Source organism: Nonomuraea endophytica (assembly GCF_014203235.1).
Lineage (GTDB): Bacteria > Actinomycetota > Actinomycetes > Streptosporangiales > Streptosporangiaceae > Nonomuraea > Nonomuraea endophytica.
On sequence record NZ_JACHIN010000003.1, the window covers coordinates 481,775 to 538,425 of the forward strand.

Consider the following 56,651-nt stretch of genomic DNA (forward strand, 5'->3'; position numbering starts at 1 on the left):
CCGCCTGACCCTTAAGGAGCACCCATCATGGCCTGGTTCTATCTCGCACTCGCCGTCGTCTTCGAAATCGCCTTCGCCCTCGGCACCAACGCCACCAAGGGCTTCACCAAGGTGTGGCCGTCGCTGTTCACCGTGGTGGCCGCCGCCGGTGGCATCTTCTTCCTCAGCCTCGCGCTCAAGACCCTGGACGTGGGCGTCGGCTACACGATCTGGACCGGTCTCGGCTCGATCGGCACCGTCATCCTCGGCGCCCTGATCTACAAGGAGAAGATCACGCTGCCGAAGGTGCTGTCGTTCGCCTCGATCATCCTCGGCGTGATCACGCTCAAGATCGCCTCAGGGCTCTGAGGTCACAGCCGGACCAGCGTCGTCCCCCGGTGCCTGCCGTTCATCTGGCCGACGAGCGCGCCGGGCACCGCGGCCAGGCCGCCCTCCACCACGGTGTGCGGGAAGACGAACCGGCCCTCGCGCAGCCACCGGCTGTAGTGCTCGATCCAGGCGGGATCGTTGTCGTAGGGCGTGGTGAATCCGCGGATGGTGACGTCGCGCAGGACGGCGGGCTCCAGGTCGAGGGCGGGGTTGCGGCCCGACAGCGAGCCGCAGAGCACGAAGCGGGCGTTCGGCGCGGCCAGTGCCATCGCCGCCTCGAACTGCTCTCCGGCGACGTTGTCGAAGAAGACGTCGATGCCGTCCGGGGCCAGTTCCGCCAGTCGGGCGGCGACCGGGCCGTCGTGGTAGTCGAAGGCGGCGTCGAAGCCCAGGTCGTCCACGAGGTAGCCGATCTTCTCCTTGCTGCCCGTGCTGCCGATCACCCGCTTGGCGCCGCGGCACCGGGCGATCTGCCCGGCGACCGCGCCGACGCCGGTGGTGGCCCCGGACACGAACACGGTGTCGCCGGGGCCCGCCTCGGCGAGCGTCACCATGCCGCGCCAGGCGGTGGCGCCCTGGTTGAGGTGGTATTCGGGGCGGGGGAGCAAGGTGGGGTCGAGCTTGGTGAACGACTCGTCGCCCTCGGCGGCCAGGACGTGGTCGCGGAAGCCGTACACGTGCTGGACCAGGTCGCCGGCCGAGAAGAGTGAACTGCGGGAGGCGACGACGGTGCCGACCGCCGGAGCCCAGGGCGGGCGGCCCAGTTCGTAGGCGGACATCGGCAGGTCGGGGTGGGGCTCGGCCTCCATCAGTTCGCGCATGACGACGGACAGCAGCATCCAGTCGTTGCGGACCAGGAACTCGCCGTCGGCCGGGGGCGCGATCTCGGTGCGGGCGAGTTCGAAGTGGTCCTCGCGCAGGTCGGTGTCCGGGCGCGCGGTCAGTCGCAGCTCCGTCGCGTGGGTGATCGACATGTGCCGACCCTAGGAAGGAACGCGGCACTATTCGTTCCGCATTAGATATATGCGAATCGCATATAATATCGAGGCATGAGCACATCTGAGCGGACCGAGGCGGCCGTGGGCCGTTGGCATGAGGTCGTGAACGGCGGAGACCTCGACGGCGTGCGCGCGGTCGTGGCCGACCCCGTCGTGGTCAACGGGCCCAAGGGGTCGGGGCCCATCACGCCCGGCGACTTCGCCGACTGGATCGTGCGGTCGGGGGTCGAGCTGCGTCCCCGCTCGTGGCATCCGATCAGCGAGCGGGTCGTGGTCGTCGAGCAGGACGCCCGCTGGCCGCAGGACGACGGGTCGAGCAGGGTCGCGACCGTGTTCCGGGCCAGCGGCGACCGGGTCTCGGCCGCGCTGCGCTTTCCCGAACTGCGGGCGGCGCTCGAGTTCGCCCGCCTGTACGCCGATCTGGCCGCGACCGAATGAGCGGGCCGGGACCCGGGCAGGCGCTGTTCCACTTCGTGCGCCACTGGTCGCGGCGGTGGAACGCGGGGGCCGAGCGCGGGCGTGACGTCATGGTGGCCGAGGCGGTCCACGCGCTGGCCGGGCGGCCGGAGATCACCGTCAACGAGGTCGCCGCCGAGCTGGGACTCGACCAATCCGGCGCCTCCCGGCTGGTCGCCCAGGCCACCGAACGGGGCTACCTCGCCGTCACCGCCTCGGCCGCCGACGGGCGGCGCCGTACCGTCGAGCTGACCGGGGACGGACGGGAGCTGCTGCGCGACGCGCACGCCTGGCAGGAGGCGGTCTTCACCAGGCTCACCGAGGACTGGGCCCCGGAGGAGCGCGCGGACCTCCACCACGCGATGCTCCGGCTGATGCGCAGCTCACCCGAGCTCACGGCGGGGCTCGCGGGCGAGAAAGTTACGCGGGCTTGATCTTGCCTAGAGGGCGGCCAGGCAACTGACAGGGCATGACCCAAGGCCGACCCGCCGCCGCGCTGGCCCGGCTGGCGCTGCCCGCGCTGGTCGTCGGCGTGGCCTGCAGCCTCATCCTGCTGGTGGTCGACATCGCCGCCGAAGCCCTGCAGGAGGTGCTCTGGCATCACCTGCCCGCGGCACTCGGCCTGGACGGCGGCGCGCCCTGGTGGACGCTGGCGATTCTCACGCTGACCGGACTGGCGGTCGGGCTCGTGGTGTGGAAGATCCCCACGGGCCCCGACCCGGCCACCGAGGGCCTGGTGGGCGAGCCGCTGCCGGTGGCCGTCGTTCCCGGCATGCTGCTGGCCACCGCACTCACCCTGGCGGGCGGCGTGAGCCTCGGGCCGGAGAACCCGATCACCGCCGCCAACATCGCCCTGGCCGTCGCGGTGGGCGTGCGCCTGCTTCCCGGCATCAAGGCGCCGGTCTGGCTGGGCCTGGCCGCGGCCGGGACGATCGGCGCGTTGTTCGGCACGCCCGTGGCCGCCGCGCTGATCCTGTCGGAGCTGGCGCTCGGCCCGAAGGACGTGCCGCTCTGGGACCGCCTGTTCGGCCCGCTGGTCGCGGCCGGCGCCGGGGCGATCACCACCGTCCTGATCGCCAGCCCGGTCTTCCAGCTTGGCCTGCCCGACTACTCCCTGCAGCCCTTCGACCTGCTCAGCGGCATGGTCATCGCGTGCGCCGCCGTTCTCGCCGGGCTGGCGGCCGTCTACGCCTTCCCGCACGTCCACCGCCTGTTCCACCTCATCCGCCACCCCGTGCCCCGGCTGACGCTGGCCGGCGTGGCCCTCGGCGTCGCCGGGATGATCGGCGGCCAGATCACCCTGTTCAAGGGCCTGGCGGAGATGAAGCAACTCGTCGCCGCCCCCTACGGCGCCGCCGCCCTGACCCTGATCATCCTGGTGAAGCTCGCCGCCCTCCTCATCGCCGCCACCGCGGCCTTCATCGGCGGCCGGATCTTCCCCGCGGTCTTCATCGGCGTCGCCATCGGCCTGCTCGCCTCCGCGCTGGTTCCCGGCGTGTCACCGTCGCTGTCCATCGCCTGCGGCGTGCTCGGCGTCACCCTCGCCGTGACCCAGCAGGGCTGGCTGAGCCTGTTCATGGCCGCGACCGTCGTCACCGACCTCGACCTGATCCCCGTGCTCTGCCTGGCCCTGCTGCCCGCGTGGCTGCTGGTCACCGGACGCCCTCAGATGATCATCGAAGAGAAGTGAAGAACGTGCGCAGGTCGTCGACCAGCAGCTCCGGCCGCTCCATCGACAGGAAGTGGCCGCCCTCGCCCAGCTCCGTCCAGCGCACGACGTTGTGGTCGCGCTCGGCCCACGGCCGGATCGTCACGTCGTGGGCCGTGACCAGCACCCCGGTCGGCACCTTGCCGCGCTCGGGCGCCTCGCCCCATTCGACGGCCGAGATCTCCTCGTAGTAGATCTGCGCCGCCGACCCCGCCGTGCCGGTCAGCCAGTAGATCGACACGTCGGTCAGCATGCTGTCGCGGTCGATGCTCTCCTCCGGCAGACCCTCCTCCGGGATCGTGAGCTCCTTGAACTTCTCCATGATCCAGGCGAGCTGGCCGACCGGCGAGTCGTTGAGGCCGTAGGCCACGGTCTGCGGGCGCTTGGAGTTGCACTGCAGGTAGCCGTCGTTGAAGTTCTCCATGCGGTCCCACCGGCCCCGCTCGACCTCCGACAGCTCGTCCATCTCGCCCTCGGCGCCGACCGGGAAGGTGATCATGCCGTTCATGTGCACGCCGATCACGTGCCCGGGATCCTGCCTGCCGATCGCCGGGGCCACCCAGGAGCCGGCGTCGTAGCCGTGCGCGCCGTAGCGGTCGTAGCCGAGCTCGGCCATGAGCCGCACGAACAAGCTCGCCATCCTGGCCGCGTTCATGCCCGGCCCGGCCAGCGGCGTCGAGAACCCGAAGCCCGGCAGCGACGGGATCACCAGGTGGAAGGCGGCCGACGGGTCGCCGCCGTGGGCGCGCGGGTCCGACAGCGGGCCGATGACGTCGAGGAAGTCGGTCACCGCGCCCGGCCAGCCGTGCAGCAGGAGCAGCGGCGTCGCGTCCGGCTCGGGGGAGCGGACGTGCAGGGAGTGGACGTTCTGCCCGTCGATCGTGGTGAGGAACTGCGGGTGCTCGTTGATCGCCGCCTCGTGCGCGCGCCAGTCATAGCCGGTACGCCAGTGGCCGGCCAGCTCCCGCAGGTAATCCACCGGCACCCCCCGGCTCCAGCCGACGCCCGGCAGCTCGTCCGGCCAGCGGGTCGCGGCCAGGCGAGCGGCCAGGTCGTCGAGCTGCGCCTGCGGGATCTCGATGCGGAAGGGACGGATGCTCATCGCGGTTCCTCTCGTTCGGTCGTTCACCCCTTGGGCGCAAGACGCGCTCTAGCATCCGCTATATCCGATGTAGCGTGATCGATGCGGCCCCGGCCTCACTGGCTGACGGACAGCACCGCCTTGCCGGGGACGTTCCTGCCGAGCAGGGCGGCCGCCGCCGCGCCGTACTCCTGCCACGTGCCGCGCCAGCCGACCTCGGGCGAGAGCCGTCCGGCGGCGACGAACCCGAGCAGCGTCGCCAGATCCGGCCCCACCTCGCGCACGTCGCCGAAGGTGCTCATGGTCTTGGCCGCCCCGACGAAGAACAGCGAGTAGGGCTCGAACACGGCGGGCTCACCGGAGGCCCAGCCGATGTTCTGCACGCTCCCGCCCGCCGCGAGCAGCTGCCAGGCCGCGACGAGCTGCGGCCCGCCCACGTTGTCGAGGATCAGGTCCACCGGCCGGTCGATGCCGTCCAGGCCGATCACGACCTCGTCCGCGTCGAGCCCCTCCGCTCGGGCGGCCGAGCCGACCGAGGCGATCACGTGCGCCCCGCCCAATCTGGCCAGTTGTACGGCATAGCGGCCCACCCCTCCCGCCGCCCCGGTGACCAGCACCCGGCGGCCCAGGATGTCGCGCGTGCGCAGGGTGCGCAGCGCGGTGAGGCCGGCCATCGGCAGCGCGGCAGCGTCGGCCGGATCCACCCCGGCGGGCACCTCGGCCACCGCGGTGGTCTCCACGGCCATCCGCTGCGCCCAGGCCCCGGCCCCGAAGGCGGCGACCCGGGTCCCGGCGGCGGGCCCGGAACCGTCGGCGGCAGGGTGCAGCACGACCCCCGCCGCGTCGTAGCCGTGCACGGTGCCCGGCGGGCGGCTGCCGGCGAAGGTCACCTCGCCGCGGTTGAGCGAGATGTGGCTCACCTCCAGAACGAGCTGGCCGGCCGTGGGGCGCGGCTCAGGGGCCTCGGCGAGGCGGAGTGAACCGGGCGCGTCCGGGGCGACGACAAGGGCGAGCATGAGACCTCCTAGAATACGGACTGACAGTCCGCAAATATAAGCGGACCGATGGTCCGATTGCCAGAGGGGTGCCCGAGTGGAACGCGCAGACGCCGCCCGCAACCGGCAGGCCGTGCTCAGGGCCACCGAGCAACTGCTCGCCGAGGGCGGCGGCGACCACGTCTCGCTCGACCGGGTGGCCGCGCTGGCCGGTGTCGGCAAGGGGACGGTCTTCCGCCGCTTCGGCAACCGGGCGGGACTGCTGCAGGCCCTGCTGGAGGAACGCTCACGCGAACTGCGCGAGGCCGTGGTGACCGGCCCGCCGCCCCTGGGCCCGGGGGCGGCCGCCCGGGAACGGCTGCTCGCCTTCCTCGGCGGGCTGTGCGCGATCGCGGAGGGCAACGCCGTCCTGCTGTCGGCGCACGAGCAGGCCTGCGCCGACGACAAATACACCGACCCCAGCTACCGCTTCTGGCACGCCCACCTGACCTCCCTGCTGGACGGCGCGGGCACCGACCCCGGCTTCCTCGCCCACGGCCTGCTCGCCCTCTTCGACGGCGCGCTGATCCGGCACGTGGGACCGGGCCGCTTCACCGACTCCGTCAAGGAGTACGCCGCCACCCTGATCTAGGCCGCAAGGGTGCAGCAGGCTGTAGTGACGGCGCTCCGGCCTGGCCAGGAGACTGGGCGGCATGCGCGAACGATGGACCGCGGTGTGGCGCGGGCTTCGATATCTGCTGGTCAACCTGGTCTGCGGCCTCGCCACCCTGCCGCTGCTGCCGTTCGCGGCGCTCCCGGCGGCGGCGCCGGGGCTACGGCGGTGGGCGGCCTGGAACCGGCGGCGGGCCGCGGCCCTGCTCGGGGTTCCCGCTCCGGCCACGGGCCCGGGGCGGTGGTGGGGCGTGGAGTTCGCGCTCACCGGGGCGGTCATCGGGTTCGCCGCGTTCCTCGCCGCCGGCCGGGTCGTGGCGGCGCCGGTCTGGTGGCTGTATCCGGCGGACCGGCCGCTCGTGCTGCTGGCGCCGGTGGACGGGTGGGGTCCCGCGCTCGGGTTCGGCGCCGTGGCGCTGGTGCTCCTGGTCGCGGGCGCGCCGCCGGTGGCCCGCGGGCACGCCCGCCGGACCCTGGCCGGGCCCGCCGACCTGGACCGGCTCACCGACCGGCTCACCGAGCGGGTCGCGGAGCTGGGGGAGAGCCGCGCCGCCGTACTGGACGCCCATGGGGCCGAACTGCGCCGCATCGAACGCGACCTGCACGACGGCACCCAGGCCCGGCTGGTCGCGCTGGCCATCAGGCTCGGCGTCGCCAGGGAGGCGCTGGGCGACCGCGGACCGGTCGCCGACCTGCTGCGGGAGGCACACGAGGGCGCTGAGGACGCCATGGTGGAGCTGCGCGAGGTGATCCGCACCATGTACCCGCCGATCCTGGCCGACCGTGGGCTCGGCGGCGCGCTCGCGGCGCTCGGCGCACGGTGCGACGTCCCGGTCGAGCTGCGCCTCGACGGCACCGGCGAACTGCCTGCCGCGCTGGAGGCGGCGGCGTACTTCATCGTGGCCGAGGCCCTCACCAACGTCGCCAAGCACAGCCGCGCGAGCCAGGCCACCGTCCGGGTCGAGCGCGCGGGCGGCGTCCTGCTCGTCGAGGTCGCCGACGACGGCGTGGGCGGCGTGGACGAGACGCGCGGCACCGGCGTCGTCGGCATCCGCCGCCGCGCCGCCGCCCTCGACGGCGCGCTCCGGGTGAGCAGCCCGCACGGCGGCCCGACGCGCCTGGTGGTGGAGCTGCCGTGCGCGTCGTGATCGCCGAGGACAACGTCCTGCTGTCGTCCGGGGTTGAGCTCCTGCTGGCCGCCAAGGGCATCGAGGTGCCCGAGGTCGCCGCCGACGGGCCCGGGTTCGTCGCCGCCGTGCGGCGCCATCGCCCCGACGTGACCATCGTGGACGTACGGCTGCCGCCCACCTTCCGCGACGAGGGCATCAGGGCGGCGCTGGAAGCCCGGCGGGCCAGCCCCGGCCTGCCGATCCTGGTGCTGTCGCAGTACGTCGAGCGCGTCTACGCCCGCGAACTGCTCGCCGACGGCGGCGGCGCGGTCGGCTACCTGCTCAAGGACCGAGTGGCCCGGGTGAGCGAGTTCGTCGCCGCGCTGCGCACGGTGGCCGCGGGCGGCACCGTCATGGACCCGGAGGTCGTCGCCCAGCTCATGTCCGGCCGCGAACGCCGCATCGACGCCCTCACCGCCCGCGAGCGCGAGGTCCTCACGCTCATGGCGCAGGGCCGTGACAACACCGACATCGGCGCCCGGCTCACGATCACCGGCAGCGCCGTGCACAAGCACATCGGCAACATCTTCACCAAGCTCGGCCTGCCGCCCGAGGAGGGCGGCCACCGCCGGGTGCTCGCCGTCCTTGCCTTTCTCGGCAGCGAGCGCTGAACCCACCCCACCGAAGGAGCTCTCCCTTGCGTGTCCTCGCGCACTTCACCGCGGCCGCACTCGCCGCCGCGACCCTCCTGTCCACCGCCCCGGCCGGCGCCGCCGCCGCTGCCACCGGTGACATCCACGCCGAGCTGCGGCGTCATCTGCGCGACGCGGTCGCCGACGGCTCGCTCGCCGTCCTGGCCGAGGTGCGGGCCGCGGGCCGTACGCACAGGCTGGCCGAGGGCAGGATCCGGTACGGCGCGCCGCACCCGGCCCAGGCGGCGGGCAGGTTCAGGATCGGCAGCCTGACCAAGGCGTTCACCGCCACCGTCGTCCTGCAACTAGCGGCCGAGGGCCGCCTGACCCTGGCCGACCCGGTAGCCAGGTGGCTGCCCGGCATCGTCCGCGAGGGCGAGCGCATCACGCTGCGGAACCTGCTGCAGCACACCAGCGGCATCCCCGACTACTTCCCCACGCTCCTGGACGCCGCCGGCAACCCGCGCGAACCCCTGCGAACCTGGCGCGAACAGGAGCTGGTCGGCCTGGCCGAAAGGCTGCCCCGCACCCCCGGGACGTTCTCCTACTCCAACACCAACTACGTGCTGCTCGGCATGGTCATCAGAGCCGTCACCGGACGCGGCTACGCCACGGAGATCACCGAGCGCGTCATCCGGCGCGCCGGGCTGACCCGCACCTCCGCCCCGGACACGGAGCCGTCGATCAAGGGCCCGCACCCGCACGCCCACGCCCTGACCGGCGGCGTCGTCACCGACATCACCGCGCTCAACCCGACCGTCCTCGGCGCGGCCGGCGGCATGGTGTCCACCACCGCCGACCTCAACCGCTTCATGCGCGCCCTGCTCGGCGGACGGCTGCTGCCGCCCGCCTGGCTCGCCGAGATGAAGAAGCCGCTGCCCGGCGGCACGTACGGGCTCGGTCTGGCGAGCGTCCGGCTGCCCTGCGGCACCTTCTACGGTCAGGCCGGGGGCGTCGCGGGCTACTTCGCCGCCGCCTTCCGCAGCGAGGACGGGCGGCGGGAGGTCGGCCTGGCGGCCACGCCGTACAAGGGAGATCCGGGCCGCGCGCTCAACGCCCTGCTGGCCCGGACCGTTTGCGAAAGTGGCGGCTCGCCGGGATGAGCGCGGCGGCGGCCGGGGCCAGGAAGCAGACCAGGGCGCAGAACGCCAGGACCGGGGCGGCGCCGAAGGACTCCATGGCCGGGGCCAGGACCGCCAGGCCGATGGGGGCCAGGCCGTAGGAGAGCAGGAAGTCCAGCGACGAGACACGGGCGAGCAGCCGCGGCTCCACCTCGCGCTGTGTCGCGGTGAACCACGGCACGTTGAACAGCTCGATGCCCACCCCGGCCAGCAGGTACGCCGCCGCCACCAGCACCGGGCGCACCGGCAGCAGCAGGCTGAGCGGCGCGCAGCCGTACATGCCGAGACCGAACAGCGCGGCCCAGCCCTGGGAACGCGGCCGCCAGCGCGCCATGAGCAGGGCCCCCGCCAGCGCGCCCGCGGTGTAGGCGGTCAGGGCGGCGGCGAGCACCGCCTCGGTGCCGTAGCGGTCGCGGCTGATCAGCGGGAGCGCGACGCCGGTGACCGAGTAGCCGGTGAAGACGACGGCGGTCAGCGCGGCCAGCCCGGCCAGGAACCACGGGTGCCGCCGCGCCTCGCGCACACCCTCGGCGAACTCCTTGAGCAGCGCCACCGGCGCGGCGGCGGGGGCGGGGCGGCGGCCACGGGGCGGCAGGAGCGCGGCCAGCAGCCACAGCAGGCCGGTGCCGGTCAGCAGCGCCCAGGTATCCAGGACGGTCGCGAGCAGCGCGGTCGCGGCGGGCGCCACGAGCGTGGTGGCCCGCACCGCGAGCGTGATGGCGGCGTTGGCGCGCTGCCGCCCGGCCTCGTCGACGACCTCGGCGGTCAGCGCCTGGAAGGCGGGCCTGCAGGCGCCCTGGCCCGCCCCGGCGACCGCGGCGGCCACGCTCATGAGCAGGACCGAGCGGCCCAGGCCCAGGGCGATGACCGGCGTGGCCAGCGCGGCGGCCAGCCCCGCCCACAGCACCACGGCGCGGCGCGAGTACCGGTCGGCGAGCACGCCGCCGAGCGGCACCGCGAGCAGGAACCCGGCGGTCCTGGCGGCCAGCACGATCCCGAGACCGGTCGCGGTGAGGCCGCGGTCGAGCACCGCCAGCGCCAGCACGAACGGCAGCGCCCACGTCGCCAGCCCGGAGGCGGTCGTGCCCGCCCACAGCCGCGCGAACCCCGGGTCGCGCAGCACGGTCGCGGTGCTCACCCGGGCAGCCCGCGCAGGTAGGCGGCGAAGCCCTCCAGGCCGTCGACGTTGCGCGGCCCGCTGATGCCCTCGTTGTAGTCCAGGACGTGGAACCGGTCGTTGACGACGGCGGGCAGCTTGGCCGTCACCGGCGACTCCTTCAGGAACCGGATCTTCTCGGTGGCGGGCTTGTCGCCGTAGTCGAGGATGATGATGACCTCGGGCTTGGCCGCGACGACCGCCTCCCAGGTGACCTCGCTCCAGCGGGCGTCCAGGCCGGCGAAGACGTTGCGGCCGCCGGCGAAGCGGATGATGTCGTTCGGCGGCACCTGGCTGCCGGCGGTGAAGGGCTTGTCGGTGCCCGAGTCGTACAGGAAGACGGGCACCGGCTGGCCCTTCGGGGCACGGGCGCGTACCGCCTCGACCCGCTTCTTGTAGCCGGCGACCAGCGCGCGGGCGCGGTCCTCGACGTGGAAGATCCGGCCGAGGCGTTCGAGGTCGGTGTAGAGGCCCTCGAACGGCGTGACGCGCTCGGGGAAGCCGGGGTAGTTGAAGCACGACTCGGCGTGCATGAAGCTCTGGATCTTCAGCCCGTCCAGGATGGCCGGGGTGATGCCGCGCTGGTCGCTGAAGCCCGAGCGCCATCCGGCCACCACGAAGTCGGACTCGGCGTCCACGACCAGTTCGCGGTTGAGCAGGTCGTCGCTGAGGAACTTGACCTTGGCGTACTCGGCGGCCCAGGGCGACTCCTCGACCGGCGGGTTGGCGGGCGGCATCACGTAGCCGTGCACGTGCGCGGTGAGCCCGAGCGCGAACATCTTGTCCGCGCTGCCCGCCTCGTAGACGACGGCGCGGCGCGGGGTCGTGTAGGCGACCTCCTGCCCGCACCGCTTGACGTTCGTCTTCTCCGGTACGGCTGCGCCGCCTTCGACCCGGGCGCCGCAACCGGCGAGCAGCAGGGTCCCGGCCAGGGCGCAGGCGGTCAGCGTGCGGTTCACGCGGTGGTTCCTTCCAGATGGGCGGACCCGAGGTCGTAGAGGACCTGGGGCACGCCGGTGAGGGGATGGGGGACGACGGTGGCCTCGACGCCGAAGACGTCGCGTAGCAGCGCCTCGGTGAGGACCTCGCCGGGTGTCCCGGCGGTCACGAGCCGGCCGCCGGACAGCACGGCCAGCCGGTCGCAGGCCGAGGCGGCGAGGTTGAGGTCGTGCAGGGTGACCAGCGCGGTGTGGCCGGCGGCGCGCAGCATCGACAGCAGCCTGATCTGGTGGTGCAGGTCGAGGTGGTTGGTCGGCTCGTCCAGGATGAGCACCCGCGGCTCCTGGACGAGCGCGCGGGCCACGAGCACCCGCTGGCGCTCGCCCCCCGACAGCGACAGCACGCCGCGCCCGGCCAGGTGCGCGACCTCCATGCTCTCCATCGCCCGGCGGCACAGCTCGCGGTCGTGCGCGCCGAGTGCCCGGTTGCCGCGCAGGTGCGGGACGCGGCCGAGTGCCACGGTCTCCTCGACGGTGAAGTCGAGGTCGGTGTGACCCTCCTGGGTGAGCGCGCCGACGAGCCGGGCGGACTCGCGCATCGGCAGGGCGGCCAGGTCCCGGCCGTCCACGCGCACCGCTCCGGCGCTCGGCCGCAGCGCCCGGTAGACGCAGCGCAGGGTGGTGGTCTTGCCCGAGCCGTTGGGGCCGACCAGGCCCACGACCTGCCCGGCCGCGACCGTCAGGAACAGGTCGGTGACGAGGTCGGCCGTGCCCGCCGAGACGGACAGGCCGTCAAGGAGCAGCGCCATGTCAGGCCCGCCCGAACAGGTAGCCGCGGCGGCGCAGCAGCGTGACGAACACGGGCACGCCGACCAGGGCGGTGATCACGCCGATCGGCAGTTCCCTGGGCGCTACCAGGGTCCGCGCGACGAGGTCGGCCCACACCATGAAGATCGCGCCGGCCAGCGGGGCGATCGTGAGCACGCGGGTGTGGGCGGCGCCCACCAGCAGGCGGACCAGGTGGGGCATGACCAGGCCGACGAAGCCGATCGCGCCGCTGACCGCGACCATCGCCCCGGTGGCCAGGGAGGTGAGCACGAACAGGCCGCGGCGCAGCCGTACCGTGTCGACGCCGAGGGCGGCGGCGCTCTCGTCGCCCTGCGCCAGCACGTCCAGGCGGCGGCCGAGCCCGCGCAAGATGACGAGCGCGGTCAGCGTGACGGCGGCGATGACGGGCAGCGCGCCCCAGGTCGCCGCGCCGAAGCCGCCCATCGACCAGTACAGGACGGTGCTGGTGGCCTCGCCGTCCGGCGCGAAGTAGACGATCACGCTCATCACGGCCTGGAAGCCGAACGCGGCCGCCACCCCGGTCAGCACGAGCCGCAGCGGTGACAGCCCGCCGCCCTGCCGGGCGACGAAGTAGACGAGGGCGGAGGCGAGCAGGGCGCCGAGGAAGGCGCCGGCGCTCACGGCGTAGATGCCGAGCGCGGTGAGCGCGCCGGTGACGCCGACCAGCACGGCGCCGGCCGAGGCTCCGGAGGAGACGCCGAGCACGAACGGGTCGGCCAGCGCGTTGCGCACCATGGCCTGGATCGCCACGCCGGCCGCGCTGAGCCCGGCGCCGACCAGCACCGCGAGGATGACGCGCGGCGTGCGCACCTGCCAGACGATCTGATAGGTGGTCACCTCGTCCGGTGTGATCGCGCCGCCGGACAGTGCCGCCCAGAGGTAGCGCAGGGTCTGGCCGGGCGGGACCGCCGCGGCGCCGACGCCGATAGCGAGCAGCACCGAGACCGCGAGGACCGCAGCCAGTAAGAGGACAAGGGATCGCAAGATTGACTCCGATAACGACAATCATTTTCACGCGACCCTACCACCGGTTGCCGCGGCGCGATCCCCTGGGAACGGCTACATGATCAGCTCAGCGCCTCCTTCGCAGCCGGTCCAGGAAGCCCCTGGCCTTCTGCCGTGTCCGCGGGTCGCGGGCCATCCGCTTCGCCTTCTCGACGTTCTGCCTGCCACGCGGGCTGCGCAGGTACGCGCGCACCCGATCGATGATTGTCGCCATGCCCTTCCAGCTACCCCCGTGGAGAGGTCTATGCGCCGGATGAGATCTTGATGGCCGTGGAAGCGGTGAGGTAGACAGGGTGCGCAACCGTCGCGAGAGGAACGCATGAGCCGCTACGCACTGGTCGGCGCCCGGGTCGTGCTGGCCCGCTCGGTCGACGCCGACGTGGCCGTGCTGGTCCGCGACGGCATGATCGAGGCGCTGGCGCCGTACTCACAGCTGCCGCCCGGCCTCACCCGCCTGGACGCGGGCGGGCGCTACCTGACCCCCGGCCTCATCGACCTGCACACCCACGGCGCCGCCGGGCACGGCTTCGACACCCCTGACGCCGCCGGGTACGACGCCGTCCTGGCCGCCCACGCCCGCTCCGGCGTCACCGCTGTGCAGGCGTCGCTGGCCACCTCCGAGCTGTCACACCTGGCCGGGTGCCTGTCGTTCGCCGCCGGCTACCGCTCGCCCGGCGTGCGGTTGATCGGGGTCCACCTGGAAGGGCCTTTCCTGGCGCCGGAACAGGCCGGGGCGCACGACCCGGCACTGCTGCGCCACCCCCGGCCGGAGGACGTGAAAGCACTGCTGCGGGCCGGGGCGCCGACGATGGTCACGCTCGCCCCCGAACTGCCGGGCGGGATCGCGGCCACGCGGGCGTTCGCCGAAGGGGGCGCGATCGTGGCCATCGGGCACAGCCAGGCGGCCGGGGCGGAGTTCGCCGCCGCCGTGGCCGCCGGGGCCACGCACCTGACGCACCTGTGGAGCGGGCAGTCCGCGCTGCGCCGCGAGGGGCCGTGGCGGGTGCCGGGACTGCTGGAGGAGTCGCTGGCCTCCACCGGGCTGACCGCCGAGGTCATCGCCGACGACCGGCACCTGCCGCCCGAACTGCTGCGGATCGCCTACCGGTGCCTGCGCGGGCGGCTGACCGTGGTCTCCGACTCCACGCCGGGGCTGGGGCTGGCGGACGGCACGCCGTACCGGCTGGGGAATCTGTGCTGTGTGGTCGAGGACGGCGTCGGCATGCTGCCCGACCGCACCGCCTTCGCCGGGAGCACGACCGGGCTCGACCGCATGCTCGGCCACCTGCGCGGGGCGGCCGGGCTGAGCGTGCCCGAGACCGTCGCCACCGCGACCCGGGTGCCGGCCGCGGTGCTCGGGCTGCGCCGTCAGGGCACACTGCGTCCCGGCTGCCACGCCGACCTGGCGCTGCTCGACGACGACCTGACCGCGCGGGCCACGATCGTCGGCGGACGCTGGCTCATGGACCTCGACGGAGTGGCCGGTGACCGGGTTCTCACCGGGTGAGCGGGTTCTCACGGGCTGAGGGGGATCCACTCCGCGCTCGTCGTGCAGGACTTCAGGGCCTCGGGGTCGGGCGTGACGCCGATGCCGGGGCCTTCGGGCACGGGCAGTTCGCCGCCGTCCAGGACGAACGGGCGGGTGATGTCGCGGTGGTAGTAGCGCTCGGTGGCCGAGATGTCGCCGGGCAGCGTGAAGCCGGGCAGGCCGGCCAGCGCCAGGTTGGCCGCCCTGCCGAGGCCGGTCTCCAGCATTCCGCCGCACCAGACGGGCACCCCGTTGGCCTCGGCCACGTCGTGCACGCGGCGGGCCTCCAGGTAGCCGCCGACGCGGCCGGGCTTGATGTTGATGATCGAGCAGGCGCCCGCCCTGATGGCCTCGGCGGCGTCGCGGGCGCTGGTGATGCTCTCGTCCAGGCACACGGGGGTGTCGAGGCGGGCGGCGAGCGCGGCGTGCGATCGCAGGTCGCCCGGCGCGAAGGGCTGTTCGATCATCGCCAGCCCGTACGCGTCGAGCTGGGCCAGGTGCCGCAGGTCGGCGGGGGTGTAAGCGGTGTTGGCGTCCACGGTCAGCATCACGCCGGAGCCGAACGTCTCGCGCACCGCCCGGACCGGCTCCAGGTCCCAGCCGGGTTCGATCTTCAGCTTGATCCGGGCGTAGCCGGCGGTCAGGTGCTTGTCCACGGTGTCCAGCAGCGCGTCCACGGTCTCGGTGATGCCCACCGAGACGCCCACGCGGACGCGGCGCCGTACCCCGCCGAGGTGCTGGGCGAGGCTGACGCGGTGGGCCCGCAGCCAGCAGTCCAGCACCGCCGTCTCCACGGCGGCCTTGGCCATGACGTGGCCGCGCAGATGCCGCAGGGCGGGCCCGACGGCGGCGGGGTCCAGGCCGTGCGGCGCGAGGGCGGGCAGCACGAAGCGCCTGATCAGGTCCGCGGCCCCGGCCAGGTACTCGGGGGAGTAGGTCGGCTCGTCCTCGGCCGCGCACTCGCCCCACCCCTCGACCTCGCCGCTGACCACGCGCACGAGCAGCGCCTCGCGCTCGTGCTGCGTGCCCAGCGACGTACGGAACGGGCTGACCAGCGGCAGCGCCACCTCCCGCAGTTCGACGCCGTCGATCTTCACTTCCCGCCTCCCTTGGCCAGCAGGTACCAGCCGCCGCGGGTGAATCCGGTGACCTCGTAGCCCTGGGCCAGCGCGCCGCCGAGCCCTTCCTCCATCGCCGCGCGCCACCGCAGCGCCTCCCGCGGCGCGGCCGTCCGCAGCGCCTCCACGTCGGCGGGCGTCGCGCACCGCAGCACGTCCGCGCCGTCATGCTCGTGTACGGTCCCCGACTCGTCGACCACGACCACTCCACGCTCGGCCCCGTCGGGCGCGGGGGAGGGATCGGGGGCCCACGTCGGCCAGGTCACGAACAGCCGGTCGGAGGGCCCGCCGTCGTTGATGCCGTCGTGCATCGGCCCGTAGAAGTCGGGCAGGTACGCCACCACCCGCGCGCCCAGCCCGGCCAGGTTGAAGAACGCGTTCCTCCTGACCAGCGGGTCGAAGGTCCATGAAACGGCGGACAGGCCGCGATCGGCGGCCCACGCCCGCTGGTGCTCCTTCAGCGCCCTGCCGACGCCACGCCCGCGCGCGCCCGCCGCCACGCCCGCCACGTGCGAGTGCAGACTGCGGTCGCCCGCGATGAAGCCGGCCGCCACACCCGCCAGCTCGCCGTCCAGGAAGGCGCCGCCCACGTACCCGCCGGTGTGGGCGAAGGCGCACATCAGGTCGAGCGCGAGCGGCGGGTCGTCGCCGGGTCTGGTGCCCCAGACCTCGCGCAGCAACCGGTCGGCCCGCCGCAGCGCCGCGGTGCCGTCAAGGGAACGGATGAGGAGTTCGGCCATGGACCACAGCATCGCGGGGTGGGCCCGCGCGGGCGTTGGCGTGCGCGCCCAACTTCACCCGCCCGCCTTTGTGGCGCCGCTCAGCCGTAGCTGCAGGGCGAGCACCAGGCGGGTGTCCGGGTCGTCCAGCGCGATCAGCTCGCCGATCCTGCGCAGCCGGTAGCGCAGCGTGTTGGGGTGCAGCGAGAGCAGCTCGGCGGCCCGGGGGACGTCGTAGTGGGCGCCGATCCAGACGGTCAGGCTGCGCACGTAGTCGGTGCCGTGCTTGGCGTCGTGGCCGGAGACGAGGTCGAGCGGCTCGCCGTACAGGGAGGGTTTGGGGCGCAGCGCGGCGTCCACGTCCATGAGGAACAGCGCGGCCGACAGCTCTTCGTGCGCGCCGACCGGCTCCTGCGCGAACGGCCCGCAGACCGCGCGCAGCGCCTCCTCGGCCTGACGGGCGCCGGCCGGCACCCCGCCCACGCTCTCCGCGGTACGGCCCAGCCCGGCCCGCCACCCGCCGCCCAGCCGTTCGCTCACCCTGGCCAGCGTGTCCAGGGTGATCCGGCGCAGCAGCGGCGCGCCCGCCTCGGCGGCGACGATCGCGTAGGCGCGGCCCCGCGCCACGCCCGCCGCCGCCCTGATCCGGTAGGCCAGGTAGGCGGTGCGCAGCATGTCGGCGGCGTGGGCTGCGGCGAAGGCGTCGGCGGCGCCCGCGTACGGGCCGAGCGTCACCACGGTGAGCGGCTCGCCCGGCAGCAGGCCGAAGGAGGTGGCCAGCTCGTCCACGGCGCCGACGCCCCGCAGCAGCCAGCCCAGGCACTCGTCGCGCCGCCGTCGCGCCTCGTCGGCGGCCAGGTTGATCCGCGCCAGGTGCGGGGCCGCGGCGGCGGCCGCCTCGATGAGCGCCACCTCGGCGTCGGAGGCAAGGGGCTGGTCGGCCTGCACCGCCCAGATCGTGCCGAGCGCCTCGCCGTGGGCGCGGATGGCGATGGCCAGGCGGGGGTAGAACTCGCGCGGCGTGTAGCTCCAGACCGCGCCGTCGGCGCGCAGCACGCCCGAGTATTCCTCGGCGTTGGTCGGGTGCTCGGGCACCCTGCGGCCCAGGATGCCCTCCTTACGCAGGTCGTCGATGCGCTGGCCCTCCACGGTGGAGTAGGCCAGCACCCGCATCGCCAGGTCCTCGATCGCCACCGCGCCGCCCACCTTGCGGGCCACCTCGTTGGCCAGCGCGAACAGGTCGGCCGCGCGGGTGCCGCCCGGGTCCTGGGCCGGGCCGACCAGTGCGAGGAGGGCGTCGATCAGCGAGTAGAGCTGACCCCACGACAGCTCCGGCGGCACGGCCAGCAGCGCGGTGCCCGCCGCCTCGGCCGCCGCGGCCAGCGTGGCCGGGTCGCGGGTGCCGGGCTTGACGAACACCGCGGCCACCCGGCTCTCGCCCGCGCGGGCCAGGATCTCGGCCGATGGCCGCCCGGTCACCAGCAGCGCCGCCCCGTCGAGCCCGGCCGGCGTCTCTTCGGGATCGTAGATGACCGGCGAGCCGACCAGCGGCTCCCTGCCGCGCGGCAGGGCCAGCGGGCGCGCCACCTCGGGCCCGAGGCTGTCGACCAGGACGCCCAGCGTGACCCGCCCACCGGCCGTCACCGGGCTCCTCGCCGCAGGATCCGGCCGTGCCTGCCGCCGGTGAACTCGCCGTCGGCGATCACCTGATGCCCGGCGAGGAAGACGTGCCCGACGCCGGTGGGCCGCACGTCCGGCTCCTCGTAGGTGCCCGCGTGGCCGATCCGGTCCCGGTCGAGGACGACCACGTCGGCGATCGCCCCGGGCGCCAGCCAGCCGCGGCCCTCCAGTCCGAACTGGGCCGCCGCGGCGGAGCTGACCTTGCGGATCGCCTCGGGCATCTCCTCCTCGGTGACGTACTCGCCCAGGTAGACGGGGAAGGCGCCGAAGGTGCGCGGATGGTTGGGCCCGATCGGCGGCCCGCCGTCGGAGCCGACCGACACCAGCGGGTCGGCCAGGAAGGCGCGCAGATCGCTCTCGTGCATGGTGTGGAAGACGCCGGAGGCCTGCGGGTCCAGCCGCACCAGCTCGCACAGCGTCTCCCACGGGTCGCCGCCCAGGTCGGACAGCCGCTTGCCGGCGACGCCCGGGCCGGTGTGCGTGAGGATCTGCACGTCGGCCGGGTGCAGCTCGCGCCAGATGCCGACGCCGGTGCCGGTGTCCGGGCTCTCGGCCAGCGCGCGCAGCGCCGCCCGCTCGGCCGGGTCTGCGAGCCTGGCCATCAGCGCCTCCGTGCCGCCCTCGCACGCCGCCGGCGGCAGCACGGCCACCAGCCCGGTGCCGAAGGCGAGGTAGGGGTAGACGTCGGCGCGCACGTCCACGCCCGCGCGCCGGGCTCCGGCCAGCTTGTCCAGCACCATCGCCGACGCGCCGTGCACCGCCCGTCCCGACGCCTTGCAGTGCGAGACCTGCAGCCGCACGCCCGCCCGCCGCGCCACCGTGATCGCCTCGTCGAGCGCGTCGGCGAGCCCCTCGCTCTCACTGCGCATGTGCGTCGCGTACGGCAGGCCCCATCGCTTGCCCACCAGCGCCAGCGCGACCAGTTCGTCAACGTTCGCGTAGGCGCCGGGCACGTACTCCAGGCCGCTGGAGAGCCCGGCGGCGCCCGCCTCGAAGCTCTGGGCGGCCAGCTCGCACATGTGCGCCAACTGCTCCGGCGTGATCTCGGCGCTCATGCCCGAGGCGGCCAGGCGCAGCGTGTTGTGACCGACCAGGACGGCGAGGTTGTTGCTCGGACCGGCGGCCTCGGCGGCGTCGAGGTAGTCGCCGAACGCGCGGAACTCATGGCTCGACAGCAGGGACGGCATGAATCCGCTGGTCAGCGGGTCGGTGGGGCCGCAGGAGAAGCCGCAGTTGCCGACGATCTCGGTGGTGACGCCCTGGAACAGCTTGAACGGCTGCGGCTCGTCCAGGAACGGCACGGTGTCGGAGTGGCTGTGCGGATCCACGAAGCCCGGGGCGACGACGAGACCGGAGACGTCGATCACCCGGCGGGCCGGGCCGAGGCCGCGGCCGACCGCGGTGACGCGGCTCCCGGTGATCGCGACGTCGGCGGTCCGGGGCGGGCCGCCGAGGCCGTCGTGGACGGTTCCGTCGCGTAGGAGCAGGTCATGCATGGTGAAAGACTCCCCTGCCCGGTGTCGCGGGCGCTAGTGAGAAAGGCCGAAATGTCATGGGATAGCTGGTACGGAGGCCAAGAGGCGGCGCGTGTAGTCGTGGGCGGGGGAGTCGAGGACCTCGGCGGTGCCGCCGCTCTCCACCACCTCGCCGCGCGAGAGCACCACCAGCCGGTCGGCCAGTTGCCTGACCACCGCGAGGTCGTGGGTGATGAACAGCATGCTGCCGCCCACCTCCCGCAGCAGCTCCAGCACGTGGGCCTGGACCGAGACGTCCAGCGAGGCCACGGGCTCGTCACAGATCAGCAGCTCTGGCCGGACCGACAGCGCCCTGGCGATGGCCACGCGCTGCCGCTCGCCGCCCGACAGGCCCGCGGGACGCCGACCGGCGTAGGAGGCGGGCAGGCCGACGAGCTCCAGCAGTTCGCGCACGCCCAGCCTGCCCTCCTCCGGGCCCTGCGCGGCGGCCTCGGCCAGCGCGGCGCCGACGGTCATGGCCGGGTTGAGCGAGGTCGAGGGGTCCTGGAAGACGCACTGCACGAGCCGGTGCCGGGGGCGTACGGCGTCGGCCAGCGCGACCGTGCCCGAATCGGGGGCGACCAGCCCGAGGACGCAGCGGGCCAGCGTGGTCTTGCCCGAGCCCGAGCCGCCGACCACGCCGACGGTCTCGCCCCGGCCCACGTGCAAGGAGACGCCGCCGAGCGCGACGTGCCCGCCGTAGCGTTTGCGCAGGTCGGTGACGCGCAGCACCTCAGCCCCCGCGGCCGGGCGTTCGGGCGGCGTGGCCTCCTCCACGTGGGGGCGGGGACGCACCTCGTGCAGGCACGCCGTGCGGCGGCCGGGACCCAGCTCGCGCAGCGGCGGCCGCTCTTCCTCGCACGCGTGCGTCGCCTGGTCGCAGCGGGCGGCGAACGCGCACGTGGCCGCCACCTGCGCGGCCGTGGGAACGCTGCCCCTGATGCCGCTCAGCCGGGCCAGGCGGCGGTCCGCGGCCGGCACCGCGGCCAGCAGCCCGGCGGTGTACGGGTGCGCGGGGGACTTGGCCAGCTCGGCGGCCGGGCCCTGCTCGACGACGCGGCCCGCGTACATGACGGCGACCCTGTCGCACAGCTCGAAGGCCACCCGCAGGTCGTGGGTGATGAGCAGCACGCCCATGCCGCGCGCCGCCTGCACGCTCTTGATCAGCATGAGGATGTCGTGCTGCGTGGTGGCGTCCAGGGCCGTGGTGGGCTCGTCGGCGATGAGCAGCTCGGGGTCGCCCGCCAGCGCGGCGGCCAGCGCCACCCGCTGACGCATCCCGCCGGACAACTGGAAGGGATGGCGCCCGGCCACGCGGGGGTCGTCGATCCCGACCTCGGCCAGCCGCCGCGCCACCTCCGCCCGGCTCTCGCGGCCCCGCAGCGACTCGGCGATGTGGGCGCCGGCCGTTCGCAGCGGGTTCAGCATGGCGAAGGGGTCCTGCATGAGCAGGCTCACCCGGGTGCCGCGCACCGAACGCCACCTCCGCTCGCGCGCGCCCAGGAACTCCCTGCCGTCGAAGGCCACCGAGCCCTCGGCCCGCAGCCCCTTCGGCAGCAGCCCGGCAGCGGCCCGCGCGGTCAGCGACTTGCCGCTGCCCGACTCGCCGACCAGGCCCACGGTCTCACCCGGCGAGACCTCCAGGTCGACGCCGTCCACGATGAGCCCGGCCCCGGCCACGCGCAGAGCGGAGATCCTCATCGCAGCCCTCCCTTCGACAGCGACTCGAACGCCCGGTCGCCCAGCAGGGTCGCCGTGCAGGCGACCACGGTGATCAGCGCCGCGGGGGCGATGGCCGCCCACGGGTTCAGGTCGAGCAGGCCGCGGTTCTCCTCGACCATCAGGCCCCAGTCGGGCGTGCCCGCCGGCAGCCCGACGCCCAGGAACGACAGCCCGGCCAGCGCCACCAGCGCGGCCACGAAGCTGAGCAGCGCACTGGCCACCACCGTGGGCGCGAGGTTCGGCAGCAGGTGCCTGAACATGATCCGCGCCGGGCGCAGCCCCAGCGTCCTGGCCGCCTCCGCGTACGCGAGCTCGCGCTGGGCCAGGGTGAGGCTGCGGATCACCCGGATGTCGCCCGGCGTGAACAGCACCGCCATGGCCAGGACGGCCCAGCCGTACCCGCCGCCGAGCACGCCCACGACCACGATCAGCACGAGCATGCCCGGCAGCGCGATGGCCAGGTCGACCGTGCGCATCATGACCGCGTCCACCCAGCCCCGCCGGTAGCCGGCCAGCAGCCCGAGCGAGGTGCTCAGCAGCATCGTGCAGACGGCCACCACCACCGGCCACAGCAGCGCCGAGCCCGCCCCGGCCAGCAGCCGCGACAGCACGTCGCGGCCCAGGTCGTCGGTGCCGAGCCAGTGCGCCGCGCTCGGGCCTGCCGCGCCGAGCGCGAGATCCTGCGCGCCCGGATCGTACGGCGCCAGCCACGTCCCCGCCACGGCCGCCACCAGCGCCAGCCCCAGCACACCCGTCAGGAACACCCTCATGCCCGCCGCCTCACCCTCGGGTCGACGGCCACGTAGGCCAGGTCGATGAGCAGGTTCACGGCGATCACGATCGCGCCGCCGAGCAGGACGAGCGCCTGCACCACCGGGATGTCCTTCTGGCCGACGGCGCCGATCAGCAGCGCGCCGAGGCCGTGCAGCCCGAAGGCCTGCTCGACGAAGACCGAGCCGGTCAGGTTGGCCGCCAGCAGCAGCCCGCCCACGGTCAGCACCGGCAGCGCCGCGTTGCGCAGCGCGTAGCTGATCCACACGCGCCGCCTGGGCAGGCCGCGGGCTCTGGCGAAGGTCAAGAAGTCCTGCGCGGCCAGGTCGAGCGCGGCGGCGCGCATCTGCCTGACCACGATCGCCGCCTGCGCCGTGGCCAGCGCGATCGCCGGCAGCGTCAGGTGGGTCAGCCGTTCCAGCGGGGTGTCCCCGGCGCCGAAGACGGGGAACCAGCCCAGCGTGACGGCGAAGCCGTACAGCAGCAGGATGCTCAGCGCGAACGGCGGTACCGACAGCGCGACCAGCGAGGTCAGCGTGATGCCCTGGTCGAGGGCGCCGCCGCGGCGCATCGCGGCGGCGAGGCCGGCAGGCACGCCGACCACCACCGTGAGCGTGAGCGCGTAGCCGGCGAGGGCGGCCGTGACGGGCAGCCGCTCGGCGAGCACGGCGGTGACGGGCTCGCGGGAGTAGATCGAGGTGCCGAAGTCGCCGCGCACCGCGTCGCCGAGCCAGCGCGCGTAGCGGACGGGGAAGGGGTCGTCGAGGTGGTACTGCTCGCGGATGGCCGCCCTGGTCTCCGGCGTGGACGGGCGGCCGCCCAGCAGCACGTGCTCGGGGCCGCCCGGCGCCGCCGCCAGCAGACCGTAGGTGAGCACCGACAGCACGCCGAGCAGCAGGATCGCCGAGCACAGGCGTTTGACGACCGCCATGTCAGCGGCCCGCCGGGCGCAGGTTGGCGAAGGTGTCGACGGTCCAGGTGTCGAAGCCGACGGTGAACTTCTCGCTGAGGGCGGCGGCGTAGTCGGCGGAGTAGAGCGGGACGTACGGCACCTGCTCGGCGATCTCCTTCAGCAGCGCCGTGACCTGAGTCTTCTTCTCATCGCCGGTGGCCGAGGAGAGCGCGTCGAGGCGCCGGTCGGTCTCGGCGGTGCCGTAGCCGGAGAAGTTGAAGCCCTGCGGCTCGGCGGAGGCGCGGCTGACCAGGTCGGGCAGCACCTCGATCGGCTCGGGCGTGCCGTAGGCCAGGTTGACGAACTGGATGGACAGGCGGTCGTGCTCCATGACGCGCGAGACGTACTGGTCGGTCGGGCTGGGCTCCAGGACGAGCCTGATGCCGATCTTGGCCAGGTCCGCGGCGACCGCCTGCATGACCGTGCCGGTGTCGCCGGTGGAGGCGTACGGGGCCTTCAGCTCGAATCCGTGCGGATAGCCGGACTTGGCCAGCTCCGCCTTGGCGGCGGCAAGGTCGTGGGCGTGCTCGGGCAGGCCGGGCAGGTCGTCGCCGTACAGGGCGGTGATCTGCGGCTTCGGCAGCATGATCGTCGCGGGGGTGCCGTGTCCCGCCGTCATCAGCTGTGCCACCGCCTTGCGGTCGACCGCGTGGGCGATGGCCTTGCGCACGTGCGGGTCCTTCAGCGGGCCGGACTTCAGCGCCAGCGACAGGTACGCGATGGCGTTGCCCGGGTAGAAGATCGCCTTGACCCCGGGCAGGTTCGTCCATTTGCGGGCGTCGCGGACGTTGACCCCGTCGGTGGCGTCCACCTCGCCCGACCTGACGGCCAGCCGCAGCGTCTCCGGGTCGGGAATGGTCTTGAACTCGACCTTGCGCAGCGCGGGCGGCTTGCCCCAGTAGGACGGGTTGCGCTCCAGCACCACGCCCGAAGTGAGCGAGAACCTGCTCACCTTGAACGGGCCGGTGCCCACCGTGCCGACCTCGGGGCTGCCCAGGTCCTTGGGGTGCGCCTCGGCCAGCTTGCGCGGCGTCACCTGCCAGGCGGTCGCCGCCACCGCCAGGAACGCCGGACTCGGCCGCTTCAGCGTGACCCTGACCTGCCCCTCGCCCACGGCCTCGACCCGCTTGACCCCGGTGAAGTAGGAGGCGGCCTGCGAGGCGACCTTCGGATCGAGGTGGCGGCTCAGTGAGAAGGCCGCGTCGTCGGCGGTCACAGGAGTGCCGTCGGAGAAGCGGATCCCCTTGCGGAGGGTGAACAGGTAGCTCGCCGGGTCGGGCTGGGTCCAGTCGGCCAGCCTCGGCGCCGGCTTGCCCGTCGAGTCGAGCGCGACGATCGTGTCGAGGACGGCGCTCTGGACGAGGGTCGAGGACTTGTTGAAGCCGTGCGCGATGTCCAGGCTGTTGGGCGCGGTGGCCAGGCCCCAGACCAGCGAGTCACGGGTCTGGGCCGGGCCCGCCCCGGAGGAGCAGGCGGTGGTGAGCGCGAGTACGACGGCGGCGGTCGCGGCCTTCGCGTATGTCATGGGACCACCTCGGAAGGGAACGGGCGGGGACAGTCGGACGCTAGAAGCCGGACAGCCGCCGTTCACTGACCCGGCAGCCAAAACCCACGGTCCCCGCCTCGTCCTGCAGGCCAATCGGCGCGTCAGTCGCGTACGGGCAGGAAGCGCATGCGGCGCAGCCCGCCGCCGCTGAGCAGCAGCTCGCCTTCGTGCAGCCGCAGCGTGAACGGCCCCGCCTCCCACACCCCGCCGGGCGCGGGCGTCAGCGGCTCGGCCAGGGTGCGGCCGACGCGCACCGCCCCGTCGCGCAGGCTCGCCTCCACACCGAGCTCGGCGCTGCGGAACACCCCGTCGGGCGGCGGCGCCTGGCCGGGGGCCCCGGCCGGGTAGAACACGACGGGACCACGCGCGGGATGGTCGCTGCCGGACAGCAGCCGCCCGCCGTCCACCTCCAGCCAGGAGCCCTCGGCGTCGCCGGTGCCGTGCCAGCGGCCGTCCCGGCGCGCGGTGAACGTCCCGCCACCCTTGACCTCCAAGCCGGACTCCGTGCCCGTCAGCGTGAGCGTCGCCTCCGTGACCGGATCGTGCCAGTACGGCTCGGCCGGCGGCGCCAGCGTCCCCGGCCCCGGTACGGCCGGCGGCTCCCGATCCAGCAGCAGCCCGAGCAGCCTGCCGGTCAGCCGCACCGGGTTGATCGCCGTCTGGTTCGACAGGATGGCGATGCCCACCCCCTCCTCCGGCAGGAACCACAGGTTCGACAGGTAGCCGTGCATGCCGCCCGCGTGCCCGAACCCGCCGTCGGCGCCGTGGTAGATCCCCAGCGCGTACGGCAGTGCCGTCCCGTCGGCCAGCACCCCGCGCTCCAGCAGCCGCGCACGCAGGTCAGCCCCGAGCACCCGCCCGTCGGCCAGGAAACCGAACCACGGCGCCAGGCCGGACACGCTGGTCACGAGGCCGCCGTCGCCGACCGCGCTCTCCTCGGTGTCGGCCCGGCGCGGCTCGCCCCGAGCGGTGGCGTAGCCGTAGGCCAGCCGGTCCAGCGGCAGGGACGCGTCGTCGCGGAACAGCGCGTCGTCCATCCCGAGCGGCGTGAAGATCCGCTCGCGGGCGAACGCGGCCAGCGACGTCCCCGACACCCTGCCGACCACGATGGCGGCCAGCACGTAGCCGGTGTTGGAGTAGGAGAAGTCCGTGCCCGGCGGGAACGTCGTGCGCCTGACGTCCTTGACCATGTCCAGCAGCCGCTGCTCGGTCATCTCCGCGAGGGGGATGCCGGTCAGGGGCTGCAGGGCGTACCACTCGGGCAGGCCGCCCGTGTGGTGCAGGCACTGGCGCAGCGTAACCGGCGTGTCCAGGCTCAGCTCGGGGATGTGCGTGCGGACGTCGTCGTCCAGCGCCAGCTTGCCGTCGCGCTCCAGCAGCAGCACGCACGCGGCGGTGAACTGCTTGCTCGCGCTGGCGATGTCGAAGCGGGTGCGCTCGTCGACCGGTACGCCGAACTCCACGCAGGCCGCGCCGCCCACGGCGGTCATGATCGCCGCGCCGTCCTTGTACACGGCCACGGCGATGCCCGGGGAGCCAGCTCCGACCAGGGAGGACACCTCGGTTTTGACTCGTTCGAGATCCATGCGGCCAGTATCGCCAGGTGGTCGCCGCACTCCTTTGGCGTGCGCGACGACGGATGACCCGCGCCCTTTGTGCCACACGCCCAAGGTCCGGTCCTTGCGCCGTGGGCACGAACGCCGTGCGCGCGGCGGAGGGTCAGGTGGTGGTGCGGGATTGGGTGTGGCGGTAGTGGGAGGGCGGGACGCCGTAGCGGCCGGTGAACGCCTGCCGCAACGTCTCCGCGCTGCCGAAGCCGCAGCGGGCGGCCACGGTCTCCAGGGGGAGCGAGGTGGCCGAGAGCAAGTGGGCGGCGGCCTCCACCCGGGCCTGGCGGACGAACTTGCCCGGCGTCTGTCCCAGGTGGCGCAGGAACAACCGGGTCAGGTGGCGCTCGCTCACCCCCGCGCCGGCGGCCAGCGTCGCGACCGCGAGGTCGGCGTCGAGGTGGGCGGTGACGTGGTCGACCACCCGCTGGACCAGGCTGTCGGCCGGGGGCGGCGGGGCGGTGAACATGCTCATCTGCGCCTGGTTGCCCGGCCGCTGTAAGTAGGTGACGAGCTGGCGGGCCACGGTGCGGGCCAGTTCGGCGCCGTGGTCCTCCTCGATGAGGGCGAGCGTGAGGTCCAGGGCGCTGGTGACGCCGGCGGAGGTGTAGACGTGGCCGTCGCGCACGAAGATGGGATCGGGGTCGAGCAGCACCTGCGGGTGCTGTTTGGCGAGCATGTCGGCCCAGTTCCAGTGGGTGGTGGCGCGCCGGCCGTCCAGGAGGCCGGCGGCGGCCAGGATCCAGGCGCCGGTGCAGACGGAGGCCACGCGGCGGCTCTCGCGGGCCAGGCGGCGCACGTGCGCGACGAGCATCCGGTCGGCCGCGGCGTCCTGGCAGCCGACGCCGCCGGAGATCAGCAGCGTGTCGATCGGGCCTTTGACGTGTTCGAGCCGCTCGCCGGGCTGGAGTGTGACGGTGGGGCCGCAGTCGATGGACCGGGCGCCGGGCGTGGCCAGGCGGACCTTGTACAGGGGATCGGCGCCGCGCAGGTTCGCGCTCTCCAGGCAGCCGACCACGCAGGCGATGTCGAGCAGCTCTGCGGCGTCGTAGCCGACGACCACGAAATGCCTCATGCGCCGACCTTAAGCCCCTTGACTGGCTAACAGTGTTAGCCCTACTGTAAAGCTAACAGCGTTAGCCCTCTATGGAGGTCCCCGATGGCCGTAGCCGCTCCCGCCCGCAACGTGGCCGCCCGTGTCGCGTGGGCGGCACTCGCCCTGTTCCTGCTGGCCTTCACCGTCCTGGAGGTCGTCAACCACGGCGTCCCGGCGCTGGTGACGGCGATCGCGGTCGTGATCGTGCCGGACCTGACGATGTTCATCGGGGCGCGTGAAGGGGGCAACGGACGCCTGTCGCCCAAGGCGGTGCCGTACTACAACTTCATGCACCGCCCCTGGATCCCGCTGGTGATCCTCGTCGGCTACTCCTTTGGTCCGATCGACTTCGTGCCGTTGTTCGTGGCGGGACTCGCGTGGCTGCTGCACGTCGCCGCCGACCGGGCCTTCGGGTACGGCCTGCGCAACCCCGACGGGTCCAGGGATGTCTGAGCGCGCCGCCCAGATCGTCACCGCCGCCCGCGAGCTGATCGAGGACGGCGGCGCCGACGCCCTGACCATGCGGGCGCTCGCCAACCGGCTGGGCATCCGGGCGCCCTCGCTGTACAAGCACTTCCCCGACAAGGCGGCGGTCGAGGCCCAGGTGATCGGCGTGGCCATGACCGAACTGGCCGAGGCGCTCGAAGCGGCGGGACCCGGCCTGCCCGCCCTCGGCGTCGCCTACCGGCGCTACGCGCTCGCGCACCCCCACCTCTACCGGCTGATGAGCAGCGGGCCGCTGCCGCGCGACCTGCTGCCGCCCGGCGTGGAGGAGCGCGCGGCCATGCCGCTGGTACGCGCCGTCGCCTTCGACGAGGCCGCATCCCGGGCCGCCTGGGCCTTCGCGCACGGCATGGTGATACTCGAACTCGACGGCCGCTTCCCGCCCGGCGCCGACCTCGGCAGCGCGTGGGAGGCGGGGATGGCCGCCTTCTCCGTGCCCTAACGCTCCGCCGGGGCCTCTTCCACGCGCAGGTCCAGGCCGCGGATTCCGGCCGGGGCGCGGAGGAGGGCCACCAGGACGTAGGTGAGCAGGGAGGCGGCCACCGCGATGAACGTGGGCCAGCCGTCGAACGCCGCCCCGACCAGCGTGTTCGGCACGTAGAGCAGCGTGTTCTCGGCGCCGTACATGGTGGGGGTCAGGGCGAACAGCGTCAGCCGTACCACCAGGCCGACCGTCAGCGCGGCCAGGGCGGCGCCCGAGGAGCCGCGCCGCCAGAACATGCCCAGCACGAACGGCACCGCCAGGCACGCCAGCATCAGGTCGAACGCCAGCGTGAGCAGGACGCCGGTCTGCGGCACCCGCAGGGCCAGCAGCATCGAGCCGCCGACCACCGGGAGCATCGCCCAGCGGGTCGCGCGCAGCAGCGGATCGGCGCGGTCAGGGCGGTGCACGCGGCGCACGGTGCCGACGTTGCGCACCGCCACGGCGGCGGTGCCGAGGATCGCGCCGTCGGCCGTGGACAGCGACGCGCTCACGATGCCCGCCAGCACCAGCACGCTCAGCCCGACCGGCGCGGCCTCGTCGAGCAGCGTCAGCAGACCGTGCCCGGTGGAGACCGCGACCAGCGCGAACGGCACGCCGACCACCGCCGTGCCCGCCGCGGCCAGGAAGCAGGCCCGGCGCGCGACGTCGGGGGAGCGGGCGGCGAAGACGCGCTGCATGAAGTCGATCGCCACGATGTCGCCGATGCCGAGCGCGGCCAGCGTGGCCCAGTTGACCACCGCGCCCTGCGCCGGATCGGACAGCTGCCCCAGGTCGAGCGGGCCCATGCCGGGGTCGCTCTTCAGCCCGAAGGTCACCGCGACCCAGATCAGCAGGGCCATCGAGGCGGCCGTGGTGACCAGCATCTGCACGATCGAGCTGTAGGCGTCGCTGAGGATGCCGCCGGCCAGTGTGTAGATCAGCACGGCGGCCACGATGATGAGCACGCCCACCCCGTACGGCGTGCCGAGGAACTTCTGGAACAGGAAACCCCCCGCCACCAGGTTCCCCGCGACCAGGATCGCGAACGCGGTGATCATCAGCACGGAGGCGGCGACCTCGGTGGCGCGGCCGTACCGGAGCCGGAAGAAGTCGGGCAGGGTCGTCAGGCCCATGCGGTTCATCGGCCGCGCGAAGAACAGGCCGGTGAGCAGCAGGCACAGCGCCAGCCCCAGCGGGAGCGTGGCGCCCGCCCAGAAGCCGAGCTTCGCGGCCTGGTCGGTGGCGCCGAGGGTGGCGTTGGTGTCGACGGCCTGGCCCATCAGCGTCGCCGCCACGATGGGTAAGGCGAGAGTGCGGCCGGCGACCAGGAAGTTCCTGCTGTCACCGGCGACCCGGCGGGCGACCAGCAGGCCGACGACGATCATGGAGAAGATGGCGAGCGCGACACCCAGAATGATCATTGCTGGACAGCCGATCGTCGCGAGCGAAGACTCAGAAGACATGACAACCGTAAGTCAAGAAGGCGCCTGGGCCCAGCGGGCCGAGGCGGAACTTCCGACCATGCGGCGCGACGAGGAGATCGAGCGGGCGCTCGCCCACGGTCTCGAGGGCGCGCCGACGATCAACGACAGGACGATTCCCACGTTCGCCAGGGGAGAGCTGCCGCACTTCGCCGGCGAACGCGGAACCTTCCTGAAATGTCCCTACCTGGAGGACGTGCACGACGTCGGGGACGCCGAGGTGGCGATCTTCGGCGTGCCGCTCGACTCCGGGGCCACCTACCGCCCGGGAACCCGGTTCGGCCCGCAGGGCATCCGGCGCAGCACCAACCTGTTCGGCACCTACAGCTACGAACTCGGCGTCGACCTGCGCGAACAGCTCAACCTGGTGGACATCGGGGACGTCTTCACCATCCCCGGCAACCTGGAGAAGTCGTTCGACCAGATCAGCCAGGCGATGAGCCACGTCGTACGGCAGGGCGTGATGCCCGTGGTGCTCGGCGGCGACCACTCGATCGGGTTCCCGACCATCCGCGGCCTGGCCCCGCACCACGAGGGCAACATCGGCATCATCCACTTCGACCGGCACGTCGACACGCAGGAGACCGACCTCGACGAGCGCATGCACACCACGCCGTGGTTCCACGCCACCAACATCAAGAACGCCCCCGCCACCAACCTCGTCCAGGTCGGCATCGGCGGCTGGCAGGCGCCCCGCCCCGGCGTCCAGGTGGGCCGCGAGCGCGGCACCACCGTGATCACCGTCGGCGACGTGGAGCGCGTCGGGGTGGAGCGCGTGGCCGAGACCGCCCTGGAGATCGCCTGGCAGAACGCCGAGGCCGTCTACCTGTCGTTCGACATCGACGTCATCGACGCGGGGTTCGTCCCCGGCACCGGCTGGCCGGAGCCCGGCGGCCTGCTGCCCCGCGAGGCGCTCAACCTGGTCCGGCTGGTCTCCGAACCCGGGCTGGCCGGGATCGAGGTCGTCGAGTGCTCGCCGCCCTACGACTGGGCCGAGCAGACCGCCCTGCTCAGCTCCCGGGTCATCCTCGACAGCCTCGCCGTACAGGTCAGGTCGGGCAAGCTCGGCCGCAAGCCGGCCACCGGGGCGCGGCCCGCCTGGGGTCCGGCCGCCTGATCGTTCAGGCCTGCCTTCCGGACATGATCAGGTCGGCGTTGATGGCGACGGCGGCGCGCAGTCCCGCCGCCGCGGCGCCGACCACGGTCTCCATCAGGCCCGACACGTTGCCCGCCACCCACACGCCCGGCACGTCCGTGGCGCCCGTGGGACCGGCGGGGATCTGGCTGCCGATCACGTAGTCGTCCATCTCCTGGATCACGGGTTCGAGGCCCAGGTCCTTGAGGAACTCGGCGCGGGCGTGCATGACCGGGCTCACGACGAGGACGTCGCGGGCGATGGTCCTGCCGTCGGCCAGCCGTACGCCGGACAGGTGGTCGTCGCGCGTCTCCACGGCGGTGACGACGCCGTCGACCACCTCGACGTCGAGACCGGACAGGTCCAGATCGGGCACGGTGTGCGAGAAGAGGATCACGTCCTTGCTCAGCTGACGCCACAACGACGCCTGGTGTACGGCCAGCGGCCCGGTGGCCAGCACCCCGATCGCCCGGTCGCGCATCTCCCACCCGTGGCAGTACGGGCAGTGCAGCACGTCGCGGCCCCAGCGTTCGGCCAGTCCCGGGAGGTCGGGCAGTTCGTCCCTCAGCCCGGTCGCCACCAGGATCCTGGAGCCCTCGGCCACGCCGCCGTCCCGCAGCGTGACCGCGAAGGCGTCGCCGGGCAGCCGGGTCACCGACGACACGAAGCCCTCGCGGATCTCGCCGCCGTAGCCGGTGAACTCCTCGCGGCCCCTGGCCAGCAACTGGGCCGGCGGCAGCCCGTCGTGCCCCAGGTAGTTGTGGACCCCGTCGGAGGGGGCGTTGCGCGGCTCGCCCGAGTCGATCACCAGGACCGACCGGCGGGAACGCGCCAGCGCCGTCGCCCCGCTCAGACCCGCGGCCGCGCCGCCTATCACGATCACGTCGTAACGTCGCATCTCTGTCATGCCGCTGAGAGTGCGCCATGAGAGGGTGAATTGACAAACACCGTTGCTGTTTTGGCAAACTGGGGTCGTGGAAGAACTGGCTGCCGTCCTTGGGTCCGTGGGGCCGAGGCTGCGCGCGCTCCGGGGCGAGCACGGCGTGACGCTGAGCGAGCTGAGCACGACGACCGGGATCTCGCTCAGCACGCTGTCGCGCCTGGAGTCCGGGCAGCGCAAACCCACCCTGGAGCTCCTGCTGCCGCTCGCGCAGGCGTACCGGGTGCCGCTGGATGAGCTGGCCGGCGCGCCGGAGACCGGGGACCCGCGCATCCACCTGCGGCCCTTCAACCGCTACGGCCGGACCTTCGTCCCGCTGACCCGGCAGATGGGCGGCGGGCTGCAGGCGTACAGGATGATCATCCTGCGGGAGGAGGACATGAGCGAGCAGCCCGCGCACGAGGGCTACGAGTGGCTCTACGTGCTGGCCGGGCGGGTGCGGCTGCCGCTGCAGTGAGGCTCATGTTCGCGGACATATCGTGAAGCCTGATGGGTAGTCCTTCGTTACCCCCGACGCGACGGCGGATGACGATGACATCAGAACGAGTTGCCCTGGTCTCCCTGGGCAGTGAAGTGGTGCGGTGCGGTCTCTGCGCGATGCTGCGGGATCTCGACACCGTGGACGACGTGGTCGGCAGCTCCTGTGTCGACCAGAGCATGGGCATCCTGCACTCCGGCCGCCCCACCCTCCTGGTACTGAGCGACACCCCGGAGCCGCAGCGGGCGGAGAAGCTCGCGCGGACCGCCAGCGATCTCGGCGTACGCGTGCTGCTGGTCCTGCGCACCGCCAGCGACAGGACGCTGGCCCAGGTCGCGCCCATCCCCGCCGACGGCTACCTCCTGGAGAACGTGCTCACCCGCGAGTCGCTCTCCAGCGCGCTGAGCGACCTGGAAAGCGGGCTCGTGCCGATGCCCGGCGCGGTGGTGCGCAAGCTGATGGCCCAGGTCGGGCCCGACCCCCGGAACCGCCAGCCGGCCCCGGCACGGCGCGATGAGACGACGGACGGGCCTTTGAGCTGCCGCGAGATGGAAGCGCTTGCACTCTTGGTCGAGGGGCTGAGCAACAAGCAGATCGCGCGCCGGCTCGGCATCTCCGAGCACGGCGCCAAGCGGCACGTCGCCAACATCCTGGCCAAGCTCAGCGTCCCGAACAGGACGCTGGCCGCGGCGGTGGCGATCAGTCGCGGGCTGGTTCGCGATCCGGGGGATCCGGGGGACGCACGCCGCCCGCGAGGGTGACCTCCGGCCGCCGGGACAGCCCGCGCAGCGGGGCACGAGCCTTGAGCAGCATCTCCTCGTACTCCGCCGCCGGGTCCGAGTCCAGCACGATCGCGCCGCCAGCCCCCACTGACAGCCGGCCGTCGCGGGCCACGGCGGTGCGGATCACGATGTTGAGGTCGGCGCCGCCGCCCAGGCCGAAGAAGCCGATGGCGCCGGAGTACACACCCCTGGCCCGGCCCTCCAGCCGGTCGATGATCTCCATCGTGCGCAGCTTCGGCGCGCCCGTCATCGAGCCGCCGGGGAAGCAGGCGCGGGCCGCCGCCACCGCGCCGACCCCGTCGTTCAGGTGGCCGCGCACGGTCGAGACGAGCTGGTGCACGGTCTCGTAGGACTCCACCGCCATGAAGCGCGGCACGGACACGGAGCCGACGTCGCTGATGCGGCCCAGGTCGTTGCGGAGCAGGTCCACGATCATGAGGTTCTCCGCCCTGGTCTTGTCGGAGGTGGCGAGCTCCTCACGCAGGGCGGTGTCGGCGCGCGGCTCGGGCGAGCGCGGGGCGGTGCCCTTGATCGGCTTGGACTCGGCGACGCCGTCCCTGCCGACCTTGAGGAACCGCTCCGGCGACGAGCACAGCACGTGGGTGTCGCCCAGGCGCAGGTACGCGGCGTAGGGGGCCGGGTTGAGCCGCCGCTGGGCCAGGTAGAGCTCGAACGGGGAGCCGTCGAAGGGGATCTCGGCGGTGTTGGTCAGGCAGATCTCGTAGCTCTCGCCGGCCCGCAGCAGCCGCAGGCACTCCTCGATGTCGGCGACATAGCGGGCACGATCTCTGACCATCCACGGCTCAGGATCGAACCCGGCTGCCGGGTCCGGTGCGTCAGGTGGCGGGGCCGGGTCGGGTTCGGTGGTTCGGCAGGTCGCGGCGGTTTCCGCCACCCAGGCCCGTGCCGCCGACCGGCTCGCGGCGCGGCCGTCGGTCAGCGCCAGCACCCAGGACTGCCCGCGCTCATGGTCGAAGGCGACGAGCCGGGTCGCCGACATCCAGACCGCGTCGGGCAAGGGGGAGACGTGCGCGGCCGGAGCGCCGCAGTCACGCTTGAGCTCATACCCGAAGTATCCGACGTAGCCGCCGTTCAGATCGAAGGGCAGCTCATCCGGTACGGCCCGAGCCGCCACCCGATCGGCCAGCACGTCGAAGACCGAGGCGAAGACCGCTGACTCCGAGCCCCCCGAACTGACCACCACGCTGCCCGAGCCCGGCTGGCAGGACAGCACCTCGCCGTGCGGCCCGCCCGCGTCCCCCAGGAACGAGAACCGGGCCAGCCCGGGCTCGGCCCGGCTGCTGTCCAGCCAGAACGCGTGCGGCTCGGCCCCGAACACCTCCCCGAAGACCCGCCCGGCGTCAGGCACGCCGTCCACCCGCTCCACCTCCAGCGACCAGGCGGGCGCGGGGGTGAGGGTGACGGCGCGGCCGTACGCCAGATCGCGGAAGTTGCGCATCAGCGCGGGACCGTGCTCGGTGGAGATCGACTCCGGATGGAACTGCACCCCCCACCACGGCATCTCGCGGTGCCGCAGCCCCATCACCACCGAGTCGGCGCTCCACGCGGTGATCTCCAGGTCGGCGGGCGGCGGTGTCGCCACGCACAGCGAGTGGTAGCGCACCGCGGCGAAGCCCTGCGGCAGCCCGCTGAACAGGTCGCGGCCGCAGTGCCTGATCTCCTCCACGTACCCGTGGATTGGGATGGGCGCCGGGACCACGTCGGCGCCCGACATCCACGCCAGCGCCTGGTGGCCGAGGCAGACGCCCAGCACGGGCAGGCCGGAGCGCCGGATCACTTCCAGCGTGACGCCGACGTCGCGCTCCATCTGCGGGCGTCCGGGGCCGGGGGAGACGATGAGCGCGTCGAAGTGGCCGAGGTCCAGGCCGTCCCAGCGCGGGTCGTCGTTGGTCAGCACGACCGGCTCCACGCCGTAGGCCTGGGCGGCGAGCTGGAACAGGTTGTAGGTGTAGGAGTCGTGGTTGTCCACGATCAGGGTGCGCACGGCTGCTCCCGGGCGGGCAGGACGGGCAGCACCGCGCGGTGGCTGACGGCCTGCCGCCACTCCGCCGCCCGCGCCGAGGTCCGGGCCGCCGCCCTGGTACGGCCGGCCGCGTCGACCCAGGCCCGGACCGGACGCAGCCCGTGCAGGGCGTTGACGCTCCAGGTCTCCAGCTCCATCAGCTCGGCCACGCTCACCCGCTCGCGCCTGACCGGGCAGCGCCAGCAGGCGGCCAGCCGTTCGAGATGGATCCTGGTCACCGACGGCAGGACCGGCAGCGCCCGATCGGGCACGCAGAGCGTGCCGCCGCGCCACCACACCAGCGCGCTGTGAGCGCTCTCCAGCGCGGTGCCGTGACGGTCGTAGAGCAGCGCGTCGTCGGCGCCCCGCGCCCTGGCCCGGTCGCGCAGCTCCGCCAGCACCCGCAGGTCGGGGCCCTTGACGGTGGGACGGCGGCGCGGGTCGGCGGCCGGCGGGACCCAGAGGGTGACCTCGGCGTCGCCCGGCTCGGGGGCGGGCCTGGGCCAGAGCGCCAGCCGGGGACCGGCCCCCGCGTAAGCCTCGACCCGGGGAAACCAGCGGCCGTGGCCGGGCAGCGAGCGGCGTACCGCGTCGAGGAAGTCGTGGACGGCGGCGGCCCGCAGGCCGGGCACCAGCTCCGTGCTGGCGCGCACGAAACGCTCCTCGTGCAGGGGCAGGTCGCGCACCCGCTCGTCGGCGACCAGCCACGAGTCCACCACAGCGGGCTCGCCGGGCGGCCGGTCGGCGGCGGACACCAGGCCGGAGTCCGGATCCCACGCCAGGCGTTCGTCCGCGCGGACGGTCAGCATGCCATCACCACTTTCCCTCGCGCACCGCGAAACGGCGCAGTTTGCCGGTCGGGGTGCGCGGCAGCGCGGGGCGTACCTCCACGCTGCGCGGCACCTTGTACGGGGCCAGCCGGCGGCGGGCCAGCCCGATCAGCTCGTCTTCCAGGCCGGTGGCGCCCGAGCCGTGCTCGACGCCGAGCACGACGTAGGCGCGCAGCCGTCCGGCGCCGCGCTCGTCGCGCACGACCGCCACGGCCACCTCGGCTACCGCGGGATGCTCGGCCAGGACGCGTTCGATCTCGGTGGGGGAGACGGTGATGCCGCCGACCATCTCCATGTCGTCGGCCCGGCCGCAGTGCTTGAGCGCGCCGCCGTCCACGTACTCGGCCAGGTCGCCGGTGCGCAGCCAGCCGCCGCGCAGGGCTCGGGCCGTCTGCTCCGGCCGCCCCAGGTACTCGATCATGACCGCGTCGCCGCGCACCCAGATCTCGCCCTGGCCGAGCGTGACCAGCGCGCCGTTCTTGTCGCGCAGCGCCACCTCGTAGCCCGGCAGCGGGTGGCCGATGGTGCCCGGCTCGTCGCTCCAGGCGGTGTTGGAGCAGAACGCGTGCCCGGCCTCGGTCGAGCCGAGCTGGTCGAGGACCGGGGCGCCGAGCAGGTCACGGGCCCGTTCGCCCACCTGGGCGGGCAGGGGTTCGCCGGCGGAGACGGCCAGCCGTACCGTGGAGAAGGGGTCGGGCGGGCAGTCGGCGAGCAGGTTGGCGTAGGCGGTCGGCACGCCGTACAGGAGCGTGACGCGGTGGCGGGCGATGGCCTCGGCGAGGTCGCCCGGCGCGGCCCGGTGCGGCAGCAGCACCGCCGACGAACCCGAGAACAACGGGAAGACCAGCGCGTTGCCGAGACCGTAGGCGAAGAACATCTTCGAGATCGACAGCGTCACGTCGTCGCGGGTCACCCCGGTCACGCCGGTGCCCGCCGCGCGCATGTAGCCGGCGAGGTCGGCGTGGCGGTGCAGCGCCGCCTTGGGCGTGCCGGTCGTGCCCGAGGTGTACTGCGCGTAGAGCGGCGTCCGGCCGCTGACACTCCGCACCGGCCCGGCGGGCGCGCCCGCCGCCAGCGTCACCAGCCTCTCATCAGCCAGTACCGCACCGCCGCCGAACCGCCCCACGAGGTCGTCGCCGCAGACCACGAGCCGGGCCCGGCAGTCGGCGGCCATGAAGGCGTGGTCGTCGGCGGTCAGGTCGGGGTTGACCGGCACCGCCACCGCGCCCAGCCGGGCCGCGCCCAGGAAGGCGCTCACCCAGGCGATGCCGTCGCCCAGGGCGATCAGCACCCGGTCGCCGGGCCGTACACCGTGACCGGCCAGGACGGAGGCGGCGCCGGCGGCCAGCGTGTGCACCTCGCCGTGCGTGTAGGAACGGCCGGGCGCGTGGAAGGCGGGCAGATCCCACCATCCTTCGCGCCGGGCCAGGGCGGCCAGGTAGGTGGCGCAGTTGCCGGTCGGTTCTGTGGCTCTTGGAGCGGAACGTCGCCGGGGCAGGACCTCACGCATGGCATGTCCTCGGGAGGGTGAGAGGGGCGATCACGAAAGCGCCGTCCACAGGCCCGACCGGCCACCAGCCCCGCGCGACCAACCCGGTCAGTGTCGTGTCGTCGAGCCGGTCGGCCCGGACAGTGGGCGTCGCGTCGTCGTGCTCGTCGGCCAGGGCCGCGGCGACCAGGGTGCCGAGGAGCCAGAGGATGGCGCCGGACTGGGCGAGGGCGTCGCCGTCGCCGGGCTCGGCGGGTTCGAGGCGTGGGGTGGCCACCAGCATCGCCACGTGTTCGGCCAGCTCCAGCCGGGTCTCGCGGCCCGCCGCCACCAGGCGTGTCCTGGCGCGGGCCCGGCGGCCCTCCAGCGCGGCCAGCCAGCCGGGTTCCACCCGGTCGAGCAGCGCGGAGGGCACCTGGCCGACCCGCCGCACCGGCAGGCCGTCCACTTCGTCCGGCACCCGGCCCGGCGCCACGGACAGGCCGTCGAGCAGGGCGAGCACGTCGTCGCCTCCCGGCCCGAGCACCGCGGGCAGGTCGGGGGGCGGGGCGTTCAGCTCGTAGTAGCGTTCCACCGCGTCCCCACCTCCGGATAGTCCAGGCCGAGCTCGTCGCACAGCAGCACCCGGGTCCGCCGCACGAACTCGGCCCGCGACTCGTCGTTGCTCAGCCGCTTGATGCCCCAGCGCCGGAAGATCTCGTTGTTCCTGGAGTCGCTGCGGCCGAAGAAGGGCAGCGTCATCCGGATGAGGTGATGGGCCGAGGACCGCACCTCGTCACGCCGGGTGGGATCGGCGGCCAGCCGCGCGGCGGTCCTGGCGCCGAAGGAGACGTGGAAACGCTCCTCCCGCATCAGCGACCGGCACAACATGCGCAGCGGCACGTACGAGCATTCGCACAGGTCTTCCATCAGCACGACCTCGGCCAGATCCACGATCGCCTTGGTCATCACATATCCGGTCCACGAGGTCACCTGATAGTCGAAGACGGAAAGCGGCGGCCTGTCCTGGTCGTCTTCGAGGCCGAGCTGCGCGGCGAGTTTGTTGAACTTCAAATGATGTCCGTATTCCTCCATCGCCATTCTGCAGGCCAGCCATTTCTCGTGCGGAGTGGGGGCGAGCGAAATGGAGGGCTCGTCGAACACCGCAGCGCCGGCCGCCTCGTTGCGCACGTGGCTGTTGATGATCTTGCCGAGCGCGGTGACGTACTCCGCGCCGAACGCGTGCGCCGCGGCGGCGTCGTGGACGTCGTCAATCAGCATCTGGGGCATATCGACGGAAGCTAAGTGCGGTTCGAGGGAGGGGCAAGTGCCCGGATGGGCACCTCGAAAGAGGGGGTGGTGACTTTTGGAGGCGCACCGAAAGGGCACGTTATTTCTTTCGCCGCAGAACACGCGCTTCCGGCCGGGTAGTTAGGTAAGGCTAAATTAATGACTGAACGGCTAGTCAGTGAGTGCCCAAAGAAAGTTTCGAATTTGTCGTGCGCTTACGCCGCGTGCCAGCGTTGTTGACTATGACGGAAACAGCGACACGTCTGCCTTTTCAGCATCGGCTGCTTTCCGCGCCTGAGCTAGAGGCGCCGGTGAGTGAGCTGACCGGGCTGGCCTGCCGTGCCGTGCAGACGGTTCCCGGTGGTGGGCTGGTGCTGCTGGTGGAGGTGGACGGCGATCGCGCGCCGTCGGCCACGCGGGTACGGGCCGCCGTCCTGGACGCCTGCGGCGAGGTGGCCGAAACGGTGGTGACGCTCGCCCCGGGCTCGCTGGCCGGGGAGACGGCCGAGCTGGTGAACCGGTTGAGGCGCGGAGCGCTACCGGTGCTGGAGACGAACACGCTGGCCGTACCGGCTGTGTGGGATGAGCAGGACGTTCCGGAGATCAGCGGGCGGGGGCCACTGCGGGCTGACCGGCCGGAGCTTGGGCTGCAGGAGATCGCGCGGGCCGCGGGCGAGTTGCTTGGTGTCGCGCCCGAGGAGCTGGGACCGGAGGCGGATCTCATCGCGCTGGGCGCCGACTCCATCCGGATCATGCAGCTCGCCAACGACTGGCAGCGCCAGGGCGTCATGGTCAAGTTCGGCGACCTGATGGAGTCGCCGACGCTCGCCTCCTGGCACACCCTCCTGAACTCGGGCGGTCCGGTCGCACCGCCGCCCCCAGAGACCGGGCCGCCCGACCGGCACGCCCCCTTCGCGCTCACGCCCCTGCAGCACGCCTACTGGTTCGGCCGTCGCGACCGTCAGGTGCTCGGGGGAGTCGGCTGCCACTTCTACGCCGAGTTCGACGGCCGCGGCCTGGACCCGGACGCCCTGGAGCGCGCCGCCCGCGCCCTGTTCGACCGGCATGAGCTGCTGCGCGCCCGCTTCCTCGACGACGCCACCCAGCAGATCCTGCCGGAGAGCCCATGGCCCGGCCTCACCGTCCACGACCTGCGCGAAGAAGCGGACACCGAAGCCCGCCTGCGAGAGGTGCGCGAAAGCCTGTCGCACCGCCGGCTGGAGGTGGAGCGCGGCGAGGTGCTCGACCTGACGCTCTCCCTGCTGCCGGACGGCGCCCACCGCCTCCACGCCAACATCGACCTGCTCGTCGCCGACGTACGCAGCATCCAGATCCTCCTGGAGGACCTGGCCTCGCTCTACCAGGGCGCCACCCCGCCCCCGCTGACCTACGGCTTCCCCGACTACCTCGCCGAGCAGGAGCGACAGCGCGCCGCCGACCGCGAGGCCGACCGCCGCTACTGGGCCGGACGCCTGCCCGAACTGCCGCCCGGCCCTGCCCTCCCGCTCGCCATGGAGCCAGGCAAGCTGGGGCGCGTGCGGGTGGTCCGCCGCGACCGCAGGATCACCGCCGCCGACCGGGAACGCCTGTCCGAGCGGGCCCGCGCCCATGGCCTCACGCTGCCGATGACGCTGGCCGCCGCGCTGGCCGAGGTCGTGGGCGCGTGGAGCGCCTCGCCCCGGTTCGTGCTCAACGCCCCCTTGTTCGACCGGGCCCTGCCGCACCCCGAGGTCGAGCACATGGTGGCCGACTTCAGCAACCTCATCCTGCTGGAGGTGGACCTGTCGGAGCCGCAGACGTTCGCCGAGCGGGCCGCCTCGCTGCAGGCGCGATTCCAGCGGGACGTGGCGCACTCGGCCTACACCGGCGTCGAGGTCCTGCGCGACCTCAACCGCGGCGGCCGGCACGACCAGGTGAGCGCCCCGGTGGTGTTCACCAGCGCGCTGGGCATGGGCGACCTGGTCACCGAGGACGTCCAGCGCAGCCTCGGCTCGCTCGGCTGGATGCTGTCGCAGACCCCGCAGGTCTGGCTGGACCACCAGGTGGTCGAGGTCGACGGCGGCCTGCTGGTCAACTGGGACGCCGTCGACGACCTCTTCCCGCCCGGCGTCCTGGACGGCATGGCCGCCGCCTACGACCGCCTGATCGACTGGCTCCTGACCGAAGACTGGTCCGCACCCCCGCCCCACCCGGCCCGCCCCGCCCCGGAAACGACCGAGACCCCCCTGCCCGAGGGCACCCTGCACGCGCGCTTCTTCGACCGGGCCCGCCGCGATCCGTCCCGGATCGCGATTCAGCCCGACCTCTCCTATGGCGAGCTGTCGGATCGGGCGCTGCGGGTGGCGGGTTCGTTGGCCGAGCAGGGTGTACGGCCCGGCGACGCGGTGGCCGTCTGCCTGCCGAAGGGCCCTGACCAGGTGGCCGCCGTCCTGGGCGTGCTGGCCGCCGGAGCCCTCTACGTCCCGATAGGCGTCGACCAGCCGCCGGCCCGCCGCGACCAGATCCTGCGCCGGGCCGGAGCCCGGCTCCTGCTCACCGACCTGCCCTCCGGCCCGCCGCTGGAGGCTCCGGTCGAGGTGGACCCGGAGGCGAGCGCGTACGTCATCTTCACCTCGGGTTCCACGGGTGAGCCGAAGGGCGTCGAGATCTCCCATCAGGCCGCCCTGAACACGGTGCTCGACGTCAACCGGCGCTTCGGCGTGACCGCCGACGACCGGGTGCTCGCGGTGTCGGCGCTCGACTTCGACCTGTCGGTCTGGGACGTGTTCGGCCTGCTGTCGGCAGGCGGCTCCCTCGTCATGATCGGCGAGGACGAGCGCCGCGACGCCGCCCGCTGGGCCGCGCTGGTGGCCGAGCACGGGGTGACCGTGTGGAACACCGTCCCGGCCCTGCTCGACATGCTGCTCACGGGCACGGAGTCCACGCTCACCTCGCTGCGCCTGGCGATGGTGTCCGGCGACTGGGTCCCGCTCGACCTGTCCGCCCGGCTCGCCAGCGAGGCCCCGGAGTGCGAGCTGATCGCCCTGGGCGGGGCGACCGAGGCGTCGATCTGGTCCAACTACTGCCCGGTCCCCGCCGAAGTGCCGCCGGAGTGGGTCTCGGTCCCCTACGGCAAGCCCCTCGCGAACCAGTGCTTCCGCGTGGTGGACGGGCTCGGCCGCGACTGCCCCGACTGGGTGGCGGGCGAGCTGTGGATCGGCGGCGCGGGCGTCGCCAAGGGATATCGCGGCGACCCGGAGACGACCGGCGCGAAGTTCGTGAACGGCTGGTACCGGACCGGCGACATGGGCCGCTACTGGCCCGACGGCACCCTGGAGTTCCTGGGCCGCCTCGACCACCAGGTCAAGATCCGCGGACACCGGATCGAACTGGGCGAGATCGAAGCCGCCCTGCTCGCCCACCCCCACGTCGACCGCGCCGTGGCCACCAAGATCGAGCGCCGCCTCGCCGCCGTGGTCGTCAGCACCGGTGACCTCGGCGACCTGCCCGACCGGCTGGCGGAGCGGCTTCCGCCGTACATGATCCCCGACCGGATCGTGCCCGTGCGGGACCTGCCGCTCACCCCCAACGGCAAGATCGACAGGACGGTGGTGCGAGGCATCCTCGCCGACCAGGAGCAGCGCGACGAGCCGTTCGAGCCGCCGCGGCCGGGCGTGGAGAGCGCCGTCGCCGCCATCTGGGCCGAGCTGCTGGAACTGCCCGCGGTCGGCCGCGACCAGAGCTTCTTCACGCTGGGCGGTGACAGCCTGCTGGCCACCCGCCTCATCACCCGGCTGCGCGAGGGCGGCGTGTCCGGCGGGCGGCTCACGAACCTGTTCGACCATCCCGAGCTCGCCGCCTTCGTCGCCACCCTGACGCCGGGGGAGGAGGAGGACGAGCGGGCCGCGCTGCGCGCCGACCCCGAGCACCGGTACGAGCCCTTCCCGCCCACCGACGTGCAACGCGCCTACTGGCTCGGCCGCACCGACGACTTCGCGCTGGGCGGCGTGGGCTGCCACTTCTACACCGAGTACGACCTGGAGGACCTCGACCTGCCCCGCCTGGAGACGGCCTGGAACCGGCTCGTCGAGCGGCACGCGATGCTGCGCGCGGTGTTCCTGCCCGACGGCACCCAGCGGGTGCTGCCCGAGACGCCCCGCTTCACCATCGCGGTCACCGAGGCGGGCGAGGACGCCGACGAGGCGCTCGCCGGGCTGCGCGCGGACATGTCGCACCAGCTCATCGACGCCACCCGGTGGCCGCTGTTCGACGTGCGGGCCGTACGTTACGGCGCGGGCCGCACGCGGCTGGGCGTCAGCTTCGACAACATCATCCTGGACGCGCTCAGCACCATGACACTCCTCCGCGAACTGGACACGCTCTACCACGACCCGGCCGCCGAGCTGCCGCCCGCCGGGCCCTCGTTCCGCGACTACGTGCTCACCGTCAAGCCGGGCCCGAAGTCCCTGCGCCGGGCACAGGAATACTGGTCGGAGCGGGTCGCCGAACTGCCGCCCGCCCCGCAGCTCCCGCTGGCCGAGGAGCCGGAGCGCATCGGCCGCCCGCGCTTCACCCGCCGCCGGACCTGCGTGCCGGCCGAGCGGTGGCAGGCCGTGAAGGACGCCGCCAGGGCGCACGACCTGACCCCGTCCACGGTGCTGGCCACCACGTTCGCCGAGGCGCTCGGCGCGTGGAGCGCCCGCCGCGACATGACGATCAACCTGACCCTGTTCGACCGCCGCGAGGTGCATCCGGACATCGACACCGTCCTGGGCGACTTCACCTCGCTGCTCCTGGTCGCCTACGAGCCGGGCGGCACCTGGCTGGACAGCGCCCGCCGCCTGCAGCGCCGGGTCGTGCGCGATCTGGAGCACAGCGACGTCTCCGCGCTGTGGGTGATGCGCGAGCTGGCCAGGCGTACCGGCGCGGCCGACGCCGCGATGCCGGTGGTGTTCACCAGCACGCTCGGCATGGACGCCACCCCCTCCGGCGCCCTGTTCTCCGACCCGTTCTGGGGCGTCTCGCAGACGCCGCAGGTCTGGCTGGACCACCAGGTGGTCGAGATCGACGGTGACCTGCTCGTCAACTGGGACGCCGTCGACGACCTCTTCCCGCCCGGCGTCCTGGACGGCATGTTCGCCGCCTTCGCCGGGATGCTGGAGCGCCTGTCCACCGAGGACTGGGACGCCGCCGTCCCCTGCCTCACCCCGTCGGAGCAGCTCGTCACCCGCGCCGGCGCCAACGACACCGCCACCTCCCCGCCCGAGGGCACCCTGCACGCGCGTTTCTTCGACCGGGCCCGCCGCGATCCGTCCCGGATCGCGATCCAGCCCGACCTCTCCTATGGCGAGCTGTCGGATCGGGCGCTGCGGGTGGCGGGCTCCTTGGTCGAGCAGGGTGTACGGCCCGGCGACGCCGTGGCCGTCTGCCTGCCCAAGGGCGCCGATCAGGTGGCCGCGGTCCTGGGCGTGCTGGCGGCCGGAGCCCTCTACGTGCCCATCGGCGCCGACCAGCCGAAGCTGCGCAGGGAGCGGATGCTCCGCCGGGCCGGGGTCCGCCTGACCCTCACCGACCTGCCCTCCGGCCCGCCGCTGGAGGCTCCGGTCGAGGTGGACCCGGAGGCGAGCGCGTACGTCATCTTCACCTCGGGTTCCACGGGTGAGCCGAAGGGCGTCGAGATCTCCCATCGGGCCGCCCTGAACACGGTCCTGGACGTCAACCGGCGCTTCGGCGTGACCGCCGACGACCGGGTGCTCGCGGTGTCGGCGCTCGACTTCGACCTGTCGGTCTGGGATGTGTTCGGCCTGCTGTCGGCAGGGGGTTCGCTGGTTGTGATCGGCGAGGACGAGCGCCGGGACGCCGCCCGCTGGGCCGCCTTGGTCGCCGAGCATGAGGTGACCGTCTGGAACACCGTCCCGGCCCTGCTCGACATGCTGCTCACCGCCGATCGGGGCAGCCTGGGCTCCCTGCGCCTGGCCATGGTGTCCGGCGACTGGGTCCCGCTCGACCTGTCCGCGAGGCTCAGCCACGCCGCCCCCGACTGCGAGCTGATCGCCCTGGGCGGAGCCACCGAGGCGTCGATCTGGTCCAACTACTGCCCGGTCCCCGCCAAGGTGCCGCCGGAGTGGACGTCGGTCCCCTACGGCAAGCCCCTCGCGAACCAGTGCTTCCGCGTCGTCGACTCCGTGGGCCGGGACTGCCCGGACTGGGTGGCGGGCGAGCTGTGGATCGGCGGCGCGGGCGTCGCCAAGGGATATCGCGGCGACCCGGAGACGACCGGCGCGAAGTTCGTGAACGGCTGGTACCGGACCGGCGACATGGGCCGCTACTGGCCCGACGGCACCCTGGAGTTCCTGGGCCGCCTCGACCACCAGGTCAAGATCCGCGGACACCGGATCGAGCTCGGCGAGATCGAGGCCGCCCTTCGGTCACACCCGAACGTCGAACGCGCGGTCGCCACCAAGGTGGACCGCCACCTGGCCGCCTTCGTCGTCCCCACCGGCGACCTCGACGACCTGCGCGACCGGCTCGCCGACCGCCTGCCCTCCTACGCCGTTCCCGCCACGATCACCCCGCTGGACGACCTCCCGCTCGGCGCGAACGGCAAGGTCGACCGCGCCGCCCTCGCCCTGCTGGCCGGCGAACCCGACGGCCAGAGCCGCGACGCCCCACCTGACGGCCCAACAGAGCAGGCCCTCGCCGCCATCTGGCGATCCCTGCTCGACCTGCCGGACGTCGGCAGGCACCAGAACTTCGTGACGCTCGGCGGCGACAGCGTCCTGGCCACCCGCCTGGCCGAGGAGATCAGGATCGAGTTCGGCGTCGAAGTCCCGCTGCGGGAGCTGTTCGCCGGGCCGACGATCGCCGAGCACGCCGCCCTGATCGACCACCGCGACGACTCAGCCTTCGAGGAGGGCTCGCTATGACTGCCGGTCAGCTCATCGCCGAACTGGCCCGGGAGGGCGTCCACCTGTGGGCCGAATCGGGGCGGTTGCGCTTCCGCGCCCCCAAGGGCGTCCTCACCGAGGAACGGCGCGCCCTGCTGGCCGCCCACAAGGAGGAGTTGCTGGAGCAGCTGAGCCGCCCCGCCCAGCCCGAACTCCGCGCCGACCCGGACAACCGCCACGAGCCGTTCCCCCTCACCGACGTCCAGGCCGCCTACCTGCTCGGCCGGGGCGCCGCCTACGACTACGGCGGCACCGCCTGCCAGGTCTACGCCGAACTCGCCTTCACCGGCCTGGACCCCGGCCGCGTCGAGGACGCCTGGAACCGGCTGATCGAACGCCACGACATGCTGCGCGCCACCGTCCACCCCGAGGGCTACCAGGTCACCGCCCCCGACCGGCCCCGCTACCGCATCGAGACCACCGACCTCACCGGCCGCCCCGCCGCCGAGACCGAGGCACACCTGACGTCCGTCAGAGCCGCCATGGACAGCCGCGTCTACGACCCGGCGGCCTGGCCGCTGTTCGAGCTCCGGATCACCCGCACGGACGGACGCGACCTGCTGCACGTCTCCGTCGACTTCCTCATCGCCGACTACATGAGCATCCAGCTCCTGCTCACCGAGCTGAACACCCTCTACCAGGACCCGGCCGCGCACCTGCCGCCCCTGGAGATCACCTTCCGCGACTACGTGGCCGCCACCCGGGGCGAACGCGACGGCCCCGCCTACGCGACCGACCGCGCCTACTGGGAGGACCGCCTCGACACCCTGCCGGGCGCGCCCGAACTCCCCCTGCGCGAGGACCACGCATCCCAGGCGGGCGGCTCGTTCACCCGCCACCGGGCCAGGTTCACGCCCGGACAGTGGCAGGCGTTGCGCGAGCGGTCAGCGGCGCACGCGATCACCCCCTCCACCGCCGTGATGGCCGCCTTCGCCGAGGTCGTCGGCCGCTGGAGCCGGCAGCCCGCCTTCTGCCTCAACCTCACCCTCCTCAACCGCCGCCCCCTCCACCCGCAGGTCGACGCGCTGGTCGGCGACTTCACCACGGTCAGCCTCCTTGAGGTGAACGGCTCCGCCCACCCCACCTTCGCCGCCCGCGCCGCCGCGCTCCAGGACCGGCTCTGGCAGGACCTCGACCACCGGCTCCACTCCGGAGTGGAGGTGATGCGCGAGATCGCCCGCGTCAAGGGTCGTCACGCCGCGCTCATGCCGGTCGTCTTCACCAGCACGCTCGGGCTCGGCGAGGCCGGCGACGGCATGGGCGAAGTGGTGTACGGCAGGAGTCAGACGCCGCAGGTGTGGATCGACTGCCAGGCCCTCGTCGAGGACGGGACCCTGGAGGTCAGGGCCGACGTGCGCGACGGCGTGCTTCCCGCCGGCCTGGCCGATGACCTGTTCGGGGCGCTGCGCGAACTGCTGGCCGACCTGGCCGCCTCCGACGACGCGTGGGCGTCGGCCTCGCCTGTGGGGCTGCCTGCCGTACAGGCTGAGCGGCGGGCGCACGCCAACGCCACCGCGGCCCCGCGCCCCGGCGGGCTGCTGCACGAACCGGTCGTCGCCCGCGCGGCCGCCGCCCCCGCCGCGCCCGCCGTCATCGCGGAAGACCGCACGCTGACGTACGGCGAGCTCCTCGCCCGAGCCACCGCCGTGGCCGAAACCCTCACCCCGGGCGGCGCGCCGGTGGCGATCCTGATGGACAAAGGCTGGGAACAGGTGGTCGCCGCGCTCGGCACGCTGCTGGCCGGAACCGCCTACCTGCCGGTCGACACCGGCCAGCCGCCCGCCAGGCGCGCGCGCATCCTGGCCGACGCCGGGGTGGACACCGTGCTGACCCAGTCGTGGCTCGGCGAGCGCCCGGAAGGCGTGCGCTACCTCGACGTGGACACACTGCCGCCCGCCACCACCCCGGTGCCGCGGAGCGCGGCGAGACCGGGCGACCTGGCCTACGTCATCTACACCTCGGGCTCCACCGGCGACCCCAAGGGCGTGATGATCTCCCACGAGGCCGCGCTCAACACCGTCGCCGACATCAACGGCCGCTTCTCGGTCACCCCGTCCGACCGCGTCCTCGGCCTGGCGGCGCTCGGGTTCGACCTGTCCGTCTACGACGTCTTCGGCGTCCTGGCCGCGGGCGGCACGCTGGTGCTGCCGGGCGCCGCGGGCAGGGGCGACCCGGCCCGCTGGGCCAGGCTGGTCGCCGAGCACGGCGTGACCCTCTGGAACTCCGTGCCCGCCCAGCTCCAGATGCTGGAGCACTACCTGGCCGCACAGCCGGAGACCGCCCTGCCGACGCTGCGGCTGGCCCTGCTGAGCGGCGACTGGATCCCGATCACGCTGCCCCCGGCCATCCGCGCCCGCCTGCCGCGGCTCGACCTGGTCAGCCTCGGCGGTGCCACCGAGGCGTCCATCTGGTCGATCTTCCACCCGATCGGCGAGCCGGAACCCGGCTGGACGAGCATCCCGTACGGCAGGCCGCTGGCCAACCAGACCTTCCACGTGCTCGACCAGGCCATGCGCCCCTGCCCCGACTGGGTGGCGGGAGAGTTGTACATCGGCGGCGCGGGCGTCGCGCTCGGCTACCTCGGCGACCCGGACAAGACCGCCCAGCGCTTCGTCCACCACCCCGCGACCGGCGAACGCCTCTACCGCACCGGCGACCTGGGACGTTACCGCGAGGACGGGCTGATCGAGTTCCTGGGCCGCGAGGACCGGCAGGTCAAGATCCGCGGCCACCGGATCGAACCGGCCGAGGTCGAGGCCGCCGTCCAGGACCACCCGGCGGTCGCCGCCGCGCACGTGCTGGTGGACGGCGACGGCATGGAGCGCCGCCTGGCCGCCTTCGCCGAGCCGGCCCGCCGTACCCCGAAGAGCACGGCCGGGTCGGCCGAGGCCAGGGACGGGACGGCGGAGAGCACGGACGGGACGGCGGAGGACCTGGACGCGGCGGCGGAGGAGCTGCGCGCGGCCGGGTCGCGCGCGGGGGACCCGCACACCGCGCACATCTCCCGAGAGGAGCTGACCGAGTTCATCGCCCGCCTGGACCGGGCCGCCGTCGTCGGCATCATGCGCGCCCTCGCCACCCGCGGCCTGTTCCGGCAGGCGGGCGACACCGCCACGACCGAGCAGGTCATCGAGGCCCTTGAGGCCGCGCCCCGGCACCACAGGCTGGTCCGCCGCTGGCTGCGCGTGCTGGAACACGAGGGCTACCTCGAGCCAGGCCAGGCCGGCCTGCGCACCGCCCTGCGCACGGCCGGTCCCGACGACCTGGACGCCGCCTGGCGCGCGGTCGGCGAGCTGCAACGCGAGGACAGCTACCCGGCCGAGCTGATCGCCTACTTCAGGACCAGCACCGCCCACCTGCCCGAGCTGGTCAGGGACGAGATGGACCCGCTGCCGCTGCTGTTCCCCGAGGGCCGCCTGGAGATCTCCGAGGCCGCCTATCGGGAGAACATCATCAGCCGCTACGTCAACCACGCCGCCGTCGAGATCCTGCGCCGCATCGCCGCCGGGCACCCCGGCCGCCTGCGCGTGCTGGAGGCGGGGGCGGGCGTCGGCGGCACCAGCGCGCGGACGATCCCGGCCCTGGCCGAGCACGACGTGGACTACCTGTTCACCGACGTCTCGTCCTTCTTCATCAACGAGGCCCGCGACCGCTTCGGCGAGCTTCCCTGGGTGCGTTACGGCCTGTTCGACATCAACGAGGACTTCCGCGCCCAGGGCTACGCGCCCAACGACTTCGACGTCATCCTCTGCGCCAACGTCCTGCACAACTCCCGCCACGCCGGCCGCGTGCTGGACCGGCTGGTAAGCATGCTGCGCCCCGGCGGCTGGCTCGTCTTCATCGAGACCACCGAGGACAGCTACCAGATCATGACCTCGATGGAGTTCATGATGCCGGACAAGGACCCCCGCAAATGGGACTACGAGGACCTGCGCCAGGGCCTCGACCAGACCTTCCTCGGCCGGGACCAGTGGCTCGGCCTGCTGCGGGAGGCGGGCGCCGGCGCGACCGTCTGCCTGCCCGGCCCCGGCGACGTGACCGGCCCGCTCGGCCAGAACGTCTTCGCCGCCCAGTTCAAGACCGACCGGCGGCCCCTGGACGTCGCGGGCCTGGCCGGGCACCTGGCCAGGCGGCTGCCGGACTACATGATCCCGGCGCACCTGCAGATCGTCGACGAGCTGCCGCTGACCGCCAACGGCAAGGTCGACACCGCCACGCTCCGCTCATGGCTGCCACGCGCCGCCGCCACCCGCGCGTCGGCGGGCGGGCCGCCTCGCGACGACCTCGAACGCGCGCTCGCCGGCGTGTGGGCCGAGGTGCTCGGCGTGGACGCGGTCAACCGCGACGACGACTTCTTCGACCTCGGCGGCGACTCGCTCGTGGTGGCCAAGCTGGCCGCCACCCTGCGCGAACGGGTCCCGGCCGCGGCCGAGGCGCACTGGGACGACCTGGTCCGCCGCATCCTGCACCAGCCCACCGTGGCCGCACTCGCCGACGGACTGCGCCACGGCGGAGCCGACGAGGACGGCGTCCGCGCGGAGAGCACGCCGCTGATCCCGCTCGGCGGCGACCCGCCCGGCGACGGGCCGCTGCGCGTGCTCGTGCACGAGGGCAGCGGCACCCTCACCCCCTACCGCGCGCTGTCCCGGCTGCTGGCCGCCAAGGGCGGCCCGCTCGCCGGACTCGCGATCACCGACGTGGACGCCTACCTGGCCGAGGACCCGCGCGGCCTGATCGCCCGCCGCGCCGCCAGCTACGCCCGCACCCTGCTGGAGACCGGCGCGCACTCCTTCCACGTCGTCGGCTACTGCATGGGCGGACTCCTGGCCACCGAGGTCGCCAGGAACCTGACCGAGGCCGGCGCCGACGTCAGCGCCCTCACCGTGATCAGCAGCTACACCCTGCCCCGGACCATCGAGGACGACCTCGTGGCCGAGTACGTCTTCGCCAAGGTCATGGGCGTGGACCCGGCGGCGGCCGGCTACCCCGCCGACGAGGACCTGATGGCCAAGGTCTTCGCCGCCCTGCTGCGCGAGGACCCCGGCCGCGTGCCCGCCGGCTCGGTCACCGCGCTGACCGGCGACCTCGCCCCCGCCGCCGACGCCTTCCGCGCCCAGGCCGCCCGCCCGCAGGCCGAGCGGCTGGCCGCGATCGGCCACGCCGCCACCTCCGGCACCGCCGACCCCGACGTCGAGCGGCACGTCGCCATCTCCTTCCAGGTGGTACGGCACAGCCTCCTGGCCGTCGCCGCGCACGAGCCGGAGCCGTACGCGGGAGACATCGCCTTCCTGCGCCAGCGCGGCGGCACGAGCTTCCTGCCATGGCTGCGCGACGACATGACCGGCTTCTGGCGCGAGCTGTGCCTGGGCGAGCTGACCGTCACCGACGTCCCCGGAGACCACTTCACCTGCCTGCGCCCGCCGCACGTGGACGAGGTGGCGGCCGTGCTGGAGGAGTCATGACCATCGGCGTGACCGGATGCTACGGCGCCGTCGGCCGGGCCCTGACCCGCCGGCTGCCCGGCCCGCTGCGGCTCGGCGGCCGGGACCCCGCCCGCGTGCGCGCCCAGGCCGGGCCGGACGACGAGCGCGTCACCCTGGACCTGGCCGACGCCGCCGCGCAGGCCCGGTTCTGCGCCGGATGCGAGGTGGTGGTCAACTGCGCCGGGCCGTCCGCGACCGTCCTCGACACCGTGGCCAGGGCGGCGCTGGCCGCAGGAGCGCACTACGTGGACGTCGCGGGCGACCGGCTCGACCTCGCCCTTCTCGCTGACCTGGCCCTGCGGGCACCCGGCGGGCCGCGCGCCGCCGTGCTGTCGGCGGGCATGATGCCGGGCTTGTCCGCGCTGCTGCCCCGGGCGATGGCAGGCCCGGCGGCGCACCGCCTCGTCGCCCACGTCGGCGGACTCGACCACTTCACCAAGGCCGCCGCCCTCGACTACATCGCCTCCCTGACCGGCGAGTACGCCACCCCGCAGGCTGCCTGGCGCGGCCACCGAGAGGTGCGCGCCGCCCTGCGCCCGCTCGCCGGGGTGCGCCTGCCGCACTTCCCCGGCCGGGTCAGCGCCTACCCCTACCTCAGCCGGGAGAGCGCCCGCCTGGCCCGCGAGCTCGGGCTGGCCGAGGTCGAGTGGTGGGGCGTCTTCGACGGTGAACGCGCTCCGCGCGCCCTGGCGGGCGCCGCCGGCAGGGATCCTGGGCAGGCGGCGCGGGACCTGGAGCTGGCCGCCCGGCTCGACGCGGTGGGGCGGGAGCCGTACTTCCAGCTCGTCTTCGACCTGGACGGCAGGACGCTGATCACCCGCGCCGCCGACAGCTACGAGCTGACCGCCGCCGTGGCGGCCAGCGCGGTCAGGGCGCTCGCCGAAGGGCGGGTGCCGCCGGGCGCGCACGAGGCCGCCTGGGTGCTCGACCCCGAGCGGATGCTGGACGAGCTGCGCGCGGACCCGGCCGTGCGGGTCACCTCCAGCGTCGAGGAAGCCGTCGTCGAGGAGGGGGTCCTGTGAACGGGCAGCCGCGCGTGCTGGTCTGCGGGACCGGCTTCGGCCGGATCCACCTGGCCGCGATCACCGCGCCCGGGTCCGGGTTCCGGCTCGCGGGCATTCTCGCCAAGGGCGGCGAACGTTCGCACGCCTGCGCGCGGGAGGCGGGGGCGCCGCTCTGGACCCGCGTCGAGGACGTGCCGGACGGCGTCGACCTGGCCTGCGTCGTGCTGCTCGGCGCGGTGAACGGCGGCCCGGCCAGCGAGGTCGCGGCGGCGCTGACGGCCCGCGGCGTGCATGTGCTGCAAGAAGGGCCGCTGCTGCGCGACGAGCTGGCCGGGCTGCTGCGCGCCGCCCGCGAGCACCACACCGTGTACCAGGTCAACAGCCACTACGTGCACCTGCCGCCGGTGCGGCGCTTCATCGCCGCCGCCCGCGCGCTGCGCCCGCTCTACGTCGAGGCGGCCTGCGGCGTGCAGGTCTCCTACCACCTGTTCGACATCCTGGGCCGGGCGCTGGGCGGGCTGCGCCCCTTCGACCTGCCCGCGCCCACCGGCTCGGGACCCTTCCGCACGATCGACGGCACCCTCGCCGGGATGCCGTTCACGCTGCGCGTGCAGAACCAGCTGCACCCCGCCGACCCCGACAACCACGCCCACCTGCTGCACCGGATCACCATCGGCGCGGACGGCGGCACGCTCACGCTGACCGGCACCCACGGGCCCGTCCTGTGGTCGCCGCGGCCGCACCTGCCGGAAGAAGCCAGAAAGACCACCAGATTCGCCGACGCCGCCGACCCCGGCCTCGACCTGCCCGCCACCACCGTCATCGGCCCAGCTCAGACGCCCAGCTACCGCGAAATCCTGGCGACCCACTGGCCCGCGGCGGCCCACCGGGCGATCAGCGGTCTGTGGAAAGCCGCCGGTGACAGGATCGATCCGCTGCGTGAGGGGCAGTACTACCTGTCGGTCAGCGGGATCTGGCAGGCGATGGCCGCCTCCCTGGGGTTCCCCGAGCGGCTGTCGGGGCCGCCGCCCCGCCCGATGCCCGCCGCCGAGCTGATCGCGGCCGCCCGTACCGAACTGGAGGACTCACCGGCATGACCACGACGACCACCCGGCAGCGCGAGCAGTGGCTGCGGCCGCTGCGCGTCCAGGAGGTGCCCAGGCTGCGCCTGGTCTGCTTCCCGCACGCCGGCGGCGCCGCCGGGTTCTTCCGCACCTGGGCCGCGCGCCTTCCCGAAGGCGTCGAGCTGTACGGCGTGCAGTACCCCGGCCGCCAGGACCGCCTGCGCGAACCCCACGCGGCGAGCATGGACGAGCTGGCCGGACCGGTCGCAGCCGCCCTGGCCCCGATGGGCGAGGTGCCGCTGGCCCTGTTCGGCCACAGCATGGGCGCCGCCGTCGCGCACGAGACGGTCCGCCGCCTGGAGACCCTGCTCGGCGGCCCGATCGCGGCCCTGGTCGTGTCCGGCCGCCCCGCCCCGCACCTGGCCCACCCCGGGCAGGTGCACCTCGGCGGCGAGCGGGCACTGCTGGAAGACCTGCGCAGGCTCGGCGGCACCAGCGACGAGGTCCTCGACGACCCCGCGCTGCGCGAGCTGATCCTGCCCACGCTCGAAGCCGACTACCGGCTGATCGAGACCTACCGGCCGCACGAGGCAGGGCCGATCGCGACCCCGATCTGCGCCGCCGTCGGCGCGGCCGACCCCGAGGCAGACCACGACGAGGCCGCCGCCTGGAACGGCTGCACGACCGGCCCGTTCCGGCTTTGGGCCTTCCCCGGCGGCCACTTCTACCTCGTCCCCCACGAGGGCGAGCTGGTCGAGCAGGTGCTGCAGTTCTGCGGCCTGCCCGGCAGCTGGCCCTCGACCCCGTAACCCCAACGAGAGGAGACACCGAGCATGAGCGTCGAGAAGGAACTACGCGAGCTTGAGGAGCAGGGCTGGGCGGCCATCTCTGTCGGCAACGGCGGCTTCTACCGCGAACTGGTCACCGACCGCACGATCTGCGTCGAGCCCGACGGCCTGCAGACCGGCGCGGAGCTGGCCGCCGACATCGAGGCCAACAAGTCCCCCTTCGACGACTACACGCTGGAGGACGTCAAGGTGCTGGAGCTCACCGGCGACGCGGCACTGATCACCTACCGCGCCACCGTCCGCCTCAAGGAGGCCGGGTTCTCCTTCCAGCTCTACATGACCAGCGTCTACGAGCGCGTCGGCAACGCGTGGAAGCTCGCCTTCCACCAGCAGACACCGGTGAAGCAGGACGGCTGACGGCCACCCACATCGAGGAGATGAGCGGCATGAACGGAGGGGGAGTCGAGGTCGAGGGCCTGCGCAAGGTCTTCGGCGACAAGACGGCCGTGGACGAGGTGTCCTTCACCGTCGAACCTGGCGCGGTGGTGGGCCTGCTGGGCCCCAACGGCGCCGGCAAGACCACGGTGATCAACTGCCTGAGCACACTCCTGCCGCTGGACGGCGGCCGGGCGTCGGTCGCCGGGCACGACGTGGCGGGCGACCCGTCGGGTGTCCGCGCGTCCATCGCGCTGACCGGCCAGTTCGCCGCGGTCGACGACGTGCTGACCGGACGCCAGAACCTCGTGCTGTTCGGCAGGCTGCTCAAACTCGGCAAGGCGGAGGCCGCGGCCCGCGCCGGCGAACTGCTGACCGGCTTCGGCCTGGCGGACGCCGCCGACCAGCCCGTCAAGTCCTACTCCGGCGGCATGCGCCGCCGCCTGGACCTGGCCGCCAGCCTGGTGGTCAGCCGCCCGGTGATCTTCCTGGACGAGCCCACCACCGGACTGGACCCCGTGGGCCGCCAGGAGATGTGGGACGTGGTCGCCTCGCTGCGCGAGAAGGGCGTCACGCTGCTGCTGACCACCCAGTACCTGGAGGAGGCCGACCGACTGGCAGACCGGATCGTGCTCATCGACGACGGCAAGGTGGTCGCGGAAGGCACGCCCGGCGAGCTGAAGAAGCAGGTCGGCGGCCAGGTCTGCGAAGTACGCGCCGAACCGCCCGAGGACGCCCTGCGCGCGCTGCGCGGCAAGGTGGACAACGTCGAGGAGTCCGGCGGCCTGATCGTCGTCCGCGACGCCGACGGCGGCACGCTCGCCGACGTCGTCGCCGCCCTGCGCGAGCGGGGCGTCGAGGCCGACGACATCCGGCTGCGCCGTCCCACGCTGGACGAGGCCTTCATCGCGCTCACCGGGCACGAGCGGAAGGAGACGGCCTCATGACGGCCAGGACCGAGGCCGGCCTCGGCAACCTCTTCGGGCAGGGACTCCTGCTGGCCGGGCGCAACATCCGGCTCAACTCGATCGCCGACACCGTCAGCACGATGGTGATCTTCCCGATCATCTTCGTCTTCGGCTTCCTGGCGCTCTTCGGCAACCTGCTGAGCGTGCGCGGCATCGACTACGCCCAGTTCCTGCCCCCGGCGATCGTCGTGCAGTGGATGTTCTCCGTGGCGATCACCGCGGCCTTCTTCGCCGCCTCCGACCGCCGCAGCGGCATGCTGGCCCGCTACCGCGCGCTCGCCATCAACCGGGGCGCCGTGGTGGTGGGCCGGATGGCCGCCGACAGCGTCCGGGCCGTGCTGGCCATCGCGGTGATCGTCGCGACCGGCTACGTGGCCGGGTTCCGCTTCCAGGCAGGACCGCTGGCCGCCCTGGGCTTCGTCGCCCTGTCCGTGGCCTTCGCGCTGACGATCTCGGCGGGCACCAGCGCGCTCGGGCTCGCCTCCCGCGACCCGGAGTCGGTCTCCTCGACCCTGCACGTCATCTACCTGCCGCTGCTGATGGTCTCCTCGGCGTTCGTGCCCGCCGACGCCTTCCCCGGCTGGATCGAGCCGGTGGTACGCCACCAGCCGGTCACCGCCGTGCTCGACGCGCTGCGCGCGCTGGCCGAGGGCGGGCCGACGGCCGGACCCGTGGTCAAGGCGCTGGCCTGGATGGCCGGGCTGCTGGCGGTCTTCTCGGCGGCGGCCGTACAGGCCTTCAGGAGGGCGACATGAGCACCCTTGCCGAGACCGGCCTGCTCGCCGGTCGCAACCTGCGCCGCTTCGTCAAGAGCCCGCAGCTCGTCGCGGACTCGGTGATGTTCCCGGTGATCCTGCTGTTCCTCATGCTGCTGGTCTTCGGTGAACTCGTCGGCCAGGCCTCCCGCGGCGCCTACATCGACCGGCTGGCCCCGGTCATCGTGCTGTTCAGCGCGGCGTACGGGGCGGTCGGCACCGGCGTGGGCTTCTTCGCCGACCTGCGGGGCGGCATCGCCGACCGGTTCAGGGCCATGGACATCGGCCGGCTGCCGGTGCTGGCCGGGCGCATCGCCGCCGACCTGGCCAGGGCCGTGCTCGTGGGCGCGTTCACCACGGCCGTCGCGTACGCCGTGGGGTTCAGGTTCAGCCAGGGGCCGCTGGCGGTGCTCGCGTTCTTCGCGGTGGTGGCGATGTTCGCCTGGATCTTCC

Annotated in this window: 48 protein-coding genes and 1 pseudogene (2 of these 49 running past the window's edge); 24 read left to right on the forward strand and 25 right to left on the reverse strand. The window is 73.4% G+C overall.

Translation table 11 applies throughout. The features are described 5' to 3' along the window. Positions 1-8: the end of a DMT family transporter gene (locus HNR40_RS14150; protein ID WP_184961156.1), read on the forward strand. Its footprint begins 325 nt before the window's first position; 8 of the gene's 333 nt are visible here — the last part of the coding sequence; its start codon lies beyond the left edge, outside the window; it ends in the stop codon at positions 6-8. Between the two features lie 19 nt (positions 9-27). Then, a complete protein-coding gene (locus tag HNR40_RS14155; RefSeq protein WP_184961158.1) occupies positions 28-348 on the forward strand; it encodes a DMT family transporter in 321 nt (106 codons plus the stop codon). Between the two features lie 2 nt (positions 349-350). Here the strand turns inward: HNR40_RS14155 and HNR40_RS14160 are convergent, their stop codons facing one another. Continuing rightward, on the reverse strand, positions 351-1,343 hold the full coding sequence (locus tag HNR40_RS14160) for an MDR family NADP-dependent oxidoreductase (RefSeq protein ID WP_184961160.1): 993 nt from the start codon (positions 1,341-1,343) through the stop codon (positions 351-353). 75 nt (positions 1,344-1,418) lie between these two features. Between HNR40_RS14160 and HNR40_RS14165 the strand changes: the two genes are divergently transcribed. Genes HNR40_RS14165 through HNR40_RS14175 form a run of 3 tightly spaced genes read left to right on the forward strand, consistent with a single transcriptional unit; the run spans position 1,419 to position 3,513 of the window. Continuing rightward, complete coding sequence (locus tag HNR40_RS14165) at positions 1,419-1,805, forward strand: nuclear transport factor 2 family protein (protein ID WP_184961162.1); 387 nt, start codon at positions 1,419-1,421, stop codon at positions 1,803-1,805. Beyond that, complete coding sequence (locus HNR40_RS14170) at positions 1,802-2,257, forward strand: MarR family winged helix-turn-helix transcriptional regulator (RefSeq protein WP_184961164.1); 456 nt, start codon at positions 1,802-1,804, stop codon at positions 2,255-2,257. Before HNR40_RS14165 ends, HNR40_RS14170 begins: the two co-directional genes overlap by 4 nt. Before the next feature lie 35 nt (positions 2,258-2,292). Next, positions 2,293-3,513, forward strand: a complete 1,221-nt coding sequence (locus tag HNR40_RS14175) for an ion channel protein (RefSeq protein ID WP_184961166.1) — start codon at positions 2,293-2,295, stop codon at positions 3,511-3,513. On the opposite strand, the gene HNR40_RS14180 is transcribed toward HNR40_RS14175, so the two are convergent. Next, a complete protein-coding gene (locus HNR40_RS14180) occupies positions 3,497-4,633 on the reverse strand; it encodes an epoxide hydrolase family protein (protein ID WP_184961168.1) in 1,137 nt (378 codons plus the stop codon). The two genes, HNR40_RS14175 and HNR40_RS14180, sit on opposite strands and share 17 nt — an antisense overlap. A 95-nt stretch (positions 4,634-4,728) precedes the next feature. Beyond that, positions 4,729-5,628, reverse strand: a complete 900-nt coding sequence (locus tag HNR40_RS56240) for a zinc-binding dehydrogenase (protein ID WP_184961170.1) — start codon at positions 5,626-5,628, stop codon at positions 4,729-4,731. A 76-nt stretch (positions 5,629-5,704) separates the two neighbouring features. Here HNR40_RS56240 and HNR40_RS14190 point away from each other — a divergent pair, with 76 nt between their 5' ends. The 4 genes from HNR40_RS14190 (at position 5,705) to HNR40_RS14205 (ending at position 9,162) form a co-directional block, all read left to right on the forward strand. Then, complete coding sequence (locus tag HNR40_RS14190) at positions 5,705-6,238, forward strand: TetR/AcrR family transcriptional regulator (RefSeq protein ID WP_184961172.1); 534 nt, start codon at positions 5,705-5,707, stop codon at positions 6,236-6,238. A 61-nt stretch (positions 6,239-6,299) separates the two neighbouring features. After that, positions 6,300-7,406 carry a sensor histidine kinase gene (locus tag HNR40_RS14195; protein WP_184961174.1) on the forward strand — a complete coding sequence of 369 codons (1,107 nt, stop codon included), beginning with the start codon at positions 6,300-6,302 and terminating at the stop codon, positions 7,404-7,406. Beyond that, positions 7,394-8,038 (forward strand): response regulator, encoded by a 645-nt coding sequence (locus HNR40_RS14200; RefSeq protein WP_184961176.1) that lies wholly within the window; start codon positions 7,394-7,396, stop codon positions 8,036-8,038. The genes HNR40_RS14195 and HNR40_RS14200 overlap by 13 nt, the downstream gene beginning before the upstream one ends. A 26-nt stretch (positions 8,039-8,064) precedes the next feature. Beyond that, entirely contained in the window at positions 8,065-9,162 is a 1,098-nt protein-coding gene (locus HNR40_RS14205) for a serine hydrolase domain-containing protein (protein WP_221340309.1), read from the forward strand. Here HNR40_RS14205 and HNR40_RS14210 read toward each other — a convergent pair. The 5 genes from HNR40_RS14210 to HNR40_RS14230 form a co-directional block, all read right to left on the reverse strand. Continuing rightward, entirely contained in the window at positions 9,110-10,318 is a 1,209-nt protein-coding gene (locus tag HNR40_RS14210) for an MFS transporter (protein WP_312896342.1), read from the reverse strand. The two genes, HNR40_RS14205 and HNR40_RS14210, sit on opposite strands and share 53 nt — an antisense overlap. Then, positions 10,315-11,295 (reverse strand): ABC transporter substrate-binding protein, encoded by a 981-nt coding sequence (locus HNR40_RS14215; RefSeq protein ID WP_184961178.1) that lies wholly within the window; start codon positions 11,293-11,295, stop codon positions 10,315-10,317. Before HNR40_RS14215 ends, HNR40_RS14210 begins: the two co-directional genes overlap by 4 nt. Next, positions 11,292-12,083, reverse strand: coding sequence for an ABC transporter ATP-binding protein (locus HNR40_RS14220; protein WP_184961180.1), 792 nt, complete (start codon positions 12,081-12,083; stop codon positions 11,292-11,294). The genes HNR40_RS14215 and HNR40_RS14220 overlap by 4 nt, the downstream gene beginning before the upstream one ends. Position 12,084: 1 nt before the next feature. After that, positions 12,085-13,107 (reverse strand): FecCD family ABC transporter permease, encoded by a 1,023-nt coding sequence (locus HNR40_RS14225; RefSeq protein ID WP_246509034.1) that lies wholly within the window; start codon positions 13,105-13,107, stop codon positions 12,085-12,087. Between the two features lie 88 nt (positions 13,108-13,195). Continuing rightward, entirely contained in the window at positions 13,196-13,342 is a 147-nt protein-coding gene (locus tag HNR40_RS14230; protein WP_184961184.1) for a hypothetical protein, read from the reverse strand. A 105-nt stretch (positions 13,343-13,447) separates the two neighbouring features. On the opposite strand from HNR40_RS14230, the gene HNR40_RS14235 reads away from it, so the two are divergent. Next, positions 13,448-14,635, forward strand: coding sequence for an N-acetylglucosamine-6-phosphate deacetylase (locus HNR40_RS14235; protein ID WP_184961186.1), 1,188 nt, complete (start codon positions 13,448-13,450; stop codon positions 14,633-14,635). 8 nt (positions 14,636-14,643) lie between these two features. On the opposite strand, the gene menC is transcribed toward HNR40_RS14235, so the two are convergent. From menC to HNR40_RS14285, 10 genes are all read right to left on the reverse strand, one after another. Further along, positions 14,644-15,753 (reverse strand): o-succinylbenzoate synthase, encoded by a 1,110-nt coding sequence (gene menC, locus HNR40_RS14240; protein ID WP_184961188.1) that lies wholly within the window; start codon positions 15,751-15,753, stop codon positions 14,644-14,646. After that, positions 15,750-16,514 (reverse strand): GNAT family N-acetyltransferase, encoded by a 765-nt coding sequence (locus HNR40_RS14245; RefSeq protein WP_246509035.1) that lies wholly within the window; start codon positions 16,512-16,514, stop codon positions 15,750-15,752. Before HNR40_RS14245 ends, menC begins: the two co-directional genes overlap by 4 nt. Before the next feature lie 54 nt (positions 16,515-16,568). Next, positions 16,569-18,137 carry a PucR family transcriptional regulator gene (locus HNR40_RS57190; protein ID WP_184961192.1) on the reverse strand — a complete coding sequence of 523 codons (1,569 nt, stop codon included), beginning with the start codon at positions 18,135-18,137 and terminating at the stop codon, positions 16,569-16,571. Next, entirely contained in the window at positions 18,134-19,669 is a 1,536-nt protein-coding gene (locus HNR40_RS14255; protein WP_184961194.1) for an N-acyl-D-amino-acid deacylase family protein, read from the reverse strand. Before HNR40_RS14255 ends, HNR40_RS57190 begins: the two co-directional genes overlap by 4 nt. Positions 19,670-19,723: 54 nt before the next feature. Beyond that, positions 19,724-21,388: an oligopeptide/dipeptide ABC transporter ATP-binding protein gene (locus tag HNR40_RS14260; RefSeq protein ID WP_184961196.1), complete on the reverse strand. Its 1,665-nt coding sequence runs from the start codon at positions 21,386-21,388 to the stop codon at positions 19,724-19,726. Then, entirely contained in the window at positions 21,385-22,179 is a 795-nt protein-coding gene (locus HNR40_RS14265) for an ABC transporter permease (RefSeq protein WP_184961198.1), read from the reverse strand. Before HNR40_RS14265 ends, HNR40_RS14260 begins: the two co-directional genes overlap by 4 nt. After that, entirely contained in the window at positions 22,176-23,111 is a 936-nt protein-coding gene (locus HNR40_RS14270; protein WP_184961200.1) for an ABC transporter permease, read from the reverse strand. Before HNR40_RS14270 ends, HNR40_RS14265 begins: the two co-directional genes overlap by 4 nt. Position 23,112: 1 nt before the next feature. Further along, entirely contained in the window at positions 23,113-24,657 is a 1,545-nt protein-coding gene (locus HNR40_RS14275) for an ABC transporter substrate-binding protein (protein ID WP_184961202.1), read from the reverse strand. A gap of 122 nt (positions 24,658-24,779) precedes the next feature. Then, positions 24,780-26,264, reverse strand: coding sequence for a serine hydrolase domain-containing protein (locus tag HNR40_RS14280; protein WP_184961204.1), 1,485 nt, complete (start codon positions 26,262-26,264; stop codon positions 24,780-24,782). Positions 26,265-26,397: 133 nt separating this feature from the next. Beyond that, positions 26,398-27,360: a GlxA family transcriptional regulator gene (locus HNR40_RS14285; protein ID WP_184961206.1), complete on the reverse strand. Its 963-nt coding sequence runs from the start codon at positions 27,358-27,360 to the stop codon at positions 26,398-26,400. 84 nt (positions 27,361-27,444) lie between these two features. Here HNR40_RS14285 and HNR40_RS14290 point away from each other — a divergent pair, with 84 nt between their 5' ends. Both HNR40_RS14290 and HNR40_RS14295 read left to right on the forward strand, forming a co-directional pair. Beyond that, on the forward strand, positions 27,445-27,834 hold the full coding sequence (locus tag HNR40_RS14290) for a DUF4260 family protein (protein WP_184961208.1): 390 nt from the start codon (positions 27,445-27,447) through the stop codon (positions 27,832-27,834). Beyond that, entirely contained in the window at positions 27,827-28,327 is a 501-nt protein-coding gene (locus tag HNR40_RS14295) for a TetR/AcrR family transcriptional regulator (protein ID WP_184961210.1), read from the forward strand. The genes HNR40_RS14290 and HNR40_RS14295 overlap by 8 nt, the downstream gene beginning before the upstream one ends. Here HNR40_RS14295 and HNR40_RS14300 read toward each other — a convergent pair. Further along, a complete protein-coding gene (locus HNR40_RS14300) occupies positions 28,324-29,769 on the reverse strand; it encodes a high affinity choline transporter 1 (protein ID WP_184961212.1) in 1,446 nt (481 codons plus the stop codon). The two genes, HNR40_RS14295 and HNR40_RS14300, sit on opposite strands and share 4 nt — an antisense overlap. A 40-nt stretch (positions 29,770-29,809) precedes the next feature. On the opposite strand from HNR40_RS14300, the gene HNR40_RS14305 reads away from it, so the two are divergent. After that, entirely contained in the window at positions 29,810-30,946 is a 1,137-nt protein-coding gene (locus tag HNR40_RS14305; protein ID WP_184961214.1) for an agmatinase family protein, read from the forward strand. 4 nt (positions 30,947-30,950) lie between these two features. On the opposite strand, the gene HNR40_RS14310 is transcribed toward HNR40_RS14305, so the two are convergent. Then, a complete protein-coding gene (locus tag HNR40_RS14310; protein ID WP_184961216.1) occupies positions 30,951-31,871 on the reverse strand; it encodes an NAD(P)/FAD-dependent oxidoreductase in 921 nt (306 codons plus the stop codon). Positions 31,872-31,938: 67 nt separating this feature from the next. Here HNR40_RS14310 and HNR40_RS14315 point away from each other — a divergent pair. Both HNR40_RS14315 and HNR40_RS14320 read left to right on the forward strand, forming a co-directional pair. Beyond that, positions 31,939-32,355, forward strand: a pseudogene (locus HNR40_RS14315) (helix-turn-helix domain-containing protein); the annotation flags it as partial. A 146-nt stretch (positions 32,356-32,501) separates the two neighbouring features. Then, a complete protein-coding gene (locus HNR40_RS14320) occupies positions 32,502-33,143 on the forward strand; it encodes a helix-turn-helix transcriptional regulator (RefSeq protein WP_184961218.1) in 642 nt (213 codons plus the stop codon). Here HNR40_RS14320 and pabB read toward each other — a convergent pair. Genes pabB through HNR40_RS14345 form a run of 5 tightly spaced genes read right to left on the reverse strand, consistent with a single transcriptional unit; the run spans position 33,082 to position 38,766 of the window. Continuing rightward, on the reverse strand, positions 33,082-35,169 hold the full coding sequence (gene pabB / locus HNR40_RS14325) for an aminodeoxychorismate synthase component I (protein WP_184961220.1): 2,088 nt from the start codon (positions 35,167-35,169) through the stop codon (positions 33,082-33,084). The genes HNR40_RS14320 and pabB overlap by 62 nt on opposite strands. Further along, positions 35,157-35,996, reverse strand: a complete 840-nt coding sequence (locus HNR40_RS14330) for an aminotransferase class IV (RefSeq protein ID WP_184961222.1) — start codon at positions 35,994-35,996, stop codon at positions 35,157-35,159. The genes pabB and HNR40_RS14330 overlap by 13 nt, the downstream gene beginning before the upstream one ends. Before the next feature lie 4 nt (positions 35,997-36,000). Continuing rightward, entirely contained in the window at positions 36,001-37,527 is a 1,527-nt protein-coding gene (locus tag HNR40_RS14335) for an AMP-binding protein (protein ID WP_184961224.1), read from the reverse strand. Next, complete coding sequence (locus tag HNR40_RS14340) at positions 37,520-38,080, reverse strand: hypothetical protein (RefSeq protein WP_184961226.1); 561 nt, start codon at positions 38,078-38,080, stop codon at positions 37,520-37,522. The genes HNR40_RS14335 and HNR40_RS14340 overlap by 8 nt, the downstream gene beginning before the upstream one ends. Then, on the reverse strand, positions 38,059-38,766 hold the full coding sequence (locus HNR40_RS14345; protein WP_246509036.1) for a Phenylacetic acid catabolic protein: 708 nt from the start codon (positions 38,764-38,766) through the stop codon (positions 38,059-38,061). Before HNR40_RS14345 ends, HNR40_RS14340 begins: the two co-directional genes overlap by 22 nt. Before the next feature lie 320 nt (positions 38,767-39,086). On the opposite strand from HNR40_RS14345, the gene HNR40_RS14350 reads away from it, so the two are divergent. The 9 genes in view from HNR40_RS14350 to HNR40_RS14390 are tightly spaced (at most 29 nt apart) and all read left to right on the forward strand, a layout consistent with a single transcriptional unit that may run on beyond the window. Continuing rightward, positions 39,087-45,680: a non-ribosomal peptide synthetase gene (locus tag HNR40_RS14350; RefSeq protein ID WP_312896343.1), complete on the forward strand. Its 6,594-nt coding sequence runs from the start codon at positions 39,087-39,089 to the stop codon at positions 45,678-45,680. Then, positions 45,677-51,163, forward strand: coding sequence for a non-ribosomal peptide synthetase (locus HNR40_RS14355; RefSeq protein ID WP_184961232.1), 5,487 nt, complete (start codon positions 45,677-45,679; stop codon positions 51,161-51,163). Before HNR40_RS14350 ends, HNR40_RS14355 begins: the two co-directional genes overlap by 4 nt. Further along, positions 51,160-52,206: a saccharopine dehydrogenase NADP-binding domain-containing protein gene (locus tag HNR40_RS14360; protein ID WP_184961234.1), complete on the forward strand. Its 1,047-nt coding sequence runs from the start codon at positions 51,160-51,162 to the stop codon at positions 52,204-52,206. Before HNR40_RS14355 ends, HNR40_RS14360 begins: the two co-directional genes overlap by 4 nt. Next, positions 52,203-53,285: a Gfo/Idh/MocA family oxidoreductase gene (locus HNR40_RS14365; RefSeq protein ID WP_184961236.1), complete on the forward strand. Its 1,083-nt coding sequence runs from the start codon at positions 52,203-52,205 to the stop codon at positions 53,283-53,285. The genes HNR40_RS14360 and HNR40_RS14365 overlap by 4 nt, the downstream gene beginning before the upstream one ends. Then, a complete protein-coding gene (locus tag HNR40_RS14370) occupies positions 53,282-54,061 on the forward strand; it encodes a thioesterase II family protein (protein WP_184961238.1) in 780 nt (259 codons plus the stop codon). Before HNR40_RS14365 ends, HNR40_RS14370 begins: the two co-directional genes overlap by 4 nt. A gap of 24 nt (positions 54,062-54,085) precedes the next feature. Beyond that, positions 54,086-54,457, forward strand: a complete 372-nt coding sequence (locus HNR40_RS14375) for a nuclear transport factor 2 family protein (protein ID WP_184961240.1) — start codon at positions 54,086-54,088, stop codon at positions 54,455-54,457. 29 nt (positions 54,458-54,486) lie between these two features. Beyond that, on the forward strand, positions 54,487-55,422 hold the full coding sequence (locus HNR40_RS14380) for an ATP-binding cassette domain-containing protein (protein WP_184961242.1): 936 nt from the start codon (positions 54,487-54,489) through the stop codon (positions 55,420-55,422). After that, positions 55,419-56,198: an ABC transporter permease gene (locus HNR40_RS14385; RefSeq protein ID WP_184961244.1), complete on the forward strand. Its 780-nt coding sequence runs from the start codon at positions 55,419-55,421 to the stop codon at positions 56,196-56,198. The genes HNR40_RS14380 and HNR40_RS14385 overlap by 4 nt, the downstream gene beginning before the upstream one ends. Continuing rightward, positions 56,195-56,651, forward strand: the 5' portion of a protein-coding gene (locus HNR40_RS14390) for an ABC transporter permease (protein ID WP_184961246.1). 293 nt of this gene lie beyond the right edge of the window; only the first 457 of its 750 coding nucleotides appear in the window; the start codon lies at positions 56,195-56,197; its stop codon lies off the right edge, out of view. The genes HNR40_RS14385 and HNR40_RS14390 overlap by 4 nt, the downstream gene beginning before the upstream one ends.

Bases quoted from the DNA above. Each gene is read 5' to 3' on its own strand.
- HNR40_RS14155 (WP_184961158.1), top strand. From the start codon at position 28: ATGGCCTGGTTCTATCTCGCACTCGCCGTCGTCTTCGAAATCGCCTTC.
- HNR40_RS14160 (WP_184961160.1), bottom strand. From the start codon at position 1,343: ATGTCGATCACCCACGCGACGGAGCTGCGACTGACCGCGCGCCCGGAC.
- HNR40_RS14165 (WP_184961162.1), top strand. From the start codon at position 1,419: ATGAGCACATCTGAGCGGACCGAGGCGGCCGTGGGCCGTTGGCATGAG.
- HNR40_RS14170 (WP_184961164.1), top strand. From the start codon at position 1,802: ATGAGCGGGCCGGGACCCGGGCAGGCGCTGTTCCACTTCGTGCGCCAC.
- HNR40_RS14175 (WP_184961166.1), top strand. From the start codon at position 2,293: ATGACCCAAGGCCGACCCGCCGCCGCGCTGGCCCGGCTGGCGCTGCCC.
- HNR40_RS14180 (WP_184961168.1), bottom strand. From the start codon at position 4,633: ATGAGCATCCGTCCCTTCCGCATCGAGATCCCGCAGGCGCAGCTCGAC.
- HNR40_RS56240 (WP_184961170.1), bottom strand. From the start codon at position 5,628: ATGCTCGCCCTTGTCGTCGCCCCGGACGCGCCCGGTTCACTCCGCCTC.
- HNR40_RS14195 (WP_184961174.1), top strand. From the start codon at position 6,300: ATGCGCGAACGATGGACCGCGGTGTGGCGCGGGCTTCGATATCTGCTG.
- HNR40_RS14220 (WP_184961180.1), bottom strand. From the start codon at position 12,083: ATGGCGCTGCTCCTTGACGGCCTGTCCGTCTCGGCGGGCACGGCCGAC.
- HNR40_RS14230 (WP_184961184.1), bottom strand. From the start codon at position 13,342: ATGGCGACAATCATCGATCGGGTGCGCGCGTACCTGCGCAGCCCGCGT.
- HNR40_RS14235 (WP_184961186.1), top strand. From the start codon at position 13,448: ATGAGCCGCTACGCACTGGTCGGCGCCCGGGTCGTGCTGGCCCGCTCG.
- HNR40_RS14245 (WP_246509035.1), bottom strand. From the start codon at position 16,514: ATGGCCGAACTCCTCATCCGTTCCCTTGACGGCACCGCGGCGCTGCGG.
- HNR40_RS14255 (WP_184961194.1), bottom strand. From the start codon at position 19,669: ATGCATGACCTGCTCCTACGCGACGGAACCGTCCACGACGGCCTCGGC.
- HNR40_RS14260 (WP_184961196.1), bottom strand. From the start codon at position 21,388: ATGAGGATCTCCGCTCTGCGCGTGGCCGGGGCCGGGCTCATCGTGGAC.
- HNR40_RS14265 (WP_184961198.1), bottom strand. From the start codon at position 22,179: ATGAGGGTGTTCCTGACGGGTGTGCTGGGGCTGGCGCTGGTGGCGGCC.
- HNR40_RS14270 (WP_184961200.1), bottom strand. From the start codon at position 23,111: ATGGCGGTCGTCAAACGCCTGTGCTCGGCGATCCTGCTGCTCGGCGTG.
- HNR40_RS14275 (WP_184961202.1), bottom strand. From the start codon at position 24,657: ATGACATACGCGAAGGCCGCGACCGCCGCCGTCGTACTCGCGCTCACC.
- HNR40_RS14280 (WP_184961204.1), bottom strand. From the start codon at position 26,264: ATGGATCTCGAACGAGTCAAAACCGAGGTGTCCTCCCTGGTCGGAGCT.
- HNR40_RS14285 (WP_184961206.1), bottom strand. From the start codon at position 27,360: ATGAGGCATTTCGTGGTCGTCGGCTACGACGCCGCAGAGCTGCTCGAC.
- HNR40_RS14290 (WP_184961208.1), top strand. From the start codon at position 27,445: ATGGCCGTAGCCGCTCCCGCCCGCAACGTGGCCGCCCGTGTCGCGTGG.
- HNR40_RS14295 (WP_184961210.1), top strand. From the start codon at position 27,827: ATGTCTGAGCGCGCCGCCCAGATCGTCACCGCCGCCCGCGAGCTGATC.
- HNR40_RS14300 (WP_184961212.1), bottom strand. From the start codon at position 29,769: ATGATCATTCTGGGTGTCGCGCTCGCCATCTTCTCCATGATCGTCGTC.
- HNR40_RS14305 (WP_184961214.1), top strand. From the start codon at position 29,810: ATGACAACCGTAAGTCAAGAAGGCGCCTGGGCCCAGCGGGCCGAGGCG.
- HNR40_RS14310 (WP_184961216.1), bottom strand. From the start codon at position 31,871: ATGACAGAGATGCGACGTTACGACGTGATCGTGATAGGCGGCGCGGCC.
- HNR40_RS14320 (WP_184961218.1), top strand. From the start codon at position 32,502: ATGCTGCGGGATCTCGACACCGTGGACGACGTGGTCGGCAGCTCCTGT.
- HNR40_RS14330 (WP_184961222.1), bottom strand. From the start codon at position 35,996: ATGCTGACCGTCCGCGCGGACGAACGCCTGGCGTGGGATCCGGACTCC.
- HNR40_RS14335 (WP_184961224.1), bottom strand. From the start codon at position 37,527: ATGCGTGAGGTCCTGCCCCGGCGACGTTCCGCTCCAAGAGCCACAGAA.
- HNR40_RS14345 (WP_246509036.1), bottom strand. From the start codon at position 38,766: ATGCTGATTGACGACGTCCACGACGCCGCCGCGGCGCACGCGTTCGGC.
- HNR40_RS14355 (WP_184961232.1), top strand. From the start codon at position 45,677: ATGACTGCCGGTCAGCTCATCGCCGAACTGGCCCGGGAGGGCGTCCAC.
- HNR40_RS14360 (WP_184961234.1), top strand. From the start codon at position 51,160: ATGACCATCGGCGTGACCGGATGCTACGGCGCCGTCGGCCGGGCCCTG.
- HNR40_RS14370 (WP_184961238.1), top strand. From the start codon at position 53,282: ATGACCACGACGACCACCCGGCAGCGCGAGCAGTGGCTGCGGCCGCTG.
- HNR40_RS14375 (WP_184961240.1), top strand. From the start codon at position 54,086: ATGAGCGTCGAGAAGGAACTACGCGAGCTTGAGGAGCAGGGCTGGGCG.
- HNR40_RS14380 (WP_184961242.1), top strand. From the start codon at position 54,487: ATGAACGGAGGGGGAGTCGAGGTCGAGGGCCTGCGCAAGGTCTTCGGC.
- HNR40_RS14385 (WP_184961244.1), top strand. From the start codon at position 55,419: ATGACGGCCAGGACCGAGGCCGGCCTCGGCAACCTCTTCGGGCAGGGA.